Source organism: Aestuariibaculum sp. M13 (genome assembly GCF_024723255.1).
Lineage (GTDB): Bacteria > Bacteroidota > Bacteroidia > Flavobacteriales > Flavobacteriaceae > Aestuariibaculum > Aestuariibaculum lutulentum.
This window is the reverse complement of the sequence record NZ_JANIAC010000001.1, coordinates 1,004,617-1,062,287: the sequence shown is the minus strand read 5'-3', so window position 1 is coordinate 1,062,287 and position 57,671 is coordinate 1,004,617. Positions and strand designations below refer to the sequence as shown.

The following is a 57,671-nucleotide window of genomic DNA, read 5'->3' as shown; positions in this document are numbered from 1 at the left end:
AACTTAAAATTTTATCAGGAGATTTCCACCATCGCAATCAAGGTTTAGAATTTCAAGATCCGAAGCATTTTTACAGTTTAGATATCGATTTATTTGGTCGGGGTTCATTCTTTCAGTTTATGAATAGAACAACAAATAATGAAGGTACTCAAACCTTAGCGAATTTGTTAAAGGCTAATAATATTGAAAATATTGAAGTGCGTCAGAAGGCCATAATGGAACTTAACGAAAAACCACAATGGCGTCAATATTATTCGGCAACCTCAAGTTTAGTACATGTTGAAACCCCGGCAAAGCAAATTATATCGTGGCTTAAAGGCTATGAATCGTTTTTGCCAAAATTTATAAAATGGTTACCGTTGGTATTCACAATTGTAACTTTGGGCTTGGGTATAGGTGCTTTTTTTGAATTTTCATTTGCGGCATATTTGGGATACTGGCTTTTGGTTGGATTAGGTGTAAGTGGTGGCTATTTAAAGAAAATTAATGTGCTGTCGTCCAACACCGATAGGGTAAAAGATACGTTTCGTCAATATGCTTTATTATTGGATTTAATAGAAAAGGAAACATTTACTTCAGAATTATTAAAAGAAAAACAGCAGCAAATTCAGTTAGGAGAAGAAAAAGCATCAGCTATTTTTAAAGCATTTTCAAGATCTTTAGATGCATTAGATAATCGAAATAATTTAATTGGTGCTATTTTCGGAAATGGCTATTTCTTGACTGATTTAAAAAATAGTTACCGCATTGAAAAATGGATAGAAAAGTATGGTCATAAAGTAACCGATTGGTTTGAGGTCGTGGCATTTTTTGATGCTTACAATTCCTTAGGAAATTTTGCTTTTAATCATCCTGAATTTGTATTTCCGAAGATTCATGAAAATGGACCAACAATTTTGGCAGAACAGTTAGGACATCCGTTTTTGAATAAAGAAAAACGCGTTGATAGCGATGTAACCATTAATAATGAACAGTTTTTTATTGTTACTGGTGCAAATATGGCAGGTAAAAGTACCTTTTTACGAACCATTTCGTTACATATTGTAATGGCTAATGTGGGGTTGCCGGTGTGTGCTAAGTCGAGTACCTATTCGCCAATAAAGCTCATTACCAGTATGCGAACCACCGATTCGTTAACCGACGATAGTTCCTATTTCTTTTCAGAACTTACACGCTTAAAATATATTGTCGATACCATTAAAAATGAACGTTGTTTTATTGTTTTAGATGAAATTTTAAAAGGCACTAACAGTACCGATAAAGCGATTGGTTCTAAAAAATTTGTTGAAAAACTGGTGGCTTCCAATGCTACCGGAATTATAGCAACGCATGATTTAAGTTTGTGTGATATAGAACAGGAATTAGAAGCAGTCAAGAACTATTACTTTGATGCTGAAATTATAAACGACGAACTGTATTTCGACTATAAATTAAAAAGCGGTGTTTGCCAGAATATGAACGCCTCTTTTTTATTGAAAAAAATGGAAATTGTTTAGAAATTACTCTGAAACATTAATAGTTAACTTAATAGCTTCATAAATTATTGTTTTACCGGTATTGATATTATACCCAGACTTCCTAATTTCAACAAAATCAGCTCCTGTAAAACCATCTTGCGTTTTGTAGGTGTATATTATCTGTTGGTATTCATTTCTGTTTAATTCACTTATTTCAAAATGCTCAGCTTGTGTATAAATATTAGCACCTTCCTCATCGCCAAAATAACCTAAATCGTATTCGAAATTTTCAGAATTGTTAATACTAATTGTTTGTTCTGTAATGGTATAATTTGTTTTATCATCATTTGAGCATGATTGTATAACAAATATGATGATAAGAAATAATAGATTTTTCATTTTATAAGTTTTATTTTAGATGTTGAAAGTAAGAAAAGGTTGCGTTAAATTAATTAGAAAATTATATTAAATAGTTACTATCTTTAGTTTAACTAACAACCACTTATATTATGCAAGATCAATTGAAACTAGCCCTTATTCAATCCGATTTGGTTTGGGAAGATCCGAAAGCGAACCGCAAGCAATTCAGAGAAAAAATTGAAACGATTAAAGGAGAAGTTGATCTTATTGTGCTTCCCGAAATGTTTACCACAGCTTTCACCATGAATGCTGATGCTGTTGCTGAAACTATGGATGGCAAAACGGTGTCCTGGATGCAAAAAGTGGCTCAGGAAACCAATGCGGCGGTGATGGGGAGTATTATTATAGAAGATAATAAATCCTACTATAATAGGTTGTTGTTTGTTGAACCTTCTGGAGATGTAGTGTCATATGATAAACGCCATACGTTTACGTTAGCAGGAGAAGATAAGGTCTTTTCTAAAGGCGATAAAAAAGTGATTATTGAGTATAAAGGCTGGAAAATTTGTCCGCAAGTGTGTTACGATCTGCGTTTTCCTGTTTGGGTAAGAAATGTAGAAGATTACGATGTGTTAATTTATGTTGCCAACTGGCCAAAACCGAGAATTTTTGCCTGGGATACCTTGCTAAAAGCACGAGCTATAGAGAACATGTGTTACTGCGTTGGGGTAAATCGGGTAGGGATGGATGATGCACAAAATGAGTATTGCGGAAACTCCGAAGTGTACGATGTATTGGGGAATGCCATATCTAAATTAAAACCAAACAGAGATATGGTAGATGTGGTAACGCTGGAGCGAAACCATATTAATTTCTACCGTAATAAGCTTAAGTTTTTAGAAGATAAAGACGTGTTTACTCTCCAGTAAAATTTAACGTTTCTTCTAATCCCCAATCGGCTCTAATTTCTATTTCTTTAAAGAAGCTTACTTCTTCAGGTTGTAATTTCTTTAAATAGTTTCCGGTATCGAAAATTCCGTTGCCATTGCTATCGTGAATGACTCTGATATAAAAGATGCCTGCTGGTAAATTTTCAAAATCAACCGCGCCAGCTTTCGCAATAGCCTGTTCGTATTTAACTTCCCCTTTTTCGGTGGTTAACTGAATAATAACCGGTAATTTGGCGTTAACAAGATTAAAACGCACGTACCCAAATTCTGATGATTTCTTGGTTTTCACCGTGTAATTTAGGGTGTCTATGTTTTTGTTGTCGAAGAAATCGGTTAAAGCTTCAGGGAGAATCTGAATTTTATAGTTGTTATCTTCAGTTTTCTTAAAATCGATAGCATAGGTGTTGTTTAGGCTATCTAATTTTGTAGAGAACTCTACTTTGGCAGAATCCTTATCAATCAAGTTTACTTTTGAGGTGTCAAAATTTACAAAAGGAATGTTTCCTTTAATTTTAAAAGTCTCTGAAATGCTATTAGCCGGAATACTTTTTATAATTAAAGAATCTTTATCCTGTGGACGAATTTTAACTGTATAGTCTTTTGAATAATCGGTATTCGACACTTTAAAAATAATAGAATCAACTTCAACCTTAGGTCTGTACCAATAGTTAAGTGTGTCTGTCTTTTCTTCTTTGGTAATGCGGTGTTCAAAGTACGAAGGAACTTCAGAAGCAACATTTATTTTCATTCCTTCAACTTTACCTTCATAACCAAAAGCAATTTTTTGCTGTGCAGCAATAAATGGTCGTGTCGCTTTAAAATCAAGAGTTTCTTTAAATAGTTTTAGGGTATAACTTGAATCTGAAGGTACGGTTATGATATGGTCGTAAAACCCGATTTGATCTGTTTTTTGCTGAAATTTATTATCTCCATTATTGTCTTTAAGCGCCATTAAAAGATATTTCCCTGCTTTTATATTTTCAATGTTGAAAGTCGTTACGCTATCTAAAGTGTTGGTGATATATGTTGGTACTTTGTTATAAACTATGGAATCGTTAAACGTCGAGTCTACTTCATAAAGTCCGACATTAATAAAAGTTTCAGGTTTACTTTTCAAAGCATCAATAATATTTCCTTTTACAGAAAGCGAATCGATATAACTCCCGGTTGAAAATACATAACGATAGTATGGGTATGGGTTACCTTCATTATTATCGGTAATACTATTTCCGAAATTAAAGGCGTAGGTTGTATTGGCTTTTAAAGTGTCTTTAATTTTTATGGTAATGAATTTACTTGCACCACCTTGTGGGGTTACCTCTGGTTGATATTCCATAGGAGGCGAAATAATAAGCTGTTTCTGTAAATCTTTTATTTTGATGTATTCGTCAAAATAAATTTTGATTTCGTTGCTTTTAAAATTGGTAGTATAGTTTTCAGGTGAAGATTTTATAATTTGTGGTGGTGTTTCGTCTTTTGGACCTCCGTCGGGAGTTCCACGATTCGCACAGTTAGCCAACACCAAGCCTATTAAGGCCATTAAAATAACATTTGAAAACGTTTTGTTCATTACCTGTTTTAAATTTTTAGCAAACCTACATAATTTTAAAGATATAACGACTAACTGTTTAGGCTATTGCCATGGTGGCAATGCTTATTTTTATATTCTTAGCCTGATTCAAGACGTTAATACAGGCTTCTAAAGTTGCACCGGTAGTAATCAAGTCGTCCACCAGTAAAATATGTTTGTTTTCTATGCGTTTGGGATCGTTCAGTTTAAAAAGTTCATTATTGTTATTCCATCGGGCAAACCGTATTTTATTGACTTGAGATGAGGTATTGGTGACTTTTACTAAAACATCGTCATGATAATCGCAATGTAACGCTTCAGCAATATGTTGTCCGAATTTTGCAACCTGATTGTAACCGCGCTTTTTTAATTTCTTTTTGTGTAATGGTACTGGAATAACGACATCAATATTTTCATATTGCTTTAGTGTTTTAAGTTCTCCGCCTAGCCAATCACCTAAAATAATTCCTATAGTTTCGTAACCTTTGTATTTTAACCCGTGAATGAGATGCTGAACAGGGCCTTTCTTTTCAAATCTGAAAAGGGCCGTAGCGTGTTCAATATTTGCCCTTCCATAAAGGACTTTTTTAACCGTATCGGCATTATTGATATGAAAATTAGTAACAGGTAAATCGTGTCTGCAGGTTATACAAATGGTTTCCTCGTTATCATTCAAAGTGTTCAGGCATGCATAGCACACTTTCGGGAATAATAAATTGATAACAGATTGAAACATTGATTGCGAAAAAATGGGTTCTATAAACTTAAACAAAAAATTAATGTATTGCACGCTTAATTTTTAATGAAGAATTCTCTTAGTTAGCAGCGGTTTTTTATTTTTGCAGCATGGCAAATCAAGATGATCAATTTAAAAAAGTAATCTCTCACGCAAAGGAGTATGGTTACGTGTTTCAGAGTAGTGAAATCTACGACGGATTAAGTGCGGTTTATGACTACGCACAAAATGGTGCAGAATTAAAGAAAAACATTCGCGATTACTGGTGGAAAGCTATGGTGCAGATGAATGAAAATATAGTAGGTATTGATGCTGCTATTTTTATGCATCCAACCACATGGAAAGCTTCAGGTCACGTTGATGCCTTTAACGATCCCTTAATTGATAATAAAGATTCTAAAAAGCGTTACCGCGCCGATGTTTTAATTGAAGACTACTGTGCTAAAATTGAAGCTAAAATAGATAAAGAAGTTGCTAAAGCGGCTAAACGTTTTGGCGATGCTTTCAATAAAGAAGAATTTGTTTCTACAAATGCTCGTGTTTTAGGATACCAGGAGCAAATAACTACTATTCTTTCTCGTATGGCAAAATCTTTAGAAAATGAAGATTTGGCCGATGTGAAAGCGTTAATAGAAGAGTTAGAAATTGCTGATCCGTTAACAGGAAGTAAAAACTGGACAGACGTAAAGCAATTCAACTTAATGTTCGGAACCAAGTTAGGCGCTTCAGCAGAGAACGCAATGGACTTATATTTACGTCCGGAAACAGCTCAGGGTATTTTCGTAAACTTTTTAAACGTTCAAAAAACCGGACGTATGAAAATACCGTTTGGTATTGCTCAAACTGGTAAAGCATTCAGAAACGAGATTGTCGCAAGACAATTCATTTTTAGAATGCGTGAGTTCGAGCAAATGGAAATGCAATTTTTCATTAAACCAGGAACACAACAGGAGTGGTACGAGCATTGGAAAGAAACAAGACTTAAGTGGCACTTAAGTTTAGGAATGGGTGAGGATAACTACCGTTTCCATGACCATGAGAAATTAGCGCATTATGCTGATGCTGCTGCCGATATCGAGTTTAAATTCCCATTCGGATTTAAAGAATTAGAGGGAATTCATTCAAGAACTGATTTCGATTTATCTCAGCACGAAAAATTCTCTGGTAAAAAATTACAGTATTTCGACCCGGAAGAAAATAAAAGCTATGTGCCTTACGTGTTAGAAACCTCAATTGGTTTAGATCGTATGTTCTTAGCTGTTTTCTCTAATTCATTACAAGAAGAAGAATTAGAAAACGGAACAACCAGAACCGTACTTAAATTACCAAGTGTATTAGCGCCAGTAAAAGCAGCGATTTTACCATTGGTTAAAAAGGATGGTTTACCTGAAGTAGCTCGTAAAATTGTAGACGACTTAAAGTGGGATTTCAACGTAGATTACGATGAGAAAGATGCTGTTGGTCGTCGTTACCGTAGACAAGATGCTAACGGAACACCATTCTGTATCACTGTAGATCACGATACTTTAGAAGATAACACCGTTACTATTCGTCATAGAGATTCTATGGAGCAGGAGCGTGTTAAAATTGAAGATTTACGCGACATCATTAAGAAAGAAGTTGATGTTCGTAACTGGTTATTAAAAATGAAATAATCTGAAAATACTTCAGAATTTATAAAACAAAAAGCCTGAGTAATTACTCAGGCTTTTTTTGTACCCCATATTAGATGAATTTGTAAGCCGATAGCCCAAGAGTTTTAGTTATTTTTAGCAAGCATTTCAATCAAAACAATTTATATAATGAAAATATACAATTTAGTTTTTGCCTTTTGTTTAGCCTTTTTTAATCAGGTCGTGGCACAACATGCCGATTTAGAAACCCAACTTTTCGACCTTCCAGATGTGAGTTTTGAGAAAATTGATACGCCCGAAGGTTACCAATCGGCTTATGTTTTAAAAGTGAAGCAGCCCATCGATCACTCCGATGCATCAAAAGGGTATTTTCAGCAAAAAGTATATTTATCGCATTTAAGTTTTGATGCGCCATCGGTTATTATTACTCAAGGATATACCAAAGCCAAGAATAGTGTTTTCGAATTATCTGATATTTTAAAAGCCAACCAAATTGATGTCGAGCATCGTTATTTCGGCGATAGTTCACCTGAAAGTATAGATTACGACTATTTGAATTTAAAACAAGCCACGGCCGATTTACACCATATTAGAGAACTTTTAGGAGAAATTTATAAAGGAAAATGGGTGAGTACAGGTGTTAGTAAAGGTGGCGCGACCACTATATTTTATCGTTATTTTTATCCAAATGATGTTACTGTTAGTGTGCCTTATGTGGCGCCAATTAATAACAGTTTTGAAGACGAGCGTATTTATAAATTTTTCGATACCATTGGTGCCGCCAAATGCCGAAATAAAATTGAGAACTTTCAAAAAGATATTTTAAAGCACAGAAAGGAAGTTTTGCCTTTACTTGAATTTTATAGTTTAGGGCAAAATGTACATTATACTTACGTTAATGATGAGCAGGCTTTTGAGTTGTCGGTTTTAGAGTACCCGTTTTCATTCTGGCAATGGGGCTCTGATTGTGACGATATTCCCTCGAAAAATGCGTCCATTGAAGACAAGGTGAAACATTTAATAAAAGTGGCCGATGTGACGTTCTTTTCAGATGAAACCATGAAAAAATACGCGTCACATTATTATCAATCTGCTGAAGAATTTGGGTATTACGGGTACGAAATTGAAGATTTTAAAGGGTTGCTGAAAGCCTTACCAAAAGATAAAAACACCCATGCGGCTTTTACTCCAGATCACATGAAAGTTGATTTTAAAGGCGGTGAATTGTTAACCGATATTGGTGAATGGTTAAAAACTGAAGGCAATCATTTTATCTATATCTACGGCGGAAATGATACCTGGTCGGCAACAGCTGTGCCTAAAAGTGATGCTGTAGATTCACAATGGTTTGTTTTAAAAGGGAAACACCACGGAAATGCCCGTATTAAAAACTTTACGACATCGGAAAGAGAACGTTTTAATAAAACAATTAAAGATTGGTTAGGTATAAGCCTAAATTAAATTTGTATTTGTCGGTCGATTTGCTGATCAAGGGAAATCATGGATTCGGTTTGCAAAACTCCGGGAATAGTTTGTATATCATTGTTTAATAAATGCATGAGGTGGGCGTTATCTAAACAAAGTAATTTTATAAATATGTTGTAGGTACCGGTAGTGTAATGACATTCGAGCACTTCCGGAATGCGCTTTAAGGCTTTTACAATCGCTTCGTTTTTGATGGCGTGATCTAAATAAATGCCAACAAACGCCATGGTGTTGTATCCTAATACTTTTGAGTTAAGGATAAACTTTGAACCTGAAATAAGTTTTGCTTTTTCTAACTTTCGTAACCGTTGATGAATAGCGGCTCCAGAAATGCCTACATTTCGTGCAATTTCTAAAATGGGGGTTCGGGCATCGGTAGTTAAAGCTCTTAAAATTTTTTTATCGATACCGTCAATAGTAATGGTTCTGTTTTTTGCTTTCATCCATTTTAGTTTAGAACATAAATGTAATTATTTAGTTTTAAAATGAAATAATAAAGCTGTTTTATATGTTTAAAGGGTTATAGCCGAAATAAGGAACGATTTCTTCATTAAAATGAATACCATAGGCTTCCAGTTCTTTTAAAATAGGAGTGTATACTTCTTTAGTAATAGGTATTTGAACTCCGGGTGTTTTAATTTTTCCATTCAATATGGCTAATGTAGCAATGGCAACTGGTAAGCCAACGGTTTTAGCCATAGCCGTATAGGTTTGATTTTCACCTAAAACAACCATGCTGGAATCTATCTGGTGTTTTTCACCATCTAGTTCATAGCCAAATTTGTGGTACATGACAATCATGTCTTTGTCGTCTTGATCTAAGGTCCAACTGTCCATTAATATTTTTTGGAGAATTTGGGCAGGTGTTGATTTTTTCAGTTCTACTTTTTTAGTGTTACTGAAAATATCTAATTCAACAAGTTTATCCCACATAATATCATCCTGATCAATTTTTAATTGATGACGAAGTTTTAATTCTACCGAATCGGTTGGGCTGTAAGGTAAAAAGGCGTTTATAAAATCACGATAGCTCATATGTTCGCTGTCGTCTATCGTGTAGCTGTCATCGGTCATTCCTAAGGCTACAAAAATATTCCAGGCGCGACTAAAACCAACCCGGCGAATGGTGCCTCGGTATAAGGTTTTAATGTCATTTAAACCATAAACACTTTGATATTTTAAGGAATCACGGTTGGCGTAAACTTCAAATCTGCCGAAATTCTCAATATCAATAAATTCGGTGCGACGGAATAAACGATTATATGGAATATATTTATAGGTGCCTTCCTGAAGAAATTTTGCAGCACCACCTTGACCAGCAGTTACTACATTTCTGGGGTTCCAGGTAAACTTATAGTTCCAAAGGTTATTGTCGCTTTCCGGAGCGACTAAACCGCCGGTGAAGGATTCAAATAAAATCATTTTCCCACCTTTAGCACGAATACGATCAATGACCTGCATGGCACTCATATGGTCAATACCAGGATCTACTCCAATTTCATTCATGAAAATCAGACCTTTCTGCTTAACTTCATTATCTAAAGCCTGCATTTCAGGGCTGATGTAAGAGGCCGTTACCATATTTTTATTCATTTTAATGCAGTCTTTGGCAACCTCTATATGAAAACGTGCCGGAAGCATGGAAATAACAATGTCTGCATTTTCTATGGCTTCTTTGCGAGCTACTTCATTGAAAATATCTAACTCAATTATGTCGACATTTTTATGAGAACCGACTATGTTTTTTGCAAGTTCGGTGTTTAAATCGCCTATGGTAATGTGGAGGTTTTCAACTTCCGATTTGTCTAATAAATATTTAAGTAGATAGGAGGTAGATTTACCTAAACCAATGATTAATATGTTTCGCATAATGAGTTTAGTTGAGTAATTTTGTACGGACTAATTTAGTGAATACAAAACGTATTTATTTAAAAAATAGAATTTTGATATGAACAAACGAATATTAATTACTGGGGCGGTTTTGGGAGTGTTGAGTGTTATTCTTGGTGCTTTTGGTGCTCATGGATTGAAATCTTTGGTTTCTGTTGAAGCCGTAAATACTTTTGAGACAGGTGTACGTTACCAGATGTATCATGCATTTTTATTACTATTTGTAGGTATTGTTCCAAAAGTGCAAGAAAAGGCCAAAAATATCCTCTTTTATTTAGTGCTCATTGGTGTCATTTTATTTTCAGGTTCTATTTATGCTTTAGCGACAAATGCCTTAACTGCTTTCGACTTTAAAACCATTGGATTTGTAACGCCAATAGGAGGACTTTTCTTAATAAGTGCTTGGATTTATATGATTATTAATTTCGTAAAAAATAATTATTAAAAGATCTTAAAATCAAGAATAGTTAAAAAATATTGTATTAGTTTTGTCAAGTAAATAATTTTAAACTAAACTATGGAAAACTATAGTCAAATTACGAAAACGATTTCGTTGGAGAAATATGGAATTAAAAATGCCGATGTAAGGTATCAATTAACGCCAGATGAGTTGCATGAAATAGCTATTGAGAAAGGTCAAGCTATTGAAGCGTCTTCAGGAGCTTTGGCTGTTAATACCGGAGAGTTTACAGGACGCTCACCTAAGGACAGATTTATAGTTAAAGACGATGTGACACGCGATCGCGTTTGGTGGGGTGATATCAACATTCCATTTGAAGAGGATAAGTTTGATGCTTTATACGATAAGGTAACAGATTATTTATCAAACAAAGAGGTGTTTGTTAGAGATAGTTATGCTTGTGCCGATGAAGATTATAAATTAAATATTCGTGTTATTAATGAGTATCCATGGAGCAACCAGTTTGCTTATAACATGTTTTTAAGACCTACTGAAGAGGAATTAGTTGGTTTCGATCCGGAATGGACGATTGTTAATGCGCCAGGTTTTATGGCAAATCCGGAAGTAGATGGGACAAGACAACACAATTTTGCCATTTTAAATTTCACGAGAAAAATTGCATTAATTGGAGGTACGGGGTATACGGGAGAAATTAAAAAGGGAATTTTCTCAGCTCTGAATTTTATCCTTCCGGTTTATAAAAACACTTTGCCAATGCACTGTAGCGCAAATGTTGGAAGAGATGGAGATACAGCTATTTTCTTTGGATTATCGGGTACAGGTAAAACCACATTGTCTACAGATCCTAACCGCAGTTTAATTGGAGATGATGAGCACGGTTGGACCGCTGAAAATACAGTGTTTAATTTTGAAGGTGGTTGTTATGCTAAGGTCATTAACCTGTCGAGAGAGAACGAACCTGAAATTTACGATGCCATTAAAAAAGGAGCCATTCTTGAAAACGTGATTCTTGATGCAGATAAGAATGTCATTTTTGAAGATACCTCTATCACTCAAAATACAAGGGTAAGTTACCCGTTAAATCATATTGAAAATATTCAGGAGCCTTCAATTGGGAAGAACCCTAAAAATATATTCTTTTTAACAGCTGATGCTTTTGGGGTATTGCCTCCAATTTCTAAGTTAACACCGGCTCAGGCCGCTTACCATTTTATTTCGGGTTACACCGCAAAAGTAGCTGGAACAGAAGCTGGTGTTGTAGAGCCTCAGCCATCATTTTCAGCTTGTTTTGGTGCGCCATTTATGCCGTTACATCCTGCAAAATATGCAGAGATGTTAAGTGCTAAAATGACAGAATCCGGAGTCAACGTATGGTTAGTAAATACAGGTTGGACAGGTGGTCCTTATGGTGTGGGTACACGCATGAAATTAAAGTATACACGTGCTATGATTAATGCTGTATTAAATGGCGATTTAGGATTATATAACTACGACGATTATCATATTCATTCAGTATTCGGAGTGGCGCAACCAAGATCTTGTCCTGGTGTGCCAACATCGGTGTTAAGTCCTAGAGCAACATGGAATGATGATGAAAAATATTATACAACGGCATTTAAACTAAGTAATGCGTTTCGAGAAAACTTTAAAAAGTTTGAAATGCATTGTAGTGAAGAAATTCGTCGTGGAGGACCACAACGCTACGCGTTTTAACTTTATCAACTAAACTAAATACCAAAAGAAAAGGGCTGATTTTTAAATCAGCCCTTTTTTATTTGTTTATGAAAAGAATTATTTCCCTTTGTTTACTTTTTCAATGTATTTTTCTAAAGCCATAGTCATAGAAGGAGTTTCAGGAGTTGGTGCAGCAATATCTACACGTAAACCTTTTTCTTCTACAGCTTGAATGGTCGTATTTCCAAAGACCGCAATTCTAGTATCGTTTTGTTTGAAGTCCGGGAAATTGTGGAATAATGATTCAATTCCTGATGGACTAAAGAATACTAAAATATCATAAAAAACATCAGATAAATCGGAAAGATCACTAATTACAGTCTTGTAGAAAATAGCTTGTTTCCAATCTACTCCTAAAGCATTTAAAGTGTCTGGCACTTCATCTTTCACCTTATCGGTGTTAGGTAATAAAAATTTCTCGTCTTTATATTTTTTAATTAAAGGAGAAAGTTCGGAGAAAGTACGTTTACCTACATAGATTTTACGCTTTCTGTAAACAACATATTTTTGAAGATAAAAAGCAACAGCTTCAGACTGACAAAAATATTTCATAGTATCTGGCACTTTAAAACGCATTTCATCAGCTACTCTAAAGAAATGGTCTACAGCGTTTCTACTGGTTAAAATAATAGCAGTGTATTTGCTTAAATCAACTTTTTGTTGTCTAACTTCCTTAGCAGGAACTCCTTCAACATGTATAAAAGGGCGAAAGTCTATTTTTACTTTTTGTTTCTCAATTAAATCGAAGTAAGGCGAGTTTTCTATTTTAGGTTCTGGTTGAGATACTAAAATGGTTTTCACTTTCATGGGCGCAAGTTGTTAGATTGTCATTTAAAAATAAACACCTTGAACAATATAATATAAGGTGCGATTTCAAGTGCGCAAAGATACAAAATAAAATAAAACAAGTTAGGTTTTATTAAACTTTGATGGGCTTTAAACGAAGTAATTAGTCCCACTACATTGATAATTAATAAAAAGATAATTATAAAATAAATGAAATTTAAACTTGGTGTAAAACTATAAAGTAAAATGGCATTTATGGGTAATAATAACAGGCCTAAATAGTTTTTGTAGGTAATCTTTTGAAACAGATAGAGGTCGGTTAATTTTTCAATTTCAAAAATACTGGCAACCAAACGTTCAATAAGCACTTTTATTAAAAAGAATACAGCAATTCCCGTTGCTAGTTTAATAATGGCATCAAGGTAAATGGTTGTAATGTGAGTCGTTTTAAGGTAAATGATGTAAACAAAAACCGAAACTGAAAGGATTAGATTGAAAAATAGTAAGGCCTCAAACTTGTCTAAAAATTTTTGCTCTCGAGCGTAAATTTTCAGGTATTTCGAATTTCCAATAACGTAGGTGAAATCATTAAAACGTTTAGGGGCAATAAGTTTTGTGATGGCTACGGTAATTAGGCCAATAATAATAAAAATAGTGAATAAATCGTTTGATAGCGTTTCCCTAAGCATGTTGTAAAATTATTATAAAAATTTCATAAGAAAAGGTAATTATTAAGGAATATTTAAAATAAATAAACGCGTAATAGTGTACATTTGCTGAAATTAATTTTAAAGTCTCATTAACACCAAAGAATGACAAACGCTATTGTAATCATTCCTACTTACAACGAAATTGAAAATATCGAAGCCATTATTAAAGCGGTGTTTTCTCAATCTAATGGTGTTCATGTTCTTATAGTTGATGATAATTCCCCTGACCTAACCGCCTTAAAGGTGAAAGCACTGCAATCGGAATTTCCTAATCGTTTGTTTTTAGAGCAGCGTAAGGAAAAATCCGGACTTGGTACTGCTTATATTCATGGTTTTAAATGGTGTTTAGAAAGAACATACGAGTATATTTTTGAAATGGATGCCGACTTTTCACATAATCCTGATGATTTGGTGAGATTGTATGCAGCTTGTCATGATGAAGGTGCCGATTTGGCTATCGGTTCACGTTATGTTACCGGTGTAAATGTGGTTAACTGGCCTATGAGTCGTGTATTGATGTCGTATTTTGCATCAAAATATGTACGTTTTATAACCGGTATGAAAATTCACGACACCACGGCAGGTTTTGTATGTTATAAAAGGAAGGTTTTAGAAACCATAGATTTAAATAATATTAAATTTATAGGCTATGCATTTCAAATAGAAATGAAGTTTAAAGCCTATTTAAAAGATTTTAAAATAGCTGAAGTGCCTGTCATTTTTACCGATAGAACCCGAGGCGATTCGAAATTAAGTTCTGGCATAATTTCTGAAGCTATCTTTGGAGTCATCTCAATGAAATTGAAAAGCTTATTTAAGAAGTAGATAAATAATGAAAAAGAAACAAACGTTAATAAAAAACGCTCACATTGTAAACGAAGGAACCATTTTTAATGGGGATATATTGATAGAGGGCGAATATATTAAGGAAATAAGTGACTCTATAAGTGCAAAATCATCCGATGTACATGTTATTGATGCCGAAGGTAAATACTTGTTGCCCGGAGCTATTGATGATCAGGTGCATTTTAGAGAGCCTGGGTTAACGCATAAGGCAAATATTGAAACCGAATCTAAAGCTGCCATTGCAGGAGGTATCACATCGTTTGTTGAAATGCCAAATACCAATCCGCAAACCACAACAGTTGAAAAGTTAGAAGAAAAATTTGCTATTGCAGCAGAAACATCGTCGGCCAACTATTCGTTCATGTTTGGTGGTACTAACGATAACTTAGACGAAATTTTAAAGGTAGATCCAAAAAGTGTTGCCGGATTAAAATTGTTTTTAGGGTCTTCAACAGGAAATATGCTGGTTGATAATCCTGAGGTGTTAGAAAAAATCTTCAAAAGCACGAATATGGTTATTTCTGTGCACTGTGAAGATGAAGCAACCATTAAGAAAAACTTCCAGGAGCATTTAGATAAATATGGAGAGGATATTCCTGTAAGCTGTCATCCAATCATTAGAAGTGAAGATGCGTGTTACATTTCTTCATCGAAAGCGATAGAATTAGCAAAGAAAACTGGAGCACGTTTACATGTGTTTCATTTATCAACAGGAAAAGAAACTAAGCTATTCAGTAACAAGATTCCTTTAAAGGATAAAAAGATAACCGCAGAAGTTTGTGTGCATCACTTGTGGTTTTCTGATGAAGATTACGAGAAAAAAGGAACATTAATCAAGTGGAATCCTGCGGTGAAAACCAAGGAAGATCGAGAGCAGTTGTGGGAAGCTTTATTAGATGACCGTATTGATGTTATTGCAACAGACCATGCACCACATACTATAGATGAGAAAAAGAACGTTTATACAAGTGCGCCTTCAGGTGGACCATTAGTGCAACATGCTTTACCGGCCATGTTAGAAATGTATCACCGTGGTAAAATTTCAATAGAAAAAGTGGTTGAAAAAATGTGTCACAACCCGGCAATTTTATTTGAAATTGAAAAACGTGGTTACGTTAAAGAAGGTTATTTTGCCGATTTAGTATTAGTAGATTTGAATAATCCGTGGACGGTTAAGAAAGAAAATATTTTATATAAATGTGGATGGTCTCCATTTGAAGGAACAACGTTTAAGTCCAGAATTACGCATACATTTGTAAATGGTAGTTTAGTGTATCAAAATGCTAAATTCAGTAAAGAAAAAGCGGCTAAGCGTTTAACTTTTAATAGATAATGTTGAAGCAATTCATAACATATTTGGGTGTCATTCTTATTGCGACTTCTTGCGGTAATTTAAGCGGACCTAAAAAACCTGAGAATTTAATTCCGAAGGATAAGATGATTAATATTCTAATTGACGCTCGTTTGGTAGGTTCTGTAAATGGAACTAATAAACGGTTTTTAGAAGATAGAGGATATGATCTGAAAAATTATGTTTTTGAAAAGCATGGTATTGATAGTTTGCAGTTTGCCGAAAGTAACGACTATTATACTTATCACATAAAACAGTATCAGGATATTTTCGATAAAGCCATTGATAGTCTTGATCGTTTAAAAGAAGTTCTGGAAAAGAAACAGGACGAAGAACAAAAAATACGAAGACGTAAAGAGTTGGACTCTATTAGGAAATTAGAGAAAGTAAAAGACTCTTTAATTAATTCTGAAAAAAAGAAAATAGATAAAGAGGAGATAAAAGCTGAAGGTGTTTTAGCTAAACCTCTTTTAGAAAAAGATACCCTACCTCAGTAATTGTAGTATTAACAGCTTTAAATTTAAAATTTAGAGCTGTTTTTATTTTAGAACTGCTGTATTCCTTGTTAGATGATAATGTTGTTGTTAGATGCTTTGTTAATTGTCTGCGTTTTCCTGTCAACACATGTTTTAACCAGTCTAATCGCCATGCCATGCTTAACAGGCTTTTAGAGGCTAATTTTTCTGGTATTTTGCCGTCTACTGAAGTTGCTAAAGCTTGTAGGAAGTTTTTGTAGCTCCAGGTTTCAGCAACCAAAACAAAACGTTCGTTTGAGATGTCACTTTTCATAAGCTGTGTCATAATCTCAATAACATCTTTTACATCGACTAATCCAATAGTTCCGGAGGTATAATATTTAAGACCATTTAGTGCTCTTTTAAATAAATGTCCTGTGCCGTATTTCCAGATGCCAGCTCCCAGAATAACACCGGGATTCACAATAACGGCATTTAAGCCTTCCTGAGTGCCACGCCAGACTTCCATTTCGGCTCCATATTTTGTAATGGCGTAAACATTATTGTCATCTTCAGGATTCCAAACCGTTTCTTCATTAATAACAGCATTATTAATGGGTTTGCCCAAGGTAGCAATAGAGCTTACATAACACAGCTTTTTTATGTTTTTAGACAGGCATATATTAACAAGGTTGGCTGTGCCTTCAATATTGGTTTTTCGGAGAAGCTGATATTTATCGGGTTCGAACGATACAAAAGCAGCACAATGGTAAACATAGTCAATGTCTATAAATGCTTCTTCTAAGGCAGGAATGTCCAAAAGGTCGGCTTGTACCCAATCTATGGAGTTAAACAGGTTGTCGTAAGATTCGGTGTAAGTAGAAAACACGTCCTTTACCTGAGCCAATTTAGCTTCAGTTCTGTAAATCGCTCTTACTTTTTCGTTGTTACTTACAAGCTTATAAAGTAAGTGTGAGCCAACTAAACCAGTACCTCCTGTTACTAAAATCATGCAACTAATGTAAAGAATTATTCATTATACTAAAGTAATTCTACATTGATTTTTATCTTTGCCATACTTTTATAAAAAATGAATACGTAATGATAAAGAATTTTGTTGAAGAATTAACTTGGCGTGGAATGATCCAGGATAGTATGCCAGGTACCGAAGAACACTTAATGGAAGCTATGCGTTTAGCATATGTTGGTATAGACCCAACGGCCGATTCGCTTCATATTGGGCATTTAGTAGGTGTTATGGGACTGAAACATTTTCAATTATCAGGACATAAACCAGTGGCACTTGTAGGAGGAGCAACAGGAATGATTGGAGATCCATCTGGTAAGTCTGCAGAACGTAATTTATTAAATGAAGAAACCTTAAGACACAACCAAAATGCGATTAAGGAGCAATTGTCTCGCTTTTTAGATTTTGATAGCGATGCCGAAAATGCTGCTGTTATTGTGAATAACTACGATTGGATGAAAGAGTTCTCATTCTTAGAATTTATTCGCGACGTTGGTAAGCATATTACGGTTAACTATATGATGGCTAAAGATTCAGTTAAAAAACGTTTGTCTTCAGAGTCTTCAGTAGGGATGAGTTTTACAGAGTTTACGTATCAGTTAGTTCAGGGGTATGACTTTTTACACTTATTCCGTGAAAAGAACTGTACCTTACAAATGGGAGGAAGTGACCAGTGGGGTAACATTACTACCGGAACGGAATTAATTCGTCGTGTAGATTCTGGTAAAGGGTATGCATTAACCTGGCCGTTAATTACAAAAGCCGATGGAACGAAGTTTGGTAAGACTGAAGGCGGAAACATTTGGTTAGATGCCGAAAGAACATCACCGTACAAATTTTATCAGTACTGGTTAAACACCAGTGATGTTGATGCTGAAAAATACATTAAGATTTTCACTTTCTTGTCACGTGAAGAGATTGAAGGTTTAATTGAAGAGCACAAGCAAGCACCGCATTTACGTGCTTTACAAAGACGTTTAGCCGAGGAAATCACCATAATGGTGCATTCAAAAGAAGAATTAGATAATGCTATTAAAGCAAGTGAAATTCTTTTCGGACAATCAACAGGAGATGATTTAAAAGGCTTAAGTGCTAAAACCTTTTTAGAAGTTTTTGAAGGTGTACCGTTAACAGAAATTTCAAGAGATGACATTGAAAACGGATTAGATATTATCGGAGCTTTAGCTGAAAAAGGAGGGTTCTTAAAATCGAATAGTGAAGCCAGACGTGCTTTAAAAGAAAACTCTATTTCAGTTAATAAAGAAAAGGTGAAAGAAGACTACAGTATTACTGCAGATGACTTAATAAATGATAAGTTTGTGCTGCTGCAACGTGGTAAAAAGAATTACTTTGTATTAAGTATCGTATAAAGGAAAAAAGCCTGATGTTTACATCAGGCTTTTTAATTAACCAACCTAAAAATAATTAATCTTTTAGTTTTGCTTTCTCAGCAAGACTTTGGTCGTATATTTTAATTAAAACTTACAGTTATTTTATAAAACCATCAGATTGCACCCTCGAATATCAGAATTGTCAAAACGACCAATCACTTCAAAAGAATTATCCTCGTAAACTTTACCTAAATCCTGTGTGGCAATAAACGAACAGGAATTAATATTTGCCAGGTCAATGACGTTAATGCCACCGGCTTTTCCTTTTGGTAAAATGGTTAAGGCATCTTCGGTGTCACGTGTTAAAATACGCATCCACGTAGGACAATTAAAAATGCCATGTCCCTTTGAATATCCCTGACTTAATAGTTCGGTCATACCGTATTCACTGTGGATAGCATCGATACCAAACCCTTGTTTCAAAATATGATGAAGTTCGGCACGAATTAATTCTTTTCGGCGTCCTTTCATACCTCCGGTTTCCATGACAATTGTATTTTTTAGGTGAAACTGATGTGCTTCAACTAAATCGAGAAGTGCAAATGAAACTCCGATAAGTAAAATCTTTTTCCCGGAAGCATCTAAGTTAATTAGGGTGTCTTTTAATTCCGATAAGTGGTTCAAATAAAAGCCGCTTTCAGGGTGTTTAGATTCTTTAATCATGGCATCAACCATGTAAATTAGCGAAGAGCCTTCGCGTTCCAGATAAGACGGTAATAACGCTAAAACCACATAATCTGCAACCTTGCCGTAAAACGATTCAAAACCTTTAAAGAAACTGTCTTCATAAATACTTAAATCGGTAACCAAATGTTTACTGGTTAAACTTCCTGTTGTCCCCGAACTGGTAAATATGGTTTTTATTTCGTCTTCAGAGCTTAAAATCTCATGGGATTTAAAAAAATGAATAGGTAGAAAGGGAATGTCGTTTATAGATTTTACATCACCGGGATGAATGTAAAGTAAGTCGCAAAACGATCGATATACCCGATTGTTATTAAACTGAAATTTGAAAACCTCTAAAGCTAAGTTTTCAAATTCCTGATCGGTTTTTATCTTGAAAATGGCTGTTGTATCTATCATATCTAAATTACCTTAGCAAAAGTAGATAAAATAAAAAAGCGCCACCAAATGGCAGCGCTCTTAAATTTATAAAAAGATAATTTATTTAATTACTAATTTTCGTGTTGATACAGCGCCATCCTGAGTAATTTTCATGATGTAAACACCAGATTTTAAACTTGAAACATCAAGTTTATTTGAAACAAATTGCTTAATCACTTGTTTGCCTAATAAATCAAATACAGCAATATCCATTAAAGAAGTACTTTTTGCAGTAACATTTACATAGCCTAAAGATGTCGGGTTAGGGGATATATTGAAACCAGCAATATCGAATGTTTTGTTTGACAAGGTAAAATCATTTGCTGCTCTTGGGGTCCCTAAATCACCTGAGCCAAATGTTGAGGTAGCAACTCCCCAATTAGCACCGTCATCATTATCCGTACTATTCATTGCGGTAGTTGATAACTCCATACTCGCATTTGTAGGGGAAGGAAAAGTTGCTCCACCATCATAGTGTACTTCGTCAATTACAGTTGAAGAGCATGATATTATGATTTCATCAGAAATGTCGTCAAGAATGAAACCGGAATAAGTATAATCTAATGTAATTCCTCCGTTAGTACCAGAATCTCCGTTATTTCCCAGAATAGCATATTCCATTGAAGCTATTATTAAATCCGTATTAATGGTATGGGAATCTGTCCCGGCATCAGAAATGGTATAGCCTTTCAGATTGATAGAACCTAAAGATGTATTATAAATTTCAAAATATTCACCGTTATCATCTGTAGCACTTGGGTTTTGCATGATTTCTGTTATTATAATATCACCTATATTGGCGCAAACTGAAGCAGAATAAACATTTCCAGATACGCTTACAGTTTTATCTGTGACTCCAGTAGACGATAATGTTATATCATCACTGTAATTATTTGCAGCCAACCCCGATACCATTTGAACATAAATAGTTGTGAGGTCTACAGTTCCTGAACTTGGAGAAATATTAATTGAATTGATAAAATTGCTTCCACTGGTTAAAGAAATTTCAAAATTTGTAGGTGCAGTTAAAACAATGTCGGTAGTTAAATTAGAACCGTATACAAAAAAGCTTTCTTCGCCAGAAGGACCATTGCCCTCATAGTAAAATAAGTCTCCAGAAGTTCCAATTGTTTCAATTACTGGGTCGGTAGTGGCAACTGTGGTGTAGGTGCCAACTGGAAACATAGAACTACAGGAACCATTGGTTGCACACCCGTTGGTTGCGTTAATTCCACTATATGTCCAATTAGTTACTGAAAATGTTGTTCCTTCAGGTCCGGTACCACTTGTCCTATATGCCCAACCGCCTTCATAGGCCCAAGGTTGACCACTTCCGTCTGTGTTTATGTCTCCAAAAGTGTCAATAACGTTGCCGTTATAAAATAGTTCTATAGCATCACCTCCATCTATGTTGGCAACATCATCTATGTAATTGGCGTTTAATCCAAAGTAAGTGTTGAAATCACCAGGTGTTACTTCGTATGCAATATACATATAATTTCCTGCAGACTGTGTTCCAAGAAAACCTAATTCTTCTCCGTCGGTACCTCCACCATCGTTTGCAGAACCAATTCCATAAGGAGCTAAATCAGTAATGATTTCATTAACGTAAAGTTCTATTACTTTTGGGCTTCCGCCAGGTAAGGGACCTTCAAATACACCAGTAATAACCATCTTTTGCCCAAAAGAAAGTGAAGCAATTAAGAGTGTAACAAATAAAAAGTAAAGTTTTTTCATGTTATGTAAGATTAATTAAGTAATAAGTGTATTAAAATTACGAAATTCCGCATAAAAACCTGTAAATAAGTATGTTAAAGTTGGGTTTTTACCGTGATAGAAATTACTGTTGTATCTATGGTGTTTTACTTACCTTAGCAAAAGTAGATGACATAAAAAAGCGCTACCAAATGGTAGCGCTCCTAAATTTATAAAAATAAAAATTATTTAATCACCAATTTTTTTGTTGAAACAGCATCATCCTGAGTAATTTTCATGAAATAAACACCAGATTTTAAACTTGAAACATCAAGTTTGTTTGAAACAGATTGCTTAATCACTTGTTTTCCTAATAAGTCGAAAACTGCGATTTCCATTAAAGAAGTGCTTTTAGCAGTAACATTTACATAACCAAATGAGGTTGGGTTAGGGAACATGTTGAAACCAGCAATTTCGAATTTTTTGTTTGATAGTGTAAAATCGTTTACTGCTCCAGGGGTTCCTAAATCACCAGAACCAAAAGTTGAAGTAGCCAAACCCCAATTAGAGTTACTGTCATTATCTGTACTGTTCATTGCTGTTGTGGATAATTCCATTGCAATACCTGCGGAAAAAGGGAAACTACCATCCCAAATTAATTCGTCTATAACTGTAGTAGAACATTCTAAAATTAAACCGTCAGTACTGCTATTACCTAAAGAAATGTCATTTCCATAAGTGTAATCCATGGTTATTCCTCCGTTTGGAGTTGCGCCATTTCCTATAATGATGTATCCATTAGCCGGTACTACTAAAGATGAAGATATTGTGTGTGTTTCAGATGAAGAAGCATCGTCTTTGATAATCCATCCTTGTATGTCTATAGCGGAAGAAGTTGTGTTGTATAGTTCGAAATATTCTCCAGCTGGATCAATAACTGCATTAGGGTTAGGCATAACTTCTGTGAAAATAATATCACCAGCATTTGCACAAGTGACAGAAACACACGTAGGTGATGAGATGTTTCTAATAAAATCACAACTACTATCAGTAGGGTTACCGGTAAATGTAACTGTGAAATCAGTTCCTTCATCTACTCCTGTGATTGTTATTGTTCCTGAAGCTACACTTGTCGGATCGTCTCCTCCTACAACCCCAATACCACCTGTGTCTATAGTATATTGAGAAGTTGCTCCACTAGTGTAAGCTATTGTTGTGGTGTAAGTATCGGTTCCAGAAGTAGAGGTATCACAGGTAGTTTCTATTGCGCCGACTTCTAAATTACAAGGAAATAATACTTCAAAATTTATTGTTTGAGAATCAAGAATGTTTGCGCTTGAATCTACTAATTCAACAACAACCGAGTAAGATTCGCCATCTGTAGTATTTATAGAGTAAGGACTAGTTACATTTGTATTCGTTGTACCACCATTTATGGTGATATTAACCTGGTCGCCTGCAGAAGTGTTTCCTGTGTTAAAATTAACGTCGACAGTAGCTGTTCCGGAAGCAAAGGTGGAGTTATTTGTAGGTGAAGTAACTTCTATATATGGTGATGAAGAATATGCCGTTAAAACAAGATTTCTTAGTCTAACCCCTTTGTTGGCAATTCCGTTGTTAGAGATTCTTATTTGCACTTGATTTGAAACACTGCTAAGGTTTATAGGTCCTCCTTCTATATATGTAGAGGAAGAAGGGGTGTTTGTTACTTCCGTTTGAGTAAATGTAGTTCCGCCATCATAAGAAATTTCAATTTTGGCAGGATTATTTGTGCCTGAACCAAAAGTAGCAACGTCTAAATTTAAAATAGCTGATGCATATGCTGATAAATCAATTACATTCGTGGTAATTATATCATAATCAGTTCCGTCTGTTTCTACTAAATAATAAGAGCTTCTATCAATGTCATTTGTAGTTATAGGGTTAGATGAAGTCCAGCCAGTTGGTAAAGTTCCACCACCAGCGACATTGAAAATTTCAATTTGCCCAAAAGAAAGTGAAGTAATTAAAAGTGTAATAAATAAAAAGTAAAGTTTTTTCATGTTACGTAAGATTAATTATACATTAAGATGTACTAAAAATACGTATTATTTATGTAAAAACCTGTAAGTAAGAATGTTAAAGTTGATTTTTAACTTTGATATAACAATAAGTTTACTTAATCACTAATTTGCGGGTTTCACTAATGCCATTTTCGGTAATTTTTAGGATGTAAACTCCTTTACTGAATTCTGAGATATTTAATTCTTTGCCGGTAAGCGTTGTAGTAAATATGCGCTTTCCTAAAACATCAAAAAACTCAATTTTCTTTGTTAAGTTTTGTTTTGTGGTAATGTAAATGAAAGTTCTGCCGCTACTAACCGGATTAGGATAAATAGAAAGATTTTCGATAGTTTGTTGAATAGCATTTCCGTTAGCACTATTTTGTCCCCAGTTTAATTGGCTGGTAGACAATGCTAAAGAAAGAAGTAGAATTAAAACGTAGTTTTTTTTCATAGGTGCTATTCGATATTGTAAATTTAAGAAATTATTGCAAAAGTGATGCCAAAAAACCGTTAAAGAAACTCGCTTTTGGTCGAAAATTTTAAGATTGTGTAATCTATTTGTTATCTTAGTGTTATTAAATATACGTAGAGTTAACAGTTTTGGTTTAAGTTATATCTTTGATGCAGAAATCAAAAAAAACAGTATTCTACATACTAAATAATATGAACAAAAAAGACATCAAAATTCTACTTGTAGATGATGAACCAGATATTTTAGAAATTGTTGGTTACAACTTATCAAGTGAAGGTTATCAAGTAATTACTGCTGAGAATGGTCAGGAGGGGGTAAAAAAAGCTAAAAAAGAATTACCTCAGTTAATCATTTTAGATGTTATGATGCCGGAAATGGATGGAATCGAGGCTTGTGAGCTTATTAGAAAGCATCCGGATTTACAGAATACACTGGTGGTATTTTTAACAGCCAGAGGCGAAGATTACTCTCAGGTAGCAGGTTTTGATGCCGGTGCCGATGACTATATTACCAAACCAATTAAACCAAAGGTTCTAGTAAGTAAAGTTAAAGCACTTTTACGTCGATTTAAAGATGAAGAAGCTACCGATACGGTTAAATTAGGTAGTTTGGTAATTAACAGAGATGAATATAAAATTACTTCAAAAGGAAAAGAGATTATTTTGCCTAGAAAAGAATTTGAATTATTATCTTTATTAGCATCAAAGCCTGGAAAGGTGTTTAAACGTGATGAAATTTTAGATACGGTTTGGGGTAATGAAGTAGTAGTTGGCGGACGAACTATTGATGTTCATATTCGTAAATTACGTGAAAAAATTGGTGATGATAGTTTTAAAACCATTAAAGGAGTAGGCTATAAGTTTGTAGATTAATGCAACCAAAATTTAAAAAATCATATAGATTCGCGGTAATTACATCGCTATATATAACAGGTTTTATAACGCTCTTTACGAGTGTTTTTTTATATATTAATAACACCTTCAGTTTTGGGTATATATTGCTTTTAGCCTTATGTACTTATGCTTTTTCGTTTCTAATGATTCAGTCAAGGATAGAACGTTTAATCTATAAACGTGTAAAGAAAATTTACGACGATCTAACGCTTTTAGAATCTACCAGTTTAACCAAGCGTACCATCACTACCGATATGCAGACATTAACCGAGGAAATCGATAAGTTTGCACGTGATAAGAAAATAGAAATTGAATCGCTTAAGGTGCGTGAAAATTACAGAAAAGAGTTTTTAGGAAATGTTTCACACGAATTAAAGACGCCGTTGTTTACTGTTCAGGGATATATTTTAACCTTATTAGATGGTGCGATGGAAGACAAAAACCTTCGTGAAAAATATCTTGAAAGAGCGAGTAAAGGTGTCGAGCGTTTAGGCTATATTATTAAGGACTTAGATATGATTACCAAACTTGAGGTTGGTGATTTAAGTTTAAATATCGAGGTTTTTGATATTGTAGAGTTGGTAAAAAGTGTTTTTGATATGTTAGAGATGAAAGCCTCTAAAAAGAAAATTACTTTAACCTTCGACCGGGTTTATAAAGAACCTATTTTCGTTAAGGCTGATAAGGAACGCATTCAACAGGTGGTAGCTAATTTAGTGGTAAATTCCATTAAATACGGAAATGAAAAAGGAACAACCGAAATTAGTATTGAAAACCTGATAAAAAATAAAGTAATTGTTCGCGTTACCGATAACGGCGAAGGTATTGCTAAAATGCACTTACCTCGTTTATTCGAACGTTTCTATCGAGTTGATAAAAGTGGCTCGCGTAAAGAAGGTGGTTCTGGTTTAGGATTATCTATTGTAAAACATATTATAGAGGCCCACGACGAAAAAATATACGTAGAAAGTGAATTTGGCGTAGGAAGTGAGTTTTCATTCACTTTAGAAAAGGTTAAATAAACGCTTAAAGTCGGCTTCAAAGTTGAAGGCTGTTAAGCCTTTGAATTCGGCTATAGTTTCTAATTTCTCAAGTGTAAATTTTTCCTGCATGCAACTCGGTACCAGGCCTTCTTCGGTTAAACGCGTGGCTAAATATTCCTGTTCAAATTGACCGGGTGTCGGAATAAAAAAGGCTTTTTTGTTCAGCTTTGCCAAATCCATAACCGTTGTATAACCTGATCGGGAAATTACCAAAGCACTTTCGTTTATGGTTTTTTCTAATAATTCCGAAGTCATAAAGTTATACACCGTGATGTTGTCGAATTGTTTCTTGGTTTGTTTAGGTTGCATGAGTCCTTTTATGAAAACCACTTTCCCTTGGTAGTTTTTTAGCTCGTAAAGTAGTTTGTCTTCAAGAATAGTGCGTTGAGGTTCCGGACCCGACAGTAAAACCATTAAATCATTTTTAAAAGGAATATCCTTTTTTTCAAATCGGCTTAACGGACCAATATATTCTGTTGGTATTTCAAAAGCGTCTACGTGGCCCAGCTTCCCACTTAAATTAACTTTGTCACTTGTGTCTGGTACCCAGCATACATTGAACTTTTTAATGAATTTTTCATGCATTTTTGTGCTAAGCCATGTTGTAGATCCGCTTAATACTTTTAATTGATGTGTAATGAAAACCGAAGGTACAGCCTTATTGTAAACACCTAAACGGTTATCTGAAATAATTCCAGAAATGTTATGGTTTTTTACAATGGTTTCAGTCGCTTTTTTCTCATTGTAAATGGCCTGTAATAATCGTGGTGAATCTTTCAGAAGTTTTAATTTAAAGAATTTTCCGTTTTTAGCATAAGTCACATTGTAAGATGGTAATTCAATGTGTGTAAGCTTCGGGAATTCTTTTTTTAACAGCGAAAGGGCAACACCATCACTCGCAATAATGGGTTCAAAACCATTAGCAGACAAAGCCTTTATAATAGGGATGCATCTTGTGGCATGACCCAAACCCCAGTTTAAGGGTGCAACTAAAATTCGTTTTTTCATTAAAATCAAAGGTATGTATATAAACGCTCTCGTATATTTCCTTAATTTTACCAAATATTTATTTTCTTCTTAATTGAAGGGTATTAATAACACTAAAAATAGTAATTATCTGTGGGAAGCAAGAACAAACTGAGACGTTTTAGAGAGAACGAAACTTTTTCAAACGTGTATCAACCAACACGTGACGAATTGGTAAATGAGGAGTATGAATTAAAGGGGAACTGGAATCAAAAAGTTTTTAAAAATGATAACCCATTGGTATTAGAGTTAGGTTGTGGAAAAGGAGAATACTCTGTAGCGTTAGCACAACGTTATCCTGATAAAAATTTTATAGGAATCGATATTAAAGGCGCGCGCTTTTGGCGTGGTGCTAAAACTGCTGTGGAGGAAAATATTCCTAATGTTGCTTTTTTACGTACACAAATAGAACTTATAGAGTATGCTTTTGGTGAAAATGAAGTCGATGAAATCTGGATTACTTTCCCGGATCCGCAAATAAAATACAAGCGTACCAAACACCGTATGACGAATGCTGAGTTTTTAGCACGTTATAAGAAGATATTAAAGGAAGAAGGTGTAGTAAATTTAAAAACCGATAGTGAATTTATGCACGGTTACACACTTGGTTTGTTACATGGTGCAGGTCACGAAGTATTATATGCCAACCATAATGTTTACAAACAGGAAGGAAGTCCTGAGGAAGTAACCAGTATTCAAACGTTTTACGAATCACAATATTTAGAGCAAAATAAAGCAATTACCTATATTCGATTTAAAATTAAGTAGTTGTGAATATTACGGTTATCTTTTTTTTAGGCTTAATTATTTCGTTGGTGGGCGTGATTCCGCCAGGTTTGCTTAATATGACAGCTGCTAAAATTAGCCTTAAGGAAGGACATACACGAGGTATTATGTTTTCGGTAGGGGTTTGTGTCATTGTTTTGGTACAAACCTATATTGCTTCGGTGTTTGCTCAATATTTAAGTAAGCATACCGATGTGGTTGATATTCTTCAGCGTGTGGCTTTTGTAATTTTCGTGTTAATAACCATTTACTTTTTGTTTGTCGCGAAAAAAGATCCAAAGGAAGTGGCAGAGATTGAAATGCGAAGCAAACGCAGTCGCTTTTTTCAGGGTATGTTTATGTCGGTAATCAATGTATTTCCAATTCCTTATCAGGCGTACATGACTATTACTCTGGCTTCTGTAGGTTGGTTAACTTTCGATCAGATTGATATTCTGACTTATGTCATTGGAACGGGGATGGGGACTTTTGTGATGCTGTATATCTACATGTTTTTCTTCGATAAAATAAAGGATAAACCTATTACCTCTCAAAAAAGTATGAACTATTTGATTGGCGGCATTACCGGAATTATTTCCATAGTAACACTAATCAACATTATTAAAGAGTTGTAATATGATGCCTGAAACCCTGAATTTTTTCGATAAAGTTTACGAGGTTGCCAGGCAAATACCTTACGGAAGGGTAACAAGTTATGGAGCAATAGCCAATTATCTTGGTGCAGCAAGAAGTGCAAGAATGGTTGGGTATGCCATGAATGGTTCTGCAGGGAAAGATATCCCGGCTCATCGGGTAGTGAATAGAAAGGGACTGTTAACAGGGAAACAACATTTTGATGGCACCAATTTAATGCAACAACTTTTGGAAAGCGAAGGCATAAAAGTGATTGATAATCAAATTCAGGATTTTGAAGAGGTATTTTGGAATCCTTCAGAAGAGTTGTAATTCTTCAATATAACCACTTGTTTAACAGATAAAATGAGGTTTTATTCAGAATTCATCGTATAATCATTAAATAAAATTCATCCATAAATCATTTCAATACCTTAGGCTTTATATTCTGAACAATTCACAGTATATTTGTAGCCTTAGAATAAATCTAAATAGAGCATGAAGCTTAATAAAAAAGACATACTTAAAGCATTAGAATCTATAACAGTACCTGGCGAAGGACAAAATATGGTTGAAAGCGGAGCTGTAACCAATGTTGTTGTTTTTGGCGATGAGGTTGTTGTAGATATCACGATAAAAAATCCGAGTTTACAAGCTAAAAAGCGTACCGAGGTTGATATTTTAAAAACCATTCACGAACAGGTTTACGAAAAAGCTAAAATTAAAGTGAATGTAAAGGTTGATGCACCAGAAAAGCCTAAAGCAAATGTAATAAAAGGAAACCCTATTCCAGGAATTCAGAACATTGTAGCTGTAGCTTCTGGAAAAGGAGGAGTAGGGAAATCTACAGTAACAGCAAATTTAGCAGTAACATTGGCTAAAATGGGCTTCAAAGTTGGAGTTTTAGATGCCGATATTTACGGACCGTCTATTCCAATTATGTTCGATGTTGAAGCAGGTAGACCTTTAGCGGTAAATGTTGATGGAAAATCGAAAATGAAGCCTATTGAAAATTACGGCGTAAAAGTATTATCCATCGGATTCTTTACCCAACCTAACCAGGCAGTAGTTTGGCGAGGACCAATGGCAGCAAAAGCGTTAAATCAGATGATTTTTGATGCACATTGGGGAGAATTAGATTTCTTATTATTAGACTTACCTCCAGGAACAGGAGATATTCATTTAAGTATCATGCAATCGCTTCCAATTACTGGTGCGGTTGTGGTAAGTACGCCTCAAAATGTGGCTTTAGCCGATGCTAAAAAAGGTGTGGCAATGTTCCAACAAGATAGCATTAGCGTACCTGTATTAGGAATTATTGAGAATATGGCTTATTTTACACCTGAAGAGTTACCAAATAATAAATATTATATCTTTGGTCAGGAAGGTGCTAAAAATTTAGCTGAAGATTTAGAGGTACCGTTTTTAGGAGAATTGCCATTGGTACAAAGTATTCGTGAAGCTGGTGATGTTGGTCGTCCGGCAGCGTTACAAACGGCAACACCTTTAGAAAAAGCTTTTGAAAAAATCACACAAAATGTGGTTCAGGAAGTAGTAAAGCGTAATGAAGATTTGCCACCTACAGAAGCTATTAAAATAACAACGATGGCTGGATGTTCAGCAGTTAAAACTAAATAAATGACATCAGAAGAAGTTAGACTTAATGTCGAGAAAGCGTTAGAAGAGATTCGTCCATTTTTACAAAGTGATGGTGGCGATATTTCTTTGTTATCTATTGAAGATAACGATACACTGGTAAAAGTTCAGTTGCAAGGTGCTTGTGTGGGCTGTAGTGTAAATCAAATGACTTTAAAATCGGGTGTGGAAATGACTATTAAAAAGCACGTTCCGCAGATTGAAAAAGTAGTCAATATTGCGGTTTAATTGAAGAGTTTCATAGAAAACGTTCAATTATAGCTCCATTTATATAATAAAGGAACAGAAAAAAATAAAGAATTTTAGTAATTCTTTATTTTTTTTGTTTTTCCTATCAAATTAATAGGAAAAAGATTTGCAAATTAATTTTAAGCATTACATTTGCAAAAATAATTTTTCGGTTTTTATTAGAGAAAGAAGATGAGCGACATTAATATAAAAATAACAGACAGAGATGGTGTAACACATGATGTAGTAGCACCAACAGATATGGCCATGAATTTAATGGAAGTTGTACGCAGCTACGAATTAGCTCCGGAAGGGACTATTGGAATTTGTGGTGGTATGGCTATGTGTGCCTCTTGTCAATGTTATGTACTTAGCGATACAGAATTGCCTGAAATGAGCGATGATGAGGAAGCTATGTTGTCTGAAGCTTTCGATGTTAAAGATAATAGCCGCTTAGGTTGCCAGATTCAAATGACCCCGGAAATGGATGGTCTTGAAGTGGAATTAGCTCCTGAAAGTTAATTTTTATTTATTCTAAATAAATTCTATATTTGCCCTCGTGAATTTAGAGATAGATATAAATACAGGCTACCAGATTAAGCACCTTACGTTTTGTAAGTATGAGTTAATTACTCCTAACAAAACCATTAGCTTAAGTTTTCCGCAAGTTTTGGAATTACGCCGTAAAATAAACGAATTAACAACTTATAGTTCGCTGACTAGAATTGTTAATAACGAGAATTTTGTATTACTTTTTGTAGCCGGTAAAGAACATTTAATCTTTTTAGAAATTCCTCAATTATTAGAATTAAAGGAGGAATTAGACTTACTTTTTCACACACCTTCCTTCGTTTTAGTATAAAATTTTAAGCTTATTTAGACTTTTTTTAAATTTTATGCATTCGTTTTAACGTTTTCATTTTATTGTAACTTTGTGTAAAAGCGCAATTATGAACACAATAGTTAGAAAACAAATGTCTATCCACCCGGACGTGATGGACTTATTAAATAATCAAATAGCGATGGAAATGAAAGCTTCTGCTTCATATCTGGCTATGGCATCTTGGTGCGATCAACGCGAATTGTTAAATAGTAAAGCTCTTTTTTACAAGCAAGCCGAAGAAGAAAGAGAACATGCTATGAAGATTTTCGAATTTATAAATGATAATGGAGGTGCTGCTATTTCGCCTAATGTTACCAATGTAAATAATGATTTTGAAAGTCTTATCTCTATTTACGAAACGGCATTAGAACAAGAAATAAGCGTAACACAATCTATTTTTAAAATATTTAAAGCTGCGAGAAATGCTGATGATTTTATAACTGAAGTATTTTTACAATGGTTTATTTCTGAACAAGCCGAAGAGGAAGATACGTTTAGAAGTATCTTAGATATTTTTGGACTAATGGAAGGGATGCCATTAAAAATGATAGACGAAAGAATTCCAACGGAATAGTCCTTTACAATTCTAAAACATAAAAAAAAACGCTTCTTTAAAAAGAAGCGTTTTTTTTTATGTTTATGACTTACATACCGGGAGGAATTGGCGCAGGAACCACATTTTCAACTGCTGGTAGACTTTTTAAGTACGTGAAAATCGCCCTGATGTCTTCATCGTTAAGTTTTGCAAAATCCTGCCATGGCATTGGTGGTAACAGCATTCTGCCACCATCCAGACCTTTTGATTTACCTTCACGTATAGCTTTGAAAAATTGCGCTTCACTCCATGTACCAATACCACTTGCATCAGGTGTTAAATTAGCCGCAAAAGATGTGCCCCAAGGACCGGTTGTAGATGTTAATCCCATAGAGAAGAGTGCGTAACCTTTAGCGGTTTCCTTATCATATGGAGGCAAGACTTCATCGGACGGGTGACCTGATAGTAAACGATTAGAATCTGGAACAGGGCCATGATCTGTCATAACCTTTGGTGAGTGACAATGGTGGCATCCTCCTAAATCGACAAGGTATTCGCCACGTTCAACAAGATTAATAGGTTCTTGCTCTATGGTTTCAACTTCCATTTCTGTCGTTTTTTTATCAGTACGAGAATTACAGGAGTAAGCGAGCATGCTCACTACGGCGAATAGTAAAATTTTTGATTTCATAGTTTAAAAGTTGGTTGGTGATTATAGTAAAGTTAGTGAAATTACTAATGTATTAAACAATGATAAATCAATAAGTTGAGTGGGAAATTTAGATTGTCAGTTATTTGTAAGAGTAGTCTGTTAGTTTTCTTGGCCCTTCAAGAACAACACGAACAATTTGAAGAACACCATCGTCATTGGTGTCGACAAGCCATTTTATTAGGGTGATGTTACCGTTTTCAATTTCAATACCAGTAATGCATCTTGGATGTACACAGCTGCCATCGTTGAAGAATGGAATGTCTCCTGGTTCCGGAAATCGTGGTCTGTGGGTATGTCCTGCTATAGTAATACGATTATTATTTTCTGTAATCCACTTTTTTGTTCGACGTTCAACTTTAATGAGCTCTTTGTGATTTTTTGCGGGACGGGTGGGATCTGAAATACCTATAACGTTAAGTGGTTTCCATAGGATGCGAACTAAAAAACGACTCCATTTCCAAAAACTGTAATTCCAAGGGTCGGCTTGATGGCCGTGAGTTAAAAATAATTCCTGCCCGGTTTTAATATGTTTTAGGATAATACCTTCGTGGTATGTTAAATCGTTAAGCAGGGGTTTGTCATCTCCTGCTTCGGCATCAAAATACGTCTCTAAATGTTTTTTAACATAATTCGGGTTCCTGTAAACCATATCGTGGTTACCCCATATCATATGCAGACGTTGTTGTTCATGAAATTGCTTCATCAACATATATACATTTTTATGGGCTTCAAAAATAGGTTCGAAAGACAGGTTTTCCCAGAGTTCGTCGCCGTCGCCTAGTTCGCAATACTGAAAACCTTGAGCAAAATAATGTTTTAAAGCATGGAAGTATATGTTGCGGTTATTTGCGAAGTCGTCGGCAAAGCTATTGTCGCCTCGATGGCAGTCACTAAAAAGAATAAACTTACTATCATCATCGAAGTTGATGATTTTAGCTTTGTTATAGGCATTGTCTAATCTTTTTTTACTTGAAAACATTACAGTAAATGTAAATAAAAAAGTGTTTCAATATGTATTGAAACACTTTTTCAAGTTAATTAATAATTAGTTGGTTTGTTATTTTCTGAACAGAGGATCTGCTCCTATGGTTCCCATTAAACTGTTTAAATAAGAATCGTTACTTGCATGGTAAAGTTTATCCTTTATTTGTTGCAGTTTTTCTAAAATGTTTAGCTCTTTAACCAGTACTATATTATGGTCAATAGAGGCAAAATTTGTGAGATATGTTTGTTGTTTTTGGTAAAAGGCGATGTCTTTCTTTTGTTTTAATTTCAAACGTTCCAAATACCAATCGCTTTTTATAACATAATCTCTTTCGAAATATTTTCTAAGTTCAGGATTGCTGATTTCTTTTCCTTCGTAGGTGCCATAAGCCATGATATGTAGTAATATTTTTAATGGCGGTATGGCAGCTTCAATACTACCGTCTTCAAAATAGCGAAGCGCTACTTTTTTCTGAGCTTCAACAATATTATTAATACCATCTACATAATCTTCCATGCCTTGTAATTCTGGTTTCAGCATTCTTTCATCAAATACAATATTAGGTTCGTCAAACAATCGGTTTAAACATCTTAATGAGAATTGTTTGGTAATTCGATAACCTAATCGGCTGGCTAACACTTTTTGTCCGTTATATTCAAAATCATCAATTTTCTCAAGAGCGCCATCATTAATTAAGAAATTAGGATCGCGATCCTGAGGTTCTAGTCTGGCCCAGATTTCAGGAATTAAAATACTGATGTCGTGGTCGACTTTATTCTCGGCACCTACATAACCTGCTGCTGTACTAAAGGCATTAGATTCTGTTAAAATATGCGAAAGCAGAGCATTGTTTAAATCTGAGGTAGGCGTAAGCATGTTAAAAGGTCCTTTTGTTAAGGCGCCCTCAGAACCTGCTCCTGTTGTAGAAGGCGATTTTCCAGTAAGACTGCAAATGAAATCCATAAACAATTCAGGAGTTTCCTGATAGTGAATCGGGTTGTATACTGCCAAAGGACGTATGCCCGCTTTTTTATCGACAGGATTGTTTCGTCTGCCAGGTAAAACGGCATTAACAACATTAATAACCGGATCTTCAGATTTAATTTTACGGTATAGACGAACCCCAATTTCACCTAAATAGCTTTCCTCGGTTTCATTAATAAATTTGTTATATTCTAGATAACGCGGATTTTTAGTGGGCTCACCATCAACTATTCTTGTATGTGAAGGTAGCACGAAGTATTCTTCATTATTCTCGCTGTTCACAATACTTAAAACCAGGTCTTTTACAGGTTGTGTATACTTGTCGAAATTTATGGTATCTTCATATATTTCAATAGCATCCTTTTTTGTTAAAAGTTCGTAGTTTGTGAGGAAGGTATTTGGTGAAACAATATCGCGTTCGGCGTTTTCATCATACCCTCTTACAACCGCTTCATCCGGTCTTTGAAACAAATGACTTTCACAGTTTGCAACAACTTTTAAGCTTTTATTTGTGAATTCCGGGTTTAGGTTTTTAAACTGTTCTTTTGGTAAAGTTATAGTAGCTGAGATGTCGTCTTCCAGCTGAATTTTATGGCAGGCAGAAAAATCAGATCGTAGTTTGTTTAATAGCCATTGTCCGTTTTGATTGAACCCAATTCTAACATAACTACCAATAACCGGTGTGTTATGGTATTTTAATCCTGTACCATTTTTACCGTTAATAATATCTACAGATATACAATCTTTCCAATTCAAATCACCATGATCCTGACGGTAAAGCCTTTTTACAAACAGAACCAAAGATCGAATATGTGGTGGAATGTTAGATACAAATTCGTTGTATTCGTCTTTAAACACCGGAAGCGGTGTAAGTAACCTAACGGCCGATCCTAATGTTCGTTTTGAGCTTAAAAAGGGCTCAGAAGGCGGTAAGGTTGGGTCGTAATCTTTCCAGCGTTTTGAATAGTCGTATTCAATAATTTCATCAGCTTTTTTAAAATCTTCGTCAATATCAACAATGTTAAAAGTGCTATATGTTATGGCATTTAACATTGATTTTGAAATTTCAGATTTCCCACCTCCGGAAACAGTACAAGGTTTATGACAAAAAATGCCTTCAGGCGCTGTGTTAACAATACGCCACAGAGAGACAGCTTTATGTTTTTCTAACTTAAATTTATTTCCCGTTGGATGAATGTAGGTTTTATATGGCGATAAAACCAGTTTTTGTTCTGCACCTTTATAATTCCAGGTTATGCTATTGGTATTCGTATTTATATAGGCATCTTCAGGGATGTATATTAAGTTCGGATAATTTTTATCAATGGCATAATTTTCTGGTTTTACATCAATACGATCCCCTAATAGTTTTTTTGTGTCTTTAAATGAAAACTTATTATCTGCTTTGTTAGAAAATGCGGTGCCATCTACAATATCGCCCATTACACCTCTAGGGAAAGCAATGGCTCCACCTGAGTGTTCTTCTTCAACTAAGCCATATAAATTGGCTGAATAACTAATTTGCGTTTTAATTTCTTTTTTTGAATATCCATAATAGTTGTCGGCGATAATTGTTACTACAACGCCACGATCGTCACGACAAGTTACTTTAAAAGCACCACCGTCATTATAGATTTCATTTTCGTTTTTCCAGCACATGCCTTCGCTTCTTTGGCGTTCGGTAGCATGATCCCAATGTGGCAAGCCAACGTCTTTTTTCTTTAAAGTTTTAAGCTGCGGTGCCAGAATAATACATCCTGTGTGTCCTGTCCAGTGTTCGGTGTCAAGTGCGGCATCATTATGCGCTAGGTTAGGATCTCCGGCATTACCAAAAATGGACTCTACAAAGTCCAGATTGCTCACTAAGCTACCGGGAGCAAAGAATCTAACTTCCATGCTTTTTTGAGCAATAACGCCTTTAACTTCCGGACAAACTGTAGGTCGTAAAAGCAAAGAAACCATAACCTTGGCTTTATCTTCCTGACTTGCAGTAAGCGGTAATGTATTCAGGGCATCAGAAGGGGAAAATGCAGCTTTTAAAAAATGAGCAAACGTAAGTTTAGAAACTTCCTTTTTGTCTAACGGAACTGGTAAATTACTTTCTACAATATGAAAGGTACCTTTGGTAGTTCGTTTATCATGTAACGGATTGTTAAGAATACCTTGTTTTATGCGATACGACTTTACATTTTCACTTGAAAATGAATTTTCGTCGGGAGGTAAACTAATTTCTCTGGCGTGTCCTTTTTGATTCAAGACCAAAGTGTCGTTTGGAATTGAAATTGTTTTTATAAAAGGAATGTCTTTTAAATAGTCGTTTATAAAGTCCTGTATTCTTTGGTCTACAGGAGCAAGGTGGTTGGATAAGAGTCTTGATTTTTCTTTAAAACCTTGAGTAAAAGCTTTGGTTAGAGCCTGAAGTTTAGGGTTGCAAAACTTTTGTGAAGCCCCTTCCTTATCTTTAAATAAAGGTTGCCCTAAAGCGGCCAGTTGTAAGTTGATGTATTGAACAGTGTCTTTTCTACTCTGAAATTGGTTTGAAGAGTTGGTTTTATTGGTTTTCATTATAACTTAAGTAATCAATTGCACGTACTGTGATAGAAATTCAGTCAAACTTACTAAGTTATATTTGGGGGTAATATGATATTTGTCATGCTTTAAGCGTTTTAGATACTTAAAGCATGATTGTTTTATTTAAATGCATTTAGCCCTGTAATATCCAATCCGGTTATAAGAAGGTGAATGTCGTGCGTTCCTTCATAAGTAATAACACTTTCTAAATTCATAGAGTGCCTCATGATTGAATATTCACCGGTTATACCCATACCACCTAACATTTGTCGGGCTTCGCGTGCAATGGTAATAGCCATTTCCACATTGTTACGCTTGGCCATAGATATTTGTGCCGACGTAGCTTTTCCTTCATTACGCAGAACACCTAATCGCCAGGTGAGTAATTGTGCTTTTGTTATTTCTGTAATCATCTCGGCTAATTTCTTTTGTTGTAATTGAAACTGACCAATAGGTTTGCCAAATTGCATGCGTTCTTTACTGTAACGCAAAGCAGTGTCATAGCAATCCATAGCCGCGCCAATAGCACCCCATGCAATACCGTATCTTGCCGAATCCAGACAGCCAAGTGGCGCGCCTAATCCGGATTTGTTAGGAAGTAAATTTTCTTTAGGAACTTTAACATTATCAAAAATAAGCTCTCCGGTAGCACTGGCCCGAAGCGACCATTTATTATGAGTTTCCGGAGTAGTAAAACCTGCCATACCGCGCTCAACAATTAAACCATGTATACGTCCGCTTTCATCTTTTGCCCAAACGACTGCAATTTGTGCAAAAGGAGCGTTGCTTATCCACATTTTGGCGCCATTTAGTAAATAATGGTCTCCCATATCTTTAAAGTTGGTAACCATGCCTCCCGGATTGCTTCCATGATCCGGCTCGGTAAGACCAAAGCAACCTATCCATTCACCACTGGCCAGTTTAGGTAGGTATTTTTCACGTTGTGTTTCGTTTCCATATTTCCAGATGGGATACATCACTAAACTCGATTGAACTGAAGCCGTACTGCGCACACCAGAATCACCGCGTTCTATTTCCTGCATAATTAAACCATATGAAATCTGATCTAAACCAGCGCCGCCATATTCAACGGGTATGTAAGGACCGAAGGCACCTATTTCGGCGAGACCATTTATAATTTGTTTTGGGAATTCTGCCTTTTGAGCGTATTCTTCAATTATGGGAGAGACTTCTCGTTTTACCCAGGCTCTGGCAGCATCGCGAACTAATTTATGCTCATCGGTTAATAGCTCGTCTAAGTTGTAATAATCGGGAGCTTCAAATAAATCTGGCTTCATTAAATTTGAGTTTTAAAAGATTTTCAAAAGAAAATTTTTAATGATACCCTTCTTTTTTTAAGAATTTATCATTTTATGCTCTCAAATTTAAATAAATCTAATTTAGATAACTACATTTTTAAGTAGAAATCTTTTGTCAGATTAATATAATCTTCAGTGTATTGGTGGCGCTGTGTTTCAATAGTTAAAACCGATTTTTCTACGGTTTTAGCATTGTCATTGCCAAATGAAAAGTTTAAAAGGCTACGTTTAAAATCAGAATTAGGGTTGCCTTTTACATTCAGAATTTTATTTGGATATAAATTGTAATTTGAAGCTAGTGCTGTAAATTGTTCTTCTTCTTTAAAAGGAATGATGACGCAAAATTCACCGTTTTCAGAAAGTAATTTAGACGCACTTTCAATTAAATGCTCGAAAGGCATAGCATCACTGAATCGCGCTAAATCACGCTGTTCATTTTCAGATTTATAATCTTCAGAATAAAAAGGCGGATTCGATAAAATCAAATCGTATTTATCTTCAATTTCATCTGCAAATTCTTCCAATGAAGCGTGGTAGCAAAATAGGCGGTCTCCCCAGGGCGATTGTTCAAAATTATCAACACATTGTTCATAAGCAAGATCATCAATTTCTAAGGCATCAATAACTTCAGCATAACTACGTTGCGCTAACATTAGAGAAATAATACCCGTACCTGCACCAATGTCTAAAACCGAAAACGGAATGTTTTCTATTGAGGCCCAGGCACCTAAAAGGACACCGTCGGTGCCAACCTTCATGGCGCATTGGTCTTGATTAATAGTAAACTCTTTGAATTTGAATGGCTTATTAGACATGGTGAAATGTTAAAAAATTAAGAAGTAAGCGATTGAAATCGGATAAAATGCAGCCAAAAATACTAAACTGTGTTAAAATAATAAGTTAATTTTTATTTAAGTAGTAATTTTGCTTGTTAAGTGTAGAGTAGACACTCTTGTTTTTTTGGGGTGTTTATAATGAAAAAGAAAAAGATTGTTATGAATTCAGGAAGAGTTTTTTATAAGGTTAATGAGTTGTTGGTGTTTAATAGTGGCGTTGAAAAAGTATATTTAGAGGCTTATGATTCGGTTGAAAATGAAGAGTTAAAAGCTTTTTTTAATGAACGAGCTTTTGAAAGAAATCAGTTTTCGAAGGATTTAAAAACTGAGATGGAAAACATTGAAGATAAGTCGTCACAGCCAGCAGGACTTAGTACTAATTTCTATGAGATTTGGAGAAATTTCAGAAATTTAATTTTAATGGATAATGAAAGCGGACTGCTAAATGAAGTGTACCGTTTAAAGGAAGTAAGTGTTGAAATGTATAACCAATTACTTATGGAACCGAACTTACCATTGTCGGTTTGTAAGCTATTAGGAAAACAACGCGACAGCATTCAAGCAGCAATGAACACAATGAAACGTGATCTTACTTTAGTTTACTAATTGTAGTTAAGTAAAGTAACTTTAAATAAAAAAGCGCGATCAAATTTAATTTGGTCGCGCTTTTTTATGTTTTCAATATGTTTATTCTAAGTATAAATCAATTAATCCTTCAGGTGTATCGACAAGAATGATTTTATTGTCGCGGTCTACTTTTACAATAAACTCGTCGTTCATAGGGATTAGAATTTCTTTACCGTTGTTTTCTACTTCAAACAAAGCTTGAGCCGTTGTGTCATTTACTGCAACTACTGTTCCTACGGTTCCGTAATTTTTGTCCTCCATAGTGTATCCTATAATTTCATGAAAATAGAATTTATTACCATCCAGTTTAGGTAATAAATCAAGGGGTAAATACACTTCGGTTTTAATTAAAGCATCGGCATCTGCTTCTGTTTCTACATCTTCAAACTGTACTCGTAATAAATCGGATTTGTGAAGCTGTGAGTGTTCAATAAAAAACGGAATTAAATTGTGGTTTATGTCGAGGAACATAGCATCTAAGTTCTCGTAAAGCTCCGGTTGATCGGTGTCTAATTTTATTAATAATTCACCTTTAAAACTGTACTTTTTTACAATTTTACCTAAATAAAAGCAGTCTTCTTTTTTCATGACAATTATTTTGTCATCCTGAACTTGTTTCAGGATCTTATAATTTTAAACAGATGTGTATTTTCAAGATTTCCATTTTCATGGAAATAAAAAACTCCGATAGAAGCTATCGGAGTTTAAAAGTATAAAAAAATAGTTTTTTATTCTTCTTCGTTTGAAGCTTCTACTTCTTCAGCTGGAGCTTCTTCAGCAACAGGAGCTTTAGCAGCAATACGAGCTTCGTTTGCAGCTTTCTCAGCTTCTAATGCTTTAGCTTTAGCTTCAGCGTCAGCTTGAGCTAAACCTTCAGTTTTAGCACCAACTTTAGCAGTTTTAGCTTCAACCCATGCTTGGAATTTAGCTTCTGCTTGCTCTTCAGTTAAAGCGCCTTTTCTAACACCACCAGCTAAGTGATTTTTTAATAAAGCTCCTTTGTAAGATAAGATAGCTTTAGCAGTATCGGTTGGTTGTGCACCATTTTGTAACCAAGTTACAGCACCGTCAACATTTAAATCGATAGTTGCAGGGTTAGTGTTTGGATTGTAAGTACCTAATTTTTCTAAGTATTTACCATCTCTTTTTGCACGCGAATCAGCGGCTACGATCCAATAAAAAGGTTTCCCCTTTTTACCGTGTCTTTGTAATCTAATTTTTACTGGCATAATAATTAATTATTTGAGGTTCTCGACCTCGGTTATTAATGAGGGTGCAAAGATACTACATTTTTTGAAAAAGCAACACTTTATTTGTTTTTTTAAACGGTTGTTTTTCAGTGTGTTTTTAGAATAAAAAGCAAACAGGGCTTGGTGCATCAAACGAATTTGAAAATTTAAGTTTTCCGGTCTTCTTATTTATTGAAAAGATGCTGATATTGTTGGTTCTTCTATTGCCTACTAATAGGAAATTACCTGTTGGGTCTATAGTGAAATTTCTTGGCCAGTCGCCCTCTGTTGAAATGTTTTGGATCTTTTTTAATTTGCCGGTTACATGGTGTCTTTTAAAAACGACTATGGAATTTTCTCCTCTATTTGAGCCGTATAAAAATTGTTCGTCCGGACTTAAGTGAATATCGGCACAGTAGCTTTCTCCTTTAAAGTCATCGTCCAAAGTTGATATGTGTTCAATTAATTTGAAACCATTATTGGTGTTTTTGGCTACCGTTACGGTACTGTTTAATTCGTTAATAATATAGAAGTACTTATGGTCTTTGGTTACTGTGAAATGTCGTGGTCCGGCTTTAGGTTGCATGTTTACAATAGATACGGTCTTTAGTTTGTAGCCGTCACCAACATCGCTTTTTTGATATTTAAAAACGGAGTTTCTGCCCAAGTCGGCAACAAATAAATAGTGGTCAATAAATTGTGCAGAATGCGCATGCGATACCTCTTCGTCTGTACTTTGCTTGAAAACCTGTAAGGCTTCAGTGAGACTTCCGTCTGAATTTATGTTAAACAAAGCCATGGTACCCCCGCCATAGTTGGAAACAACAAGTTTTGTGCCTTCGTTATTCACGGCAACATGACAGGGGCTGCCACCGTGGCTGTCAACACTGTTTATAAGTTCTAAATCCTCGTTGTTATTGATCTTAAAAGCTGAAATGATACCGTCGTTTTCCCGGCAGGTGGCGTACAAATAGTTTCTGTCGGGAGAAAAGGCTAAAAATGATGGGCTTTCGGCTTGAGCGATTAGTTTTGTATTGCTTAAAACACCTTGAATAGTATCGAATTGCAGTTTGTAAATGCCTTCGCTGTCGCCATCTGTAAAGGTGCCAAGATACATGTCAATGTTTTGCGAATAGCCAGATAATGCGGAAAAAATAATAATAAATAGTGTAAAGTTAAGTTTCATGGTTAGGGTTTTTTAATTTCAAAAATAGGGTTTAAATCAACGTTATTCAAATGAAAATAAATAAGATACACGATTCTTGATTTTGTTGTTTACAACTCGTGATAATTTCGTTTTAATTTGGATGAATTTCTGTGTATTTTTATCCACTAAGATCGGTTTTTGTAACCGGCTTAATCACAATAAATTAAACTTTAAGAATGTACTTAATTTTCGATACAGAAACCACAGGTTTGCCAAAACGATGGGACGCACCCATTACCGATACCGATAACTGGCCACGTTGTATACAAATTGCATGGCAGTTACATGACAGTATGGGGAATTGTATCGATCATCAGGATTATCTGGTGCAACCGGAAGGCTTCAACATTCCTTATGATGCCGAAAAAGTACACGGTATTTCAACCGAGTTGGCTCAGGAACAAGGAGTGCCTTTGGTTGAAGTACTTGAAAAGTTTAACGAGGTGTTGGGGAAAACCAAATTCATTGTCGGACAAAATGTAAAGTTCGACTTGAATATTATGGGTGCCGAGTTTGTTCGTGGCGATATGGCAAACATATTGCAGGAACTTCCTGTTTTAGATACCTGTACCGAGCATACAGCAGAATTATGTCAGATTACCGGAGGACGAGGTGGTAAATTTAAGTTGCCTACGCTTACCGAGTTACACGAGTTTTTATTCAAACAACCCTTCGCCGAAGCACATAACGCAACAGCCGATGTTGAGGCAACCACGCGTTGTTTTTTGGAGTTAATTCGTTTAGAGGAATTTACAAAGGAAGAATTAGATGTCGAGGACGATTACTTCCAAAACTTTAAAGAGGCCAATCCGAAGGAGATTGAACTTATCGGATTAAAGCACATTAACCTGAAACAGGAAAGTGCTAAAATTCGTGGGCGCATAAAAAAGGCTGAAGGGACTCAGATTTCTTCTGAAAAAATTAAACAAAATATTTCCGATTTAAAGGATGTTGAGTTTGCTCATTTACATAACCACTCACAATTTTCTATTTTACAATCTACCATAAGTATTCCGGCATTGGTGGCCGAAGCAGCAAAGCATAATATGCCTGCCGTTGCGCTTACCGATCACGGAAATATGATGGGAGCCTTTCACTTTGTTAAGGCGGTAAGTGCACATAACAAATCTGCGCAGGCTAAAATTGCCGAAGCGCAGGAAAAAGGAGAAACCACAAACGTAAAAGAGATAAAACCGATTATTGGTTGTGAGTTTTTTGTTTGTGAAGATCATAAAGATAAAACCAGAAAAGACAATGGGTATCAGGTGGTTTTACTGGCTAAAAATAAAAATGGCTATCATAATATGGCCAAGTTGTCGTCGCATGCCTTTGTTGACGGATTTTATTATGTGCCGCGTATTGATAAAAAACTGATTGAGCAGTACAAGGATGATATCATGGTACTTACCGGAAACCTTTATGGTGAGGTGCCAAGTAAAGTCTTGAATGTTGGTGAAAATCAGGCCGAGGAAGCTTTGCTTTGGTGGAAAGAGCAGTTTGGCGACGATTTGTATATCGAATTGATGCGCCATAATCAGGAAGATGAAAACCGTGTCAATACGGTTCTTGTTGATTTTGCTAGAAAGCATGATGTCAAATTAATTGCGACCAATAACACCTATTATTGTGAAAAGGATGATGCCAATGCACACGATATTTTGTTGTGTGTAAAAGATGGTGAAAAGCAGTCGACACCAATTGGGCGTGGTCGAGGGTATCGTTATGGTATGCCAAATCAGGAGTATTATTTTAAGTCTTCGGAAGAAATGAAGACTATTTTTAAGGATATACCTGATGCGATTAGTAATATTCAGGAAGTGATTGATAAGGTTGAACCTTTCGAGTTGGCTCGTGATGTCTTACTTCCTGCCTTCGGAATTCCTGATGAATTTAAGCATGATGAAGATTTAGTTGATGGTGGTAAGCGAGGAGAAAATGCTTATTTACGTCATTTAACTTATGAAGGTGCTAAAAAACGTTATGGTGAGCCGTTATCGGAAGAAGTTACCGAGCGTCTGGACTTCGAATTATCGGTAATTGAAAATACTGGGTATCCGGGATATTTCTTGATTGTTGAAGATTTTATCCGGGAAGCCCGAAATATGGATGTGTCGGTGGGGCCGGGGCGTGGTTCGGCAGCAGGTTCGGTAGTGGCCTACTGTTTGTGGATTACCAACATCGACCCGATGAAGTACGATCTCCTTTTTGAGCGTTTCTTAAATCCAGATCGTATTAGCATGCCCGATATCGATATCGACTTCGATGATGAAGGTCGAAGTCGTGTTATGGATTATGTAATCAAAAAATACGGCGCCAATCAGGTAGCGCAAATTATTACCTACGGTACCATGGCGGCGAAGTCTTCCATTCGTGATACGGCGCGTGTATTGGATTTACCGTTATTTGATGCCGATAGGATTGCGAAGTTAATTCCGAATATGTCTAAGCTGAATAAAATTTTTGCTTTAGATGAAAAAGGACTCGCCGACAAATTCAGGGCTGAAGAATTAGAAAAAGTAAACGAACTTTTAAATATTGCCGATGGTGAAGGTTTAGATTCCGAAACCGTAAATCTGGCAAAAGTATTGGAAGGTTCGGTGCGTAATACAGGTATTCACGCCTGTGGGGTAATTATCACACCCGACGATATTACCAAGTTCGTTCCGGTTTCGGTGGCAAAAGACTCCGATTTATATGTTACCCAGTTTGATAACTCGGTTGTAGAGGAGGCCGGACTGTTAAAAATGGATTTCCTGGGGTTAAAAACATTAACCCTGATTAAGGATACGGTTAAGATTGTAAAGGCGAAGCACGGTATTGTTTTAGATCCGGAAAATTTTCCGTTAGATGATGAAGAAACCTATGCGTTATTCCAGAGAGGAGAAACCGTTGGGGTCTTCCAATACGAATCCCCTGGGATGCAAAAACACCTTCGCGATTTAAAGCCAACGGTATTCGAAGATTTAATTGCGATGAATGCCTTGTATCGTCCGGGACCAATGGAGTACATTCCTTCTTTCGTGAGAAGAAAACATGGTGATGAGGAAATTGAGTACGATTTACCGGCAATGGAAGAATACTTGAAGGAAACTTATGGTATTACCGTGTATCAGGAGCAGGTAATGCTGCTATCTCAAAAGTTAGCGGACTTCACAAAAGGTGAAGCCGATATGCTTCGTAAGGCGATGGGTAAAAAGCAGATCGCCGTACTGGATAAAATGAAACCTAAGTTTATCGATCAGGCGAGTGCTAATGGTCATGATGCCAAAGTACTTGAAAAAGTGTGGAAAGACTGGGAAGCCTTTGCGAGTTATGCCTTCAATAAATCGCACTCGACGTGTTATGCCTGGATTGCTTATCAAACCGCATATTTAAAGGCGCATTATCCTGCTGAATACATGGCGGCCGTACTGTCCAACAATATGAATGATATTAAGCAGGTAACCTTCTTTATGGAAGAATGTAAACGTATGAAACTAGATGTATTGGGACCGGATGTAAACGAATCGTTTTACAAGTTTTCGGTAAATAAAGATAATGCGGTGCGTTTCGGGATGGGAGCTATTAAAGGTGTTGGTCATGGTGCGGTAATGACTATCGTTGAAAACAGAAAGAAAGACGGACATTATAAATCTATTTTCGATTTTGCTAAACGCATTGATTTACGTGCGGCGAATAAAAAGGCCTTTGAAAACCTTGCCTTAGCAGGCGGTTTCGATTGTTTTGGGAAAACACACAGAGCGCAGTATTTTCACGATGAAGGAGATGGGATTACCTTTTTAGAAAAAGCCATTAAATACGGAAGTAAACACCAGGAGAATGAAAACTCGGCGCAGGTAAGTTTGTTTGGGGAAGCCAGTGAAGTGCAGATAGAAGAGCCGCAAGTGCCACCATGCGAAGAGTGGGGAACCATGGAGAAGCTGGCCAAAGAACGTGAAGTGGTTGGTATCTACATTTCGGGACACCCGCTGGATGATTTTAGAATAGAGATGAAAACCTTTTGTAATGCCAATTTAAGTTTCTTTAATACATTAGAGCCTTATGTGAATCGTGAACTCGTGTTTGGTGGTGTGGTTACCGATGTGCAACACCGCGTAAGCAAGCAGGGGAAAGGCTGGGCGATGTTTACTGTTGAAGATTATACCGATAGTTATGAATTCAGAATCTTTGGCGAAGAATATTTAAAATTCAGGCATTTCCTGATGCATAACAATTTTGTGTTTGTTAAAACTTTTGTCAGAGAAGGCTGGGTAAATAAAGATACCGGAAAGAAAAGTGAACCACGTTTACAATTCAATAACTTTCAACTGCTGCATGATGTGATGGAGAGTTATGCTAAAAAGTTGTCGATTCAACTTGAGATTGGCGATTTAAAGGAAAGTACTATTTTTAGATTGAAGGAATTAATTGATATGCATCCTGGAAACCAAAGCTTGAATTTTGTGGTTTACGATAATAAAGAGCAAATAAAATTACATATGCCAAGCCGACGCCAGAAAGTAAAAGTGTGTCAGGAATTAATCAGCGAGCTTGAAACTGAGCATGTTAAATTTAAATTGAATTAATTTGTGATTTTTTTCAAATAATAGGGTAGGAATTTTTAATCGGTTCCTGTTATACTATATATCACCATTTCGTGTTATACATAACAAAAATACCTATTATGAAAAAAGTAAAAATTTTATTAGCATTAGTAAGTTTAGGCTTTGTGGCCTGTAACAACGACAGCGAAACTACCAACGACAACTTAGCGACTTCAGAAAGCGTAAATTCAGAAATTGTTATTGAAGATGTAGAATCTGTTTTAGATAATATTTCTATCTATTCAGATGCTTCTTTTGGTGTTTCGTCAGTATCTAAAACATCAACGTTTGGTAAAGGTGATCACCGCGGTGAATCTCAATACTTTAACGATTGTGTAGATGTGACCGTAGAATTAGTAGATGAAACACTTACAACAACAATTGTATTTAATGGTGAGTGCGAAGACCACGATGGTAACGTTATTACCGGAACCATTACTAAAGTAAGATCTATTTCTGATGCAGGTAAGGAAAGAACAATCACTTTTCAGGATTTATCAATTAATGGTTATTTAGTTAACGGTACACAAACCTATAGCTATGTAATAGCAAACGCTAACGGAAATCCAGAGTTCACCAGTACCACTGATATTAGTATTGTAACCGATGAAGGCACCATTTCTAAAGTGGGAACAAAAACTGTTGAAATTACAGCAGGAGGCGATACATATTCTTGTTTCGATGATGAAAAAACTATTACCGGATCTTCAACATTCACTGATGCTTCAGGAGCAATATTTACTGTAGAAATTACAACACCTCTTGTTAAACCTGCAGATTGCCGCTTTATTGCTTCAGGTGTTAAGACCTATACAACTGCAGAAGGAACAATTACTGTAGATTATGGTGATGGTACTTGTGATGATGTAGCAACAAAAACAGATGTGGAAGGTAATGTTACTGAAATTACCTTAGGAAGAAAAAGACATCATTAATTTTATTTAAAGATTAAAATAGATAAAAGCTTTCGCAAAATGCGGAAGCTTTTTTTGTTGCCTGTAAAAAAGTAAGAAGGTTGTTATGAGTCTAAAACGTAAAAAAATCTTAAAATAAGCTTAAACAATCGAGTTATAAATAAAACAAATTGTTACTTTGTAAGCTTTAGGAGTTTTTTTGACTAATTTTGTAACATTAAAATAGTATTACAATTAAAACATAAATATTATGGCATTAGAAATAACAGATGCAACGTTTGAAGAAACGGTATTAAAAAGTGATAAACCAGTTATGGTTGATTTTTGGGCTGCTTGGTGTGGACCATGTAGAATGGTAGGACCAATCATCGAGCAAATTAGCGAAGAGTACGAAGGTAAAGCGGTAGTAGGAAAAGTTGATGTTGATGCTAACCAAGAATTTGCTGCTAAATACGGTGTTCGTAATATTCCAACAGTATTAGTATTCCAAAACGGAGAAGTAGTAGGAAGACAAGTAGGTGTAGCGCCTAAAAACGCTTATACAGATGCGATCGATTCGCTTTTATAGTCTGTAAAACATAAAGATTATGTAAAAAGGTTTGCTAGTAATAGTAAACCTTTTTTATTTTAGATACATCTTTTAAATAGAATAAGAGTTAAACATGAATTTACAAAACGAACTTAATAAAGCTGAAGGTTTTAAAAACTTAGAATTGCTGGCAAAGCAAGTGGTTGAAGGATTTATTGCCGGAATGCATAAAAGTCCGTTTCATGGATTTTCGGCCGAGTTTGCCGAACATAAAATATATAATCAAGGCGAAAGTACACGTCATATCGATTGGAAACTCTTTGCGAAAACAGATAAGTTATATACTAAACGTTACGACGATGAAACCAATTTAAGGTGTCATATTATTATCGATAACAGTAGTTCGATGCACTACCCAAGTATGAATAATTTTTCTATTCATCATTTAAATAAAATAGCCTTTTCAGCTTTAGCTTCGGCTTCTTTAATGGGAATCTTAAAAAAGCAGCGTGATGCTGTAGGTTTAAGTATTTATAGCGATGCTTACGACTATTATGCTCCAGAAAAGGGTAGCGAGCGTCATCATCAAATGTTATTAAGTCAGTTGTCTAATATGGTTACTCAAAAGCCTGTAAACAGACAGACAGATACCTATACTTATTTGCATCAAATCGCTGAAAAAATACACCGACGTTCGTTAATATTTCTATTTACCGATATGTTTCAGGCTATGGAAGACCCGAATAAGTTGTTTGAAGCGCTTCGCCATTTAAAATACAATAAACATGAAGTTGTTTTGTTTCATGTTTTTGATAAAGAAAAAGAGTTGTTATTCGATTTCGATAATAAGCCCAAACGCTTCGTAGATGTTGAAACCGGTGAGTTTATAAATTTATATGCCGATACTATTAAGCACAATTATAATGAAGCTGTAAGTGCATTTTTTAAAGATGTTCAATATAATTGTTTGAAATACAATATTAAATATGTTGAGGTTGATGTGAATAGTGATTTCAATAATATACTTTTAACTTATATGGTTGAACGGAAAAAGTTCGCTTAGATAAAAAACAGAAAAAAACTTAAAAAAATGTTTGCGGTAAACAAAAAGGGGTGTATATTTGCAACCGCAATACAGCAACGGTCTGGTAGTTCAGTTGGTTAGAATGTCGCCCTGTCACGGCGAAGGTCGCGGGTTCGAGTCCCGTCCAGACCGCAAAATTGCAGAGAAGCTCTAAGTGATTAGGGCTTTTTTTGGCACTATAAAGAAGTTGTGTTGTCCCAATGTAAATTGGGAGTAGTAGTGATTACCAAAGTTTTTTGGTGTTCCAATGAAAGGCTTTCCTTTTTTCTTAACAGAAAATCGGGATGCTTTTTTGTTTTAGGACTATTCCTTTTGGTTGGATTTATAGCTTGTTTTAAAGTTTTTCAAAAAAAAGTAAAAAATATTATTATATATTAAAAAGTATTGTATATTTGCACCCGCAATACGCAACGGTCTGGTAGTTCAGTTGGTTAGAATGTCGCCCTGTCACGGCGAAGGTCGCGGGTTCGAGTCCCGTCCAGACCGCAAAATTGCAAAAGCCCTTAGAAATAAGGGCTTTTTTTATGCTCTAAAGTGAACAAAAGTTTTGGTAAATTATCTTATGACATGCACTGTCGTATACCAACATGGATTTCTAACGTAAATTTGTAATGTAAAAACGTAGTAAAAGTTTTTTCATAAGTTGGTTTGGTTAGTTTAAAGCTACAGTTAAGCGTATTAGGGTGCTTCACTGTAGCTTTTGTATTTTTATCAACTAAAGCTTTAATCTTTTTAGAAATATTTCGGTGATATTTTTTATTAAAATGTGTTGTTTTGCTTACATTTAGTTAATTTGCTAATTTAAGTTTATTATGTTTAAAGTGAAAGGTTTGCACGTATTTAGGTTTTTTGTTTTTTTATTTGGCTTTAGTAATTTATATAGTCAAACTTATATTTCTGATTTTGAAGAGTCAATATTCAAAGAGTTTAAAGCAGATTCCATTAACTATAATTTTTTAGAAAGTCTTTTTGCTATAGATTCTGTAATGAATAAGGAAAAGGTAATCGCCTATAGAGAAGAACTACTTGCTGTAATAAAAAATCTTCCTCAAAAAGAAGATAAAGATAAAAAAGAAATTAAGCGTGTTAAGGTTATTTATGATGTAATACATGATAAATTTTTAAAAAAGTATAATCTGGATTCTTATTTTCATAATATTTTTAAAGATGGTACTTACAATTGTGTTACCGCTACTGCGCTATATGTATTTGTTTTCGATAATTTAAATATACCTTATCATGTTAAAGAAACACCCTCCCATGTGTTTTTAATAGCGTATCCCGATTCATATAAAATATATTTAGAGACTACAGCTCCTGGGGCTTATGGTTATAGTGTGCCAAAAGAAACTGAAGTAAAAACAATCGTAGATGAGCTTATTGCTTATAAGTTAGTGACTCAGGAAGAGGTTTCAGAAAAAGGATATATGAGTTTTTATGAAGAATATTATTATGGAAAAGAATTTCTTGAAAAAAGTGTATTGATAGGGATGCAATATTATAATAAGGGATTGACTCATTTAAACGAGTTGAAATATGATGAAGCTTCTAATAATCTTATAAAAGCGAAGGTTTTTTATTCGTCACCTTTAATTAAGCCTATTCTTAAAACAATAATGTATACAAAAGTTAACGATCTTGAATTTAAAACTCAAGAAGATGTAGACTATTTAATTGAATTAATAAAAATTTCCAAATACCCTGAAGATTATTCCTTGCACCAATTAAAATCAAGTTTATTTAAAATTACTCAATATGATGAAAATGATGTAAATTTTATTGAAGAAGTGATTGTTAAGTTTAATGCTGTTTCTAATGATAAGGTGAGAAATGAAGCTGTTGAATATTTATATGAATATTTAGCAAGACAGGCTGCTACAGATGAGGAACTTGATAATGCGTTGCGTTATTGTGATAACATATTAAATATTAATAAGAATAGTAAAATATCAAAGGAAATAATTGAATATGCTTGCTTTAAAAAAGTAATGCTTTCTATGTATGATTTGAGATCTCTTGAAAATTTTCTTGTAATGACTGATAAATATGAGTTTTTAAAATCGAATAAGAGGTATTTTATAAGTCTGGCTCATTTTTATGGTAATATGTCACTAATGAATTATAAGAATAAGGAGATTTCATTGGCTGCAGAGTATTTAAGTAAATTTGAAGAGGTAATGGATGGAAACGATATATTAAATGATGTAAACAAATATTTAATATCTGAATTATATTTAAAGGCAGGAAACTATTATTATTTTAAGAATAATTATCCAAAGTCTTATCATATATTTTCTAAAGGACTTGACTATGTCCCTGGTCATCCAGATTTAGTTAAAAAGGCGGATTGGTCAAGAGAAGAATTTTAATCTTAGTTATATCATATTAATACGTTAAATGTATAACTCTCTAACAGATTAGTTATGACATTTAATGTCGTAAACCAACATGGATTTCTACCGTAAATTTGTAATGTAAAAACGTAGTAAAAAGTTTTTCATAAGTTGGTTTGGTTAGTTTAAAGCTACAGGTAAGCGTATTAGGGTGCTTTACTGTAGCTTTTTTATTATAGTAATTTTTTTATTTCATATATTGCTGTGTAAACATTCAAATCAACCTTTTTTATGAAATTTAAGCTATTAACCAATAAATTAATTCCTTTAGCTCTTTTAACCTTAACAGTTTCAACATTACAATATTGTAAATCTTCAAAAGAAACAACAGTAAAACAGGAAGAGCCTGCTGTGAGTTACGCTAAGCATATTGCTCCTGTTATGGAGCGCAGCTGTACACCTTGCCATTTTCCGGAAAACGGTAAAAAGAAGTATTTAGATACTTATGGTGCTGTAAAGAATAATATTGAGGATATAATAACTCGTGTGGAGTTACCTGTTACAGAAAAAAAGTATATGCCTTTTAAAAGTAAAAAGCCGGCTTTAACTGCTGAAGAAATTACCATGTTAAAAAAATGGGTTGCTAGCGGTTTTTCAGAATAGTTAATAATGGAAATAAATTATAGAATATAGAGCTCTTAGAAATAGGAGCTTTTTTTGTGCAATAGAATTAAGTGAATAATTATTAAAAAGATGATGACATCTTATGTCGTAAACCATCATGGATTTCTAACGTAAATTTGTAATGTAAAAACGTAGTAAAAAGTTTTTCATAAGTTGGTTTGGTTAGTTTAAGGCTACAGTAAGCGTATTAGGGTGCTACTGTGGCCTTTCTTCATTTTAAAGCGTTTTGTCGCACGTGTCTATTTAAACCAATTTCTTGAAATAATGTTTTCCCATATAAACACAACTACACTTTTTTAATGGCTTTTTTTATGGATATAATAAAGGGAATGGGGACTAAAAGGATGATGACATCTTATGTCGTAAATTACCATGGATTTCTAACGTAAATTTGTAGTGTAAAAACGTAGTAAAAGTTTTTTCATAGTTGGTTTGGTTAGTTTAAGGCTGCAGTTTGGTATTGAAGGGTGCTACTGTGGCCTTTCTTCGTTTTGCGATAAATTATTCCAGTTTAGAAAAGAATTCTTCAAAGCTACCTTCCATAAATCGAGGAGGATGATCTAAATTTAATTGGTTTTGTAATTCTTTATCTTCCCATAAAATGTTAAACCCTATTTGTAAATTTAAATCGTAGGTATCGTCACGTTCTGTGTACGATGACATAATATAGTTTTTATTTTCAATATTTTTAAAAAACCTAAAAAACTGGGCCATAACATAAAAAAGAGAGTCGTTACAGTCACCCGTTATGTCATATCTAAAGAAAATGGGTTGTTCTAAATTTTTATAATTTGTTAAATCGTTTGCTCTTAATTGCTTTACGTTAATCTCCTTGTTTTTAAGTTTTAAATATGTCTCTTTTTTTAAGGGGAGTACTATGCTGTGTCCGGCGTAGTAGCCACTTTTTCCTGTAAAAACAAAATTAAGTTCTGGTAGTAACCTTATAGCCTCTTTTATTAATTCATGATTTAGGAAGGTGTCATCTTTTTTCTGTGAGTCAATAAAGTGTTCTAAGTATTTAATGTCGAAATCAAAATCTATGGTTCTTAAGTTGTTCGAAACGACATTAATTTGATCGAGATACCATTCTAATTTAGGTAAGTCGTTGGTTTGAGCTGAAAGTGAATATTTTCGGGTTTTAAAGTCGTAAAATGTCGGAATGGGTACAGCAGCATTTAAATTATGAATAAGCTGATAGGGCATAAGCGTGTTTAATACGATGTCTTCTTCTTTTTCAGACTTGATTAATGTTAAGTCTTTTTCCCAGCGCTGAACCGTTCTTAAATCGACATTTAATTCAGATGCAAAATCAGATTGCGATAAATTGTAAAACTCCCTGTAATCTGTAAAAAGTTCACCTATGGAATTATATTTTTTCATGCTTATGAGTTAGTTATAAGGTAAATATAATTAAAATGATTGGTTGCTGACATCTTGTGTCGTATTCTAAAACGTATACCCTTATTAATTTTGCTTAAGAAAACAGGATATAACAAAACATGTTACTTTTTAAGTTGAAAGAATTAGAGTGTGCTTTTGAAAAGCAATTACGACCAGATGAAAAAATGAAGAAAGCTGTAAGTGCTTTAAAAATGCTGTTTTTGAAAATTGATTATAAAAATGAAATTCTACCGGAATTTTCTTTTGAAAAAGTGGTTGAAGTTTTAGAAGATGTTAATGGTAGAGAACTCACAGGTCGACAAAAACTTGTAGTAAAACATATCATGTTTTACGGGGATTGATTAATAGCAAGTTTAGATTGATTCTTTGAAGGAGCAGTACGAAAGTGCTGCTCTTTTCTTTTTAATACATATTTGATTTTAACCGGACATGCAATGTCGTGAAGTAATCTGTAAAGTGAGCGTATCTTTGTTATGTAATTAGAGCAAAGCACTACAACAGTTCTAATTACAGTTTTTCATATTTAATATTTTTTTGGTTAGTTTAATGGTTAATAAAGGTTGCTCAGTCCGAGTAACCTTTATTCTTTTTTAATCGTAACCTTAAATTTGCTTGCTATTTAGTAACTCATCAATAATAGCTTCTACACCTTCTTCAGAATTACTTTTAGTTTGAAAACGCGCTATTTTTTTAACATCGTTGTGTGCATTTTGCATAGCATAGCTAAAGTAGGCAAGCCCTAACATTTGTAAATCATTATTGTAATCGCCAAAAACCATGGTTTCCTCTTCTGTAATACCTAATTGTTGTTGAAGAATTTTTAAAGCGTAGGCTTTGTTGGCTTCAATATGTGAAATGTCTAACCAGTTTTGACCTGAAACAATAACCTGAAGTTTGCTGCTTAAGGCTTCAGCTTGTGGTAGAATGTAATGTTCTGAAGATTCGTTGTGATATACCGCAATTTTTAAAAACACGTCGTCTGTAACTTGTGTAAGATCTTCTACAATTCTGTATTCGGCATAATATGCTTCAAATTTTGAAATAAAATCGGGATTTGAAGTTTCTATATATGCAGCCTTTCTTCCGCATAACACAATATTAGCGCCATCTACCTGACGTAATAGGCTTACCGAAGTTTCAATATCTTCAGGAGTAAGTTGAAGTAAAATGTGCTCTTCACTATTGTATTTCATAATGCCGCCGTTTTCAGCAATAATTGAAATATCATCTTTAATAAGATTAAGTTTGTCTAAAATACTTTGGTATTGGCGACCGCTGGCAGCAACAAAATGAATGTTTTGCTTTTTTAGTTCGTTAAACTGATTAAAAAAACGATTGCTAACCTGGTTTTCTGGATTTAATAGAGTGCCGTCCATATCAGACACCACCAATTTTACTTGAGATAAATTCATAGACAATTTTAAAGGGCAAAAATACAATTATTTAATTCCTAATATGTTAATTATGCATTAAACTCCGTATTTTTGGGTGGTTTTTATGAAATCTATTTTTTTTGAATTGGTATTTTGAAAAATCTATTTTTGTAAATTGCGTAAACTAAATTTTATTCTTTAACACCCCTATGGTAACATTAAAACAATTGGCAAAAGAGTTGAATGTTTCAATTTCAACAGTTTCTAAAGCATTAAATAATAGTGAAGAAATTGGAGAAGAAACTGTAAGACGTGTTAAAGAACTTGCCGAACTTTATAATTATAAGCCTAACAAAGTAGCTTTAAGTTTAAAGCAAAATAAAACTAAAACTATTGGGGTTATTATCCCTGATATTTTAAATCACTTTTTAGCCAAAGTGCTTTTTGGAATTGAGCGTGAAGCTGCAAAATACGGTTATAATATTATTACATGTATTTCAAATGAATCGCTTGATAAAGAAAAGGAGAGTATGCAATTCTTAGCTAATGGTAGCGTTGATGGTTTTATACTGTCATTGGCCGAAGAAACTCAAATGAAAAATGAAGTGGAGCATTTTAAAAAAACCATGGCTCAAGGGTTACCAATTGTCATGTTTGATCGCGTTGCGCATGATGTGATGTGTGATAAGGTTATAGTTGATGATTTTGAAGCGATATATAACGCGACAAAGAACTTACAAGCTAAGAAGCGTAAAAACATTGCATTTATAAGTAGTATTGATGGTTTAAGTGTTGGCAAGCTTCGTGAACGTGGTTATAATAAGGCTATTTTAGAGCAGCAAACCGCTAAGCCGTTGGTACTAAAGATTAAAAAGAAAGACGATAATCAAAAGAAAATCTATGGGTTTTTAAAGAAAAACCCGGGAATAGATGCTGTTGTCGCTGCCGATAGTTCTTCTGGTGTTATTGCAATAAATGCTGCTATTAATTTAGGTTTAAAAGTACCTAAAGACATTTCTGTTATTGGTTTTTCCAGCAAGGCAGATTCTAACTTAACATTTCCGAGATTAACGACTATTAGACAACATGCAAAGGAAATAGGAGCGAATGCGGCACAATTGTTAATTAATAGGCTTCAAAGCAAGGTGTTAGAGGAAGATGTTAAAACTATTATCGTGAAAACCAGCATTGTAAAGTGCAAATCTACCGTTTAAAAACACATACTTTACTTACAAAAGTGTTTTTTGTCGATAAAATAATACATTTTATCGATTATTTTGTTTTTATTCTTACTCTTTATTATACTTTTGAGTAAGCGCATAAATCATTATACCCTCAGATTTATAAAGTGCTTGATTAATCCATTTTTAAGTTGACCTGAAAAGGTTAACGATTCCCTCAAAAAAAGTAGTATATACCCATATGGTTATTGTATCCATTTGGTTTTAAATTAATTATTCCATTATTCCCTCAGCTAGAATTTCGAGTTTATCGAGATTGTGGTTTACGTTTTGTATTTAAAAATTTAGAGAAATAATAAAATAATTAACCTTAAAATCAAATATTATGAAAGCCCTTAGAATTACCTTTATCGCTGCAGCAATTTTCGCAACCTTAACTTCATGTACTAAACAAGATTTAAATGAAGATGATGTACTAATAGATGCTTCAAAAGATACTACGATAGAAATGCCAATTACTGGTGGTGGAGTAGATGATTAATCAGCTATGACTTAATAGATATAAAATGAACTCTTTACAATTTGTAAAGAGTTTTTTATTTGAATAAATTTAAAAAATATAAATACATTTGAAGAAATACCTAGCTAAATACCCAGTTTTTGAAATATATCTTTAAAATACTTCTAGTTTTTATTTTTTTTACATCTTATGCCCAAAATAGGAATAATATTTTTTTAATAGATTCTATAAGGGCTAGTGTTTCCAATTTTAAACTCCAAGACTCATCTTTAGTAGCTAATGCTCATTTTAATATTGGAGAACTTTACAGGTATAGCTTTATTCCAGATAGTGCTTATTATCATTATCATCAGGCACAAAAGATATTTAAACTAAAAAAGGAAGATTATAAATTAGCGAAAACCTTGTATGGTCTTGCAGTTATATTGAAGAATGAAAAAGACTTGACTGCTAGTGAACTGGTTTCAATTCAGGCTATTACAATATTAGAATCTTTAAAGCAAACCAATGATGTAAAAGAGACACAATCATTTTTATACAATAACTTGGGGTTGCTTTTTGGTGAATTGGAACAATATGAAGAGTCTATATCTTATTATAAGAAGGCCATTTTGCTGAAAGAGGAGTTAAAAGGAGATTATAGGTTGAGTATCTATTATTCAAAGAATAATTTAGCCCTTTCTTATAAAAAATCGGGCCACTATGATTTAGCCTTAAAACTTTATCGAGAAATTTTGAGTAATAATAATTTATTTGAGATCAAACCAGATTTTTATGCTTTAGTTACTGATAATTATGCACATACTTTGTATTTGTCT

General features: G+C 34.6%; 54 protein-coding genes and 2 tRNA genes (2 of these 56 only partly in view). 33 read left to right on the top strand and 23 right to left on the bottom strand.

Annotated elements, in window-relative coordinates:
* Positions 1–1,496, top strand: partial view of a DNA mismatch repair protein MutS gene (locus NO995_RS04490; protein WP_258226449.1) — the 3' portion only. The gene continues 274 nt to the left of window position 1, outside the view; 1,496 of the gene's 1,770 nt are visible here — the last part of the coding sequence; its start codon lies off the left edge, out of view; it ends in the stop codon at positions 1,494–1,496.
* A 3-nt stretch (positions 1,497–1,499) separates the two neighbouring features.
* Here the strand turns inward: NO995_RS04490 and NO995_RS04485 are convergent, their stop codons facing one another.
* Positions 1,500–1,856, bottom strand: a complete 357-nt coding sequence (locus NO995_RS04485) for a hypothetical protein (protein WP_258226448.1) — start codon at positions 1,854–1,856, stop codon at positions 1,500–1,502.
* Between the two features lie 110 nt (positions 1,857–1,966).
* Between NO995_RS04485 and NO995_RS04480 the strand changes: the two genes are divergently transcribed.
* Entirely contained in the window at positions 1,967–2,746 is a 780-nt protein-coding gene (locus NO995_RS04480) for an amidohydrolase (RefSeq protein WP_258226447.1), read from the top strand.
* On the opposite strand, the gene NO995_RS04475 is transcribed toward NO995_RS04480, so the two are convergent.
* Positions 2,733–4,337 carry an Ig-like domain-containing protein gene (locus tag NO995_RS04475; protein WP_258226446.1) on the bottom strand — a complete coding sequence of 535 codons (1,605 nt, stop codon included), beginning with the start codon at positions 4,335–4,337 and terminating at the stop codon, positions 2,733–2,735. The genes NO995_RS04480 and NO995_RS04475 overlap by 14 nt on opposite strands.
* Positions 4,338–4,395: 58 nt before the next feature.
* A complete protein-coding gene (locus NO995_RS04470; protein WP_258226445.1) occupies positions 4,396–5,073 on the bottom strand; it encodes a ComF family protein in 678 nt (225 codons plus the stop codon).
* 110 nt (positions 5,074–5,183) lie between these two features.
* On the opposite strand from NO995_RS04470, the gene NO995_RS04465 reads away from it, so the two are divergent.
* Positions 5,184–6,728 carry a glycine--tRNA ligase gene (locus tag NO995_RS04465; protein WP_258226444.1) on the top strand — a complete coding sequence of 515 codons (1,545 nt, stop codon included), beginning with the start codon at positions 5,184–5,186 and terminating at the stop codon, positions 6,726–6,728.
* A gap of 147 nt (positions 6,729–6,875) precedes the next feature.
* Complete coding sequence (locus NO995_RS04460) at positions 6,876–8,168, top strand: S28 family serine protease (RefSeq protein ID WP_258226443.1); 1,293 nt, start codon at positions 6,876–6,878, stop codon at positions 8,166–8,168.
* Here NO995_RS04460 and NO995_RS04455 read toward each other — a convergent pair.
* Both NO995_RS04455 and NO995_RS04450 read right to left on the bottom strand, forming a co-directional pair.
* Positions 8,165–8,635 carry an Lrp/AsnC family transcriptional regulator gene (locus NO995_RS04455; protein ID WP_258226442.1) on the bottom strand — a complete coding sequence of 157 codons (471 nt, stop codon included), beginning with the start codon at positions 8,633–8,635 and terminating at the stop codon, positions 8,165–8,167. The genes NO995_RS04460 and NO995_RS04455 overlap by 4 nt on opposite strands.
* 61 nt (positions 8,636–8,696) lie before the next feature.
* Positions 8,697–10,061 (bottom strand): saccharopine dehydrogenase family protein, encoded by a 1,365-nt coding sequence (locus NO995_RS04450; RefSeq protein WP_258226441.1) that lies wholly within the window; start codon positions 10,059–10,061, stop codon positions 8,697–8,699.
* Between the two features lie 79 nt (positions 10,062–10,140).
* On the opposite strand from NO995_RS04450, the gene NO995_RS04445 reads away from it, so the two are divergent.
* The gene (locus tag NO995_RS04445; RefSeq protein ID WP_258226440.1) at positions 10,141–10,527 is read left to right on the top strand and encodes a DUF423 domain-containing protein; all 387 of its coding nucleotides are present in this window, start codon (positions 10,141–10,143) and stop codon (positions 10,525–10,527) included.
* Positions 10,528–10,599: 72 nt separating this feature from the next.
* Entirely contained in the window at positions 10,600–12,216 is a 1,617-nt protein-coding gene (pckA, locus tag NO995_RS04440; protein ID WP_258226439.1) for a phosphoenolpyruvate carboxykinase (ATP), read from the top strand.
* Between the two features lie 78 nt (positions 12,217–12,294).
* On the opposite strand, the gene NO995_RS04435 is transcribed toward pckA, so the two are convergent.
* Both NO995_RS04435 and NO995_RS04430 read right to left on the bottom strand, forming a co-directional pair.
* Positions 12,295–13,044 (bottom strand): uroporphyrinogen-III synthase, encoded by a 750-nt coding sequence (locus tag NO995_RS04435; RefSeq protein ID WP_240572132.1) that lies wholly within the window; start codon positions 13,042–13,044, stop codon positions 12,295–12,297.
* A gap of 20 nt (positions 13,045–13,064) precedes the next feature.
* Entirely contained in the window at positions 13,065–13,712 is a 648-nt protein-coding gene (locus NO995_RS04430) for a DUF4271 domain-containing protein (protein ID WP_258226438.1), read from the bottom strand.
* A 123-nt stretch (positions 13,713–13,835) separates the two neighbouring features.
* Between NO995_RS04430 and NO995_RS04425 the strand changes: the two genes are divergently transcribed.
* The 3 genes from NO995_RS04425 to NO995_RS04415 are packed head-to-tail and all read left to right on the top strand — an operon-like array spanning position 13,836 to position 16,427.
* Positions 13,836–14,558: a polyprenol monophosphomannose synthase gene (locus NO995_RS04425; protein WP_258226437.1), complete on the top strand. Its 723-nt coding sequence runs from the start codon at positions 13,836–13,838 to the stop codon at positions 14,556–14,558.
* Positions 14,559–14,565: 7 nt separating this feature from the next.
* Positions 14,566–15,912 (top strand): dihydroorotase, encoded by a 1,347-nt coding sequence (locus NO995_RS04420; RefSeq protein WP_258226436.1) that lies wholly within the window; start codon positions 14,566–14,568, stop codon positions 15,910–15,912.
* Positions 15,912–16,427 carry a DUF4296 domain-containing protein gene (locus NO995_RS04415; RefSeq protein WP_240572128.1) on the top strand — a complete coding sequence of 172 codons (516 nt, stop codon included), beginning with the start codon at positions 15,912–15,914 and terminating at the stop codon, positions 16,425–16,427. The genes NO995_RS04420 and NO995_RS04415 overlap by 1 nt, the downstream gene beginning before the upstream one ends.
* Here the strand turns inward: NO995_RS04415 and NO995_RS04410 are convergent.
* Complete coding sequence (locus tag NO995_RS04410; RefSeq protein ID WP_258226435.1) at positions 16,390–17,397, bottom strand: NAD-dependent epimerase/dehydratase family protein; 1,008 nt, start codon at positions 17,395–17,397, stop codon at positions 16,390–16,392. The genes NO995_RS04415 and NO995_RS04410 overlap by 38 nt on opposite strands.
* 89 nt (positions 17,398–17,486) lie before the next feature.
* Between NO995_RS04410 and tyrS the strand changes: the two genes are divergently transcribed.
* The gene (gene tyrS, locus NO995_RS04405; protein WP_258226434.1) at positions 17,487–18,782 is read left to right on the top strand and encodes a tyrosine--tRNA ligase; all 1,296 of its coding nucleotides are present in this window, start codon (positions 17,487–17,489) and stop codon (positions 18,780–18,782) included.
* A gap of 123 nt (positions 18,783–18,905) precedes the next feature.
* Here the strand turns inward: tyrS and NO995_RS04400 are convergent, their stop codons facing one another.
* From NO995_RS04400 to NO995_RS04385, 4 genes are all read right to left on the bottom strand, one after another.
* Positions 18,906–19,886: an acyl transferase gene (locus NO995_RS04400; RefSeq protein ID WP_258226433.1), complete on the bottom strand. Its 981-nt coding sequence runs from the start codon at positions 19,884–19,886 to the stop codon at positions 18,906–18,908.
* An 81-nt stretch (positions 19,887–19,967) separates the two neighbouring features.
* A complete protein-coding gene (locus NO995_RS04395; protein WP_258226432.1) occupies positions 19,968–21,644 on the bottom strand; it encodes a lamin tail domain-containing protein in 1,677 nt (558 codons plus the stop codon).
* Between the two features lie 203 nt (positions 21,645–21,847).
* Positions 21,848–23,644, bottom strand: a complete 1,797-nt coding sequence (locus NO995_RS04390) for a T9SS type A sorting domain-containing protein (RefSeq protein WP_258226431.1) — start codon at positions 23,642–23,644, stop codon at positions 21,848–21,850.
* 112 nt (positions 23,645–23,756) lie between these two features.
* Positions 23,757–24,098 carry a T9SS type A sorting domain-containing protein gene (locus tag NO995_RS04385; protein ID WP_258226430.1) on the bottom strand — a complete coding sequence of 114 codons (342 nt, stop codon included), beginning with the start codon at positions 24,096–24,098 and terminating at the stop codon, positions 23,757–23,759.
* Between the two features lie 212 nt (positions 24,099–24,310).
* Between NO995_RS04385 and NO995_RS04380 the strand changes: the two genes are divergently transcribed.
* Positions 24,311–24,991, top strand: a complete 681-nt coding sequence (locus NO995_RS04380; RefSeq protein WP_240572122.1) for a response regulator transcription factor — start codon at positions 24,311–24,313, stop codon at positions 24,989–24,991.
* On the top strand, positions 24,991–26,034 hold the full coding sequence (locus NO995_RS04375) for a cell wall metabolism sensor histidine kinase WalK (protein WP_258226429.1): 1,044 nt from the start codon (positions 24,991–24,993) through the stop codon (positions 26,032–26,034). Before NO995_RS04380 ends, NO995_RS04375 begins: the two co-directional genes overlap by 1 nt.
* Here NO995_RS04375 and NO995_RS04370 read toward each other — a convergent pair.
* Positions 26,017–27,063 carry a glycosyltransferase gene (locus NO995_RS04370; protein WP_258226428.1) on the bottom strand — a complete coding sequence of 349 codons (1,047 nt, stop codon included), beginning with the start codon at positions 27,061–27,063 and terminating at the stop codon, positions 26,017–26,019. The two genes, NO995_RS04375 and NO995_RS04370, sit on opposite strands and share 18 nt — an antisense overlap.
* 111 nt (positions 27,064–27,174) lie before the next feature.
* On the opposite strand from NO995_RS04370, the gene trmB reads away from it, so the two are divergent.
* The 8 genes from trmB to NO995_RS04330 all read left to right on the top strand — a co-directional run bounded on the left by trmB (position 27,175) and on the right by NO995_RS04330 (position 31,820).
* Positions 27,175–27,849 carry a tRNA (guanosine(46)-N7)-methyltransferase TrmB gene (gene trmB, locus NO995_RS04365; protein WP_258226427.1) on the top strand — a complete coding sequence of 225 codons (675 nt, stop codon included), beginning with the start codon at positions 27,175–27,177 and terminating at the stop codon, positions 27,847–27,849.
* 2 nt (positions 27,850–27,851) lie between these two features.
* Positions 27,852–28,481, top strand: coding sequence for a LysE family transporter (locus NO995_RS04360; RefSeq protein ID WP_240572118.1), 630 nt, complete (start codon positions 27,852–27,854; stop codon positions 28,479–28,481).
* Between the two features lies 1 nt (position 28,482).
* Entirely contained in the window at positions 28,483–28,812 is a 330-nt protein-coding gene (locus NO995_RS04355) for an MGMT family protein (RefSeq protein WP_258226426.1), read from the top strand.
* Positions 28,813–28,977: 165 nt separating this feature from the next.
* The gene (locus NO995_RS04350; protein WP_258226425.1) at positions 28,978–30,117 is read left to right on the top strand and encodes an Mrp/NBP35 family ATP-binding protein; all 1,140 of its coding nucleotides are present in this window, start codon (positions 28,978–28,980) and stop codon (positions 30,115–30,117) included.
* Positions 30,118–30,363 carry a NifU family protein gene (locus tag NO995_RS04345; RefSeq protein WP_258226424.1) on the top strand — a complete coding sequence of 82 codons (246 nt, stop codon included), beginning with the start codon at positions 30,118–30,120 and terminating at the stop codon, positions 30,361–30,363. It abuts the gene before it with no gap.
* A 192-nt stretch (positions 30,364–30,555) separates the two neighbouring features.
* Positions 30,556–30,885 (top strand): 2Fe-2S iron-sulfur cluster-binding protein, encoded by a 330-nt coding sequence (locus tag NO995_RS04340; RefSeq protein ID WP_240572114.1) that lies wholly within the window; start codon positions 30,556–30,558, stop codon positions 30,883–30,885.
* Between the two features lie 37 nt (positions 30,886–30,922).
* The gene (locus tag NO995_RS04335; protein WP_258226423.1) at positions 30,923–31,225 is read left to right on the top strand and encodes a hypothetical protein; all 303 of its coding nucleotides are present in this window, start codon (positions 30,923–30,925) and stop codon (positions 31,223–31,225) included.
* An 88-nt stretch (positions 31,226–31,313) separates the two neighbouring features.
* The gene (locus NO995_RS04330) at positions 31,314–31,820 is read left to right on the top strand and encodes a ferritin (RefSeq protein WP_258226422.1); all 507 of its coding nucleotides are present in this window, start codon (positions 31,314–31,316) and stop codon (positions 31,818–31,820) included.
* A gap of 70 nt (positions 31,821–31,890) precedes the next feature.
* Here the strand turns inward: NO995_RS04330 and NO995_RS04325 are convergent, their stop codons facing one another.
* The 5 genes from NO995_RS04325 to NO995_RS04305 all read right to left on the bottom strand — a co-directional run bounded on the left by NO995_RS04325 (position 31,891) and on the right by NO995_RS04305 (position 39,167).
* Positions 31,891–32,472: a cytochrome c gene (locus NO995_RS04325; protein ID WP_258226421.1), complete on the bottom strand. Its 582-nt coding sequence runs from the start codon at positions 32,470–32,472 to the stop codon at positions 31,891–31,893.
* Between the two features lie 100 nt (positions 32,473–32,572).
* On the bottom strand, positions 32,573–33,472 hold the full coding sequence (locus NO995_RS04320; RefSeq protein ID WP_258226420.1) for a metallophosphoesterase family protein: 900 nt from the start codon (positions 33,470–33,472) through the stop codon (positions 32,573–32,575).
* 78 nt (positions 33,473–33,550) lie between these two features.
* Entirely contained in the window at positions 33,551–37,027 is a 3,477-nt protein-coding gene (locus NO995_RS04315) for a hypothetical protein (protein WP_258226419.1), read from the bottom strand.
* Positions 37,028–37,152: 125 nt separating this feature from the next.
* A complete protein-coding gene (locus NO995_RS04310) occupies positions 37,153–38,331 on the bottom strand; it encodes an acyl-CoA dehydrogenase family protein (RefSeq protein ID WP_258226418.1) in 1,179 nt (392 codons plus the stop codon).
* A gap of 110 nt (positions 38,332–38,441) precedes the next feature.
* Entirely contained in the window at positions 38,442–39,167 is a 726-nt protein-coding gene (locus NO995_RS04305; protein WP_258226417.1) for a tRNA1(Val) (adenine(37)-N6)-methyltransferase, read from the bottom strand.
* A gap of 180 nt (positions 39,168–39,347) precedes the next feature.
* Here NO995_RS04305 and NO995_RS04300 point away from each other — a divergent pair, with 180 nt between their 5' ends.
* Positions 39,348–39,794 carry a PA2169 family four-helix-bundle protein gene (locus tag NO995_RS04300; RefSeq protein WP_258226416.1) on the top strand — a complete coding sequence of 149 codons (447 nt, stop codon included), beginning with the start codon at positions 39,348–39,350 and terminating at the stop codon, positions 39,792–39,794.
* A gap of 81 nt (positions 39,795–39,875) precedes the next feature.
* Here the strand turns inward: NO995_RS04300 and rimM are convergent, their stop codons facing one another.
* From rimM to NO995_RS04285, 3 genes are all read right to left on the bottom strand, one after another.
* Positions 39,876–40,403: a ribosome maturation factor RimM gene (rimM, locus tag NO995_RS04295; RefSeq protein WP_258226415.1), complete on the bottom strand. Its 528-nt coding sequence runs from the start codon at positions 40,401–40,403 to the stop codon at positions 39,876–39,878.
* A gap of 140 nt (positions 40,404–40,543) precedes the next feature.
* The gene (locus NO995_RS04290) at positions 40,544–41,044 is read right to left on the bottom strand and encodes a 30S ribosomal protein S16 (RefSeq protein WP_240572104.1); all 501 of its coding nucleotides are present in this window, start codon (positions 41,042–41,044) and stop codon (positions 40,544–40,546) included.
* A gap of 118 nt (positions 41,045–41,162) precedes the next feature.
* Positions 41,163–42,230 carry a lactonase family protein gene (locus NO995_RS04285; RefSeq protein ID WP_258226414.1) on the bottom strand — a complete coding sequence of 356 codons (1,068 nt, stop codon included), beginning with the start codon at positions 42,228–42,230 and terminating at the stop codon, positions 41,163–41,165.
* Positions 42,231–42,427: 197 nt separating this feature from the next.
* On the opposite strand from NO995_RS04285, the gene dnaE reads away from it, so the two are divergent.
* The 8 genes from dnaE (at position 42,428) to NO995_RS04245 (ending at position 52,357) form a co-directional block, all read left to right on the top strand.
* A complete protein-coding gene (gene dnaE / locus NO995_RS04280) occupies positions 42,428–46,816 on the top strand; it encodes a DNA polymerase III subunit alpha (protein ID WP_258226413.1) in 4,389 nt (1,462 codons plus the stop codon).
* A gap of 98 nt (positions 46,817–46,914) precedes the next feature.
* Positions 46,915–47,769, top strand: coding sequence for a hypothetical protein (locus NO995_RS04275; RefSeq protein WP_258226412.1), 855 nt, complete (start codon positions 46,915–46,917; stop codon positions 47,767–47,769).
* A 229-nt stretch (positions 47,770–47,998) separates the two neighbouring features.
* The gene (trxA, locus tag NO995_RS04270) at positions 47,999–48,316 is read left to right on the top strand and encodes a thioredoxin (protein ID WP_188214618.1); all 318 of its coding nucleotides are present in this window, start codon (positions 47,999–48,001) and stop codon (positions 48,314–48,316) included.
* A 94-nt stretch (positions 48,317–48,410) separates the two neighbouring features.
* Positions 48,411–49,340, top strand: a complete 930-nt coding sequence (locus NO995_RS04265; protein WP_258226411.1) for a DUF58 domain-containing protein — start codon at positions 48,411–48,413, stop codon at positions 49,338–49,340.
* Positions 49,341–49,419: 79 nt separating this feature from the next.
* Positions 49,420–49,493: transfer RNA gene (locus tag NO995_RS04260), tRNA-Asp, on the top strand.
* A 280-nt stretch (positions 49,494–49,773) separates the two neighbouring features.
* Positions 49,774–49,847, top strand: a tRNA-Asp gene (locus NO995_RS04255).
* A gap of 326 nt (positions 49,848–50,173) precedes the next feature.
* Complete coding sequence (locus tag NO995_RS04250) at positions 50,174–51,730, top strand: hypothetical protein (RefSeq protein ID WP_258226410.1); 1,557 nt, start codon at positions 50,174–50,176, stop codon at positions 51,728–51,730.
* A gap of 255 nt (positions 51,731–51,985) precedes the next feature.
* Positions 51,986–52,357 (top strand): hypothetical protein, encoded by a 372-nt coding sequence (locus NO995_RS04245; protein ID WP_258226409.1) that lies wholly within the window; start codon positions 51,986–51,988, stop codon positions 52,355–52,357.
* A 522-nt stretch (positions 52,358–52,879) separates the two neighbouring features.
* Here the strand turns inward: NO995_RS04245 and NO995_RS04240 are convergent.
* A complete protein-coding gene (locus NO995_RS04240) occupies positions 52,880–53,758 on the bottom strand; it encodes a DNA-binding transcriptional regulator (protein WP_258226408.1) in 879 nt (292 codons plus the stop codon).
* 119 nt (positions 53,759–53,877) lie between these two features.
* Here NO995_RS04240 and NO995_RS04235 point away from each other — a divergent pair, with 119 nt between their 5' ends.
* The gene (locus NO995_RS04235; RefSeq protein WP_240572097.1) at positions 53,878–54,120 is read left to right on the top strand and encodes a hypothetical protein; all 243 of its coding nucleotides are present in this window, start codon (positions 53,878–53,880) and stop codon (positions 54,118–54,120) included.
* Between the two features lie 261 nt (positions 54,121–54,381).
* Here NO995_RS04235 and NO995_RS04230 read toward each other — a convergent pair whose 3' ends face one another.
* Positions 54,382–55,191, bottom strand: coding sequence for a Cof-type HAD-IIB family hydrolase (locus NO995_RS04230; RefSeq protein ID WP_240572096.1), 810 nt, complete (start codon positions 55,189–55,191; stop codon positions 54,382–54,384).
* Positions 55,192–55,361: 170 nt separating this feature from the next.
* Here NO995_RS04230 and NO995_RS04225 point away from each other — a divergent pair, with 170 nt between their 5' ends.
* The 3 genes from NO995_RS04225 to NO995_RS04215 all read left to right on the top strand — a co-directional run.
* Positions 55,362–56,366, top strand: coding sequence for a LacI family DNA-binding transcriptional regulator (locus NO995_RS04225; RefSeq protein WP_258226407.1), 1,005 nt, complete (start codon positions 55,362–55,364; stop codon positions 56,364–56,366).
* Positions 56,367–56,718: 352 nt separating this feature from the next.
* On the top strand, positions 56,719–56,874 hold the full coding sequence (locus NO995_RS04220) for a hypothetical protein (protein WP_258226406.1): 156 nt from the start codon (positions 56,719–56,721) through the stop codon (positions 56,872–56,874).
* 119 nt (positions 56,875–56,993) lie between these two features.
* Positions 56,994–57,671, top strand: the beginning of a protein-coding gene (locus tag NO995_RS04215; protein ID WP_258226405.1) for a sensor histidine kinase. The gene runs 1,155 nt beyond the window's last position; only the first 678 of its 1,833 coding nucleotides appear in the window; its start codon is at positions 56,994–56,996; its stop codon lies beyond the right edge, outside the window.

Excerpts from the sequence above, each read along its gene's own strand:
- NO995_RS04485 (WP_258226448.1), bottom strand. The coding sequence starts at position 1,856 with ATGAAAAATCTATTATTTCTTATCATCATATTTGTTATACAATCATGC.
- NO995_RS04480 (WP_258226447.1), top strand. The coding sequence starts at position 1,967 with ATGCAAGATCAATTGAAACTAGCCCTTATTCAATCCGATTTGGTTTGG.
- NO995_RS04475 (WP_258226446.1), bottom strand. The coding sequence starts at position 4,337 with ATGAACAAAACGTTTTCAAATGTTATTTTAATGGCCTTAATAGGCTTG.
- NO995_RS04470 (WP_258226445.1), bottom strand. The coding sequence starts at position 5,073 with ATGTTTCAATCTGTTATCAATTTATTATTCCCGAAAGTGTGCTATGCA.
- NO995_RS04465 (WP_258226444.1), top strand. The coding sequence starts at position 5,184 with ATGGCAAATCAAGATGATCAATTTAAAAAAGTAATCTCTCACGCAAAG.
- NO995_RS04460 (WP_258226443.1), top strand. The coding sequence starts at position 6,876 with ATGAAAATATACAATTTAGTTTTTGCCTTTTGTTTAGCCTTTTTTAAT.
- NO995_RS04455 (WP_258226442.1), bottom strand. The coding sequence starts at position 8,635 with ATGAAAGCAAAAAACAGAACCATTACTATTGACGGTATCGATAAAAAA.
- NO995_RS04450 (WP_258226441.1), bottom strand. The coding sequence starts at position 10,061 with ATGCGAAACATATTAATCATTGGTTTAGGTAAATCTACCTCCTATCTA.
- NO995_RS04445 (WP_258226440.1), top strand. The coding sequence starts at position 10,141 with ATGAACAAACGAATATTAATTACTGGGGCGGTTTTGGGAGTGTTGAGT.
- pckA (WP_258226439.1), top strand. The coding sequence starts at position 10,600 with ATGGAAAACTATAGTCAAATTACGAAAACGATTTCGTTGGAGAAATAT.
- NO995_RS04435 (WP_240572132.1), bottom strand. The coding sequence starts at position 13,044 with ATGAAAGTGAAAACCATTTTAGTATCTCAACCAGAACCTAAAATAGAA.
- NO995_RS04430 (WP_258226438.1), bottom strand. The coding sequence starts at position 13,712 with ATGCTTAGGGAAACGCTATCAAACGATTTATTCACTATTTTTATTATT.
- NO995_RS04425 (WP_258226437.1), top strand. The coding sequence starts at position 13,836 with ATGACAAACGCTATTGTAATCATTCCTACTTACAACGAAATTGAAAAT.
- NO995_RS04420 (WP_258226436.1), top strand. The coding sequence starts at position 14,566 with ATGAAAAAGAAACAAACGTTAATAAAAAACGCTCACATTGTAAACGAA.
- NO995_RS04415 (WP_240572128.1), top strand. The coding sequence starts at position 15,912 with ATGTTGAAGCAATTCATAACATATTTGGGTGTCATTCTTATTGCGACT.
- NO995_RS04410 (WP_258226435.1), bottom strand. The coding sequence starts at position 17,397 with ATGATTTTAGTAACAGGAGGTACTGGTTTAGTTGGCTCACACTTACTT.
- tyrS (WP_258226434.1), top strand. The coding sequence starts at position 17,487 with ATGATAAAGAATTTTGTTGAAGAATTAACTTGGCGTGGAATGATCCAG.
- NO995_RS04400 (WP_258226433.1), bottom strand. The coding sequence starts at position 19,886 with ATGATAGATACAACAGCCATTTTCAAGATAAAAACCGATCAGGAATTT.
- NO995_RS04395 (WP_258226432.1), bottom strand. The coding sequence starts at position 21,644 with ATGAAAAAACTTTACTTTTTATTTGTTACACTCTTAATTGCTTCACTT.
- NO995_RS04390 (WP_258226431.1), bottom strand. The coding sequence starts at position 23,644 with ATGAAAAAACTTTACTTTTTATTTATTACACTTTTAATTACTTCACTT.
- NO995_RS04385 (WP_258226430.1), bottom strand. The coding sequence starts at position 24,098 with ATGAAAAAAAACTACGTTTTAATTCTACTTCTTTCTTTAGCATTGTCT.
- NO995_RS04380 (WP_240572122.1), top strand. The coding sequence starts at position 24,311 with ATGAACAAAAAAGACATCAAAATTCTACTTGTAGATGATGAACCAGAT.
- NO995_RS04375 (WP_258226429.1), top strand. The coding sequence starts at position 24,991 with ATGCAACCAAAATTTAAAAAATCATATAGATTCGCGGTAATTACATCG.
- NO995_RS04370 (WP_258226428.1), bottom strand. The coding sequence starts at position 27,063 with ATGAAAAAACGAATTTTAGTTGCACCCTTAAACTGGGGTTTGGGTCAT.
- NO995_RS04355 (WP_258226426.1), top strand. The coding sequence starts at position 28,483 with ATGATGCCTGAAACCCTGAATTTTTTCGATAAAGTTTACGAGGTTGCC.
- NO995_RS04350 (WP_258226425.1), top strand. The coding sequence starts at position 28,978 with ATGAAGCTTAATAAAAAAGACATACTTAAAGCATTAGAATCTATAACA.
- NO995_RS04345 (WP_258226424.1), top strand. The coding sequence starts at position 30,118 with ATGACATCAGAAGAAGTTAGACTTAATGTCGAGAAAGCGTTAGAAGAG.
- NO995_RS04340 (WP_240572114.1), top strand. The coding sequence starts at position 30,556 with ATGAGCGACATTAATATAAAAATAACAGACAGAGATGGTGTAACACAT.
- NO995_RS04330 (WP_258226422.1), top strand. The coding sequence starts at position 31,314 with ATGAACACAATAGTTAGAAAACAAATGTCTATCCACCCGGACGTGATG.
- NO995_RS04325 (WP_258226421.1), bottom strand. The coding sequence starts at position 32,472 with ATGAAATCAAAAATTTTACTATTCGCCGTAGTGAGCATGCTCGCTTAC.
- NO995_RS04320 (WP_258226420.1), bottom strand. The coding sequence starts at position 33,472 with ATGTTTTCAAGTAAAAAAAGATTAGACAATGCCTATAACAAAGCTAAA.
- NO995_RS04315 (WP_258226419.1), bottom strand. The coding sequence starts at position 37,027 with ATGAAAACCAATAAAACCAACTCTTCAAACCAATTTCAGAGTAGAAAA.
- NO995_RS04310 (WP_258226418.1), bottom strand. The coding sequence starts at position 38,331 with ATGAAGCCAGATTTATTTGAAGCTCCCGATTATTACAACTTAGACGAG.
- NO995_RS04305 (WP_258226417.1), bottom strand. The coding sequence starts at position 39,167 with ATGTCTAATAAGCCATTCAAATTCAAAGAGTTTACTATTAATCAAGAC.
- NO995_RS04300 (WP_258226416.1), top strand. The coding sequence starts at position 39,348 with ATGAATTCAGGAAGAGTTTTTTATAAGGTTAATGAGTTGTTGGTGTTT.
- rimM (WP_258226415.1), bottom strand. The coding sequence starts at position 40,403 with ATGAAAAAAGAAGACTGCTTTTATTTAGGTAAAATTGTAAAAAAGTAC.
- NO995_RS04290 (WP_240572104.1), bottom strand. The coding sequence starts at position 41,044 with ATGCCAGTAAAAATTAGATTACAAAGACACGGTAAAAAGGGGAAACCT.
- NO995_RS04285 (WP_258226414.1), bottom strand. The coding sequence starts at position 42,230 with ATGAAACTTAACTTTACACTATTTATTATTATTTTTTCCGCATTATCT.
- dnaE (WP_258226413.1), top strand. The coding sequence starts at position 42,428 with ATGTACTTAATTTTCGATACAGAAACCACAGGTTTGCCAAAACGATGG.
- NO995_RS04275 (WP_258226412.1), top strand. The coding sequence starts at position 46,915 with ATGAAAAAAGTAAAAATTTTATTAGCATTAGTAAGTTTAGGCTTTGTG.
- trxA (WP_188214618.1), top strand. The coding sequence starts at position 47,999 with ATGGCATTAGAAATAACAGATGCAACGTTTGAAGAAACGGTATTAAAA.
- NO995_RS04265 (WP_258226411.1), top strand. The coding sequence starts at position 48,411 with ATGAATTTACAAAACGAACTTAATAAAGCTGAAGGTTTTAAAAACTTA.
- NO995_RS04250 (WP_258226410.1), top strand. The coding sequence starts at position 50,174 with ATGTTTAAAGTGAAAGGTTTGCACGTATTTAGGTTTTTTGTTTTTTTA.
- NO995_RS04245 (WP_258226409.1), top strand. The coding sequence starts at position 51,986 with ATGAAATTTAAGCTATTAACCAATAAATTAATTCCTTTAGCTCTTTTA.
- NO995_RS04240 (WP_258226408.1), bottom strand. The coding sequence starts at position 53,758 with ATGAAAAAATATAATTCCATAGGTGAACTTTTTACAGATTACAGGGAG.
- NO995_RS04235 (WP_240572097.1), top strand. The coding sequence starts at position 53,878 with ATGTTACTTTTTAAGTTGAAAGAATTAGAGTGTGCTTTTGAAAAGCAA.
- NO995_RS04230 (WP_240572096.1), bottom strand. The coding sequence starts at position 55,191 with ATGAATTTATCTCAAGTAAAATTGGTGGTGTCTGATATGGACGGCACT.
- NO995_RS04225 (WP_258226407.1), top strand. The coding sequence starts at position 55,362 with ATGGTAACATTAAAACAATTGGCAAAAGAGTTGAATGTTTCAATTTCA.
- NO995_RS04220 (WP_258226406.1), top strand. The coding sequence starts at position 56,719 with ATGAAAGCCCTTAGAATTACCTTTATCGCTGCAGCAATTTTCGCAACC.